This window comes from Pantoea sp. T14, from assembly GCF_036663535.1.
Lineage (GTDB): Bacteria > Pseudomonadota > Gammaproteobacteria > Enterobacterales > Enterobacteriaceae > Pantoea > Pantoea phytostimulans.
Window position 1 is genome coordinate 171304 of the sequence record NZ_JAWUEB010000011.1, and the last position, 45215, is coordinate 216518.

General features: G+C 52.5%; 44 protein-coding genes (1 of these 44 running past the window's edge). 16 read left to right on the top strand and 28 right to left on the bottom strand.

The features are described 5' to 3' along the window. The 3 genes in view from sbcD to SC127_RS04540 are tightly spaced (at most 10 nt apart) and all read left to right on the top strand, a layout consistent with a single transcriptional unit that may run on beyond the window. On the top strand, positions 1 to 395 hold the 3' portion of the coding sequence (gene sbcD, locus SC127_RS04530) for an exonuclease subunit SbcD (RefSeq protein WP_243078423.1). 799 nt of this gene lie to the left of the window's left edge; the window shows 395 of its 1194 coding nt (coding positions 800-1194); its start codon lies beyond the left edge, outside the window; it ends in the stop codon at positions 393 to 395. Further along, positions 392 to 4066 carry an AAA family ATPase gene (locus tag SC127_RS04535; RefSeq protein WP_332625415.1) on the top strand — a complete coding sequence of 1225 codons (3675 nt, stop codon included), beginning with the start codon at positions 392 to 394 and terminating at the stop codon, positions 4064 to 4066. The genes sbcD and SC127_RS04535 overlap by 4 nt, the downstream gene beginning before the upstream one ends. 10 nt (positions 4067 to 4076) lie before the next feature. Beyond that, positions 4077 to 4418: a cell envelope integrity TolA C-terminal domain-containing protein gene (locus SC127_RS04540; RefSeq protein WP_332625417.1), complete on the top strand. Its 342-nt coding sequence runs from the start codon at positions 4077 to 4079 to the stop codon at positions 4416 to 4418. Here SC127_RS04540 and qhpR read toward each other — a convergent pair. After that, complete coding sequence (gene qhpR / locus SC127_RS04545; RefSeq protein WP_243078426.1) at positions 4411 to 5478, bottom strand: AraC-like transcriptional regulator QhpR; 1068 nt, start codon at positions 5476 to 5478, stop codon at positions 4411 to 4413. The two genes, SC127_RS04540 and qhpR, sit on opposite strands and share 8 nt — an antisense overlap. A gap of 155 nt (positions 5479 to 5633) precedes the next feature. Then, positions 5634 to 6638: a phosphotransferase enzyme family protein gene (locus SC127_RS04550; protein WP_243078427.1), complete on the bottom strand. Its 1005-nt coding sequence runs from the start codon at positions 6636 to 6638 to the stop codon at positions 5634 to 5636. A gap of 258 nt (positions 6639 to 6896) precedes the next feature. On the opposite strand from SC127_RS04550, the gene eat reads away from it, so the two are divergent. Beyond that, on the top strand, positions 6897 to 8261 hold the full coding sequence (eat, locus tag SC127_RS04555) for an ethanolamine permease (protein WP_215847476.1): 1365 nt from the start codon (positions 6897 to 6899) through the stop codon (positions 8259 to 8261). 153 nt (positions 8262 to 8414) lie between these two features. After that, entirely contained in the window at positions 8415 to 9131 is a 717-nt protein-coding gene (locus SC127_RS04560) for a GntR family transcriptional regulator (protein ID WP_332625419.1), read from the top strand. A gap of 2 nt (positions 9132 to 9133) precedes the next feature. On the opposite strand, the gene SC127_RS04565 is transcribed toward SC127_RS04560, so the two are convergent. After that, entirely contained in the window at positions 9134 to 10333 is a 1200-nt protein-coding gene (locus SC127_RS04565) for an enolase C-terminal domain-like protein (RefSeq protein WP_243078429.1), read from the bottom strand. 283 nt (positions 10334 to 10616) lie between these two features. On the opposite strand from SC127_RS04565, the gene SC127_RS04570 reads away from it, so the two are divergent. After that, positions 10617 to 12011 (top strand): PTS transporter subunit EIIC, encoded by a 1395-nt coding sequence (locus SC127_RS04570; RefSeq protein WP_243078430.1) that lies wholly within the window; start codon positions 10617 to 10619, stop codon positions 12009 to 12011. Positions 12012 to 12241: 230 nt separating this feature from the next. Here SC127_RS04570 and mak read toward each other — a convergent pair whose 3' ends face one another. Continuing rightward, on the bottom strand, positions 12242 to 13153 hold the full coding sequence (mak, locus tag SC127_RS04575) for a fructokinase (RefSeq protein ID WP_215847478.1): 912 nt from the start codon (positions 13151 to 13153) through the stop codon (positions 12242 to 12244). Between the two features lie 146 nt (positions 13154 to 13299). On the opposite strand from mak, the gene rdgC reads away from it, so the two are divergent. Further along, complete coding sequence (gene rdgC / locus SC127_RS04580; protein WP_332625422.1) at positions 13300 to 14211, top strand: recombination-associated protein RdgC; 912 nt, start codon at positions 13300 to 13302, stop codon at positions 14209 to 14211. A gap of 30 nt (positions 14212 to 14241) precedes the next feature. On the opposite strand, the gene ppnP is transcribed toward rdgC, so the two are convergent. From ppnP to aroL, 7 genes are all read right to left on the bottom strand, one after another. Further along, a complete protein-coding gene (gene ppnP, locus SC127_RS04585; RefSeq protein WP_009091800.1) occupies positions 14242 to 14532 on the bottom strand; it encodes a pyrimidine/purine nucleoside phosphorylase in 291 nt (96 codons plus the stop codon). A gap of 106 nt (positions 14533 to 14638) precedes the next feature. Continuing rightward, entirely contained in the window at positions 14639 to 15316 is a 678-nt protein-coding gene (locus SC127_RS04590; RefSeq protein ID WP_332625427.1) for an AroM family protein, read from the bottom strand. Between the two features lies 1 nt (position 15317). Then, complete coding sequence (locus tag SC127_RS04595; protein ID WP_332625428.1) at positions 15318 to 16250, bottom strand: DUF1177 domain-containing protein; 933 nt, start codon at positions 16248 to 16250, stop codon at positions 15318 to 15320. A 14-nt stretch (positions 16251 to 16264) separates the two neighbouring features. Beyond that, positions 16265 to 17824, bottom strand: a complete 1560-nt coding sequence (locus SC127_RS04600) for an OPT/YSL family transporter (RefSeq protein WP_215847481.1) — start codon at positions 17822 to 17824, stop codon at positions 16265 to 16267. A gap of 197 nt (positions 17825 to 18021) precedes the next feature. Continuing rightward, positions 18022 to 18774 (bottom strand): IclR family transcriptional regulator, encoded by a 753-nt coding sequence (locus SC127_RS04605; RefSeq protein ID WP_243078434.1) that lies wholly within the window; start codon positions 18772 to 18774, stop codon positions 18022 to 18024. Between the two features lie 275 nt (positions 18775 to 19049). Continuing rightward, positions 19050 to 19241, bottom strand: coding sequence for a YaiA family protein (locus SC127_RS04610; RefSeq protein ID WP_215847483.1), 192 nt, complete (start codon positions 19239 to 19241; stop codon positions 19050 to 19052). 116 nt (positions 19242 to 19357) lie between these two features. Next, positions 19358 to 19882 (bottom strand): shikimate kinase AroL, encoded by a 525-nt coding sequence (gene aroL, locus SC127_RS04615; RefSeq protein WP_215847484.1) that lies wholly within the window; start codon positions 19880 to 19882, stop codon positions 19358 to 19360. 284 nt (positions 19883 to 20166) lie between these two features. On the opposite strand from aroL, the gene SC127_RS04620 reads away from it, so the two are divergent. Beyond that, positions 20167 to 20835 (top strand): DUF2076 domain-containing protein, encoded by a 669-nt coding sequence (locus SC127_RS04620; RefSeq protein WP_243078435.1) that lies wholly within the window; start codon positions 20167 to 20169, stop codon positions 20833 to 20835. Positions 20836 to 20837: 2 nt separating this feature from the next. Here SC127_RS04620 and SC127_RS04625 read toward each other — a convergent pair whose 3' ends face one another. The 3 genes from SC127_RS04625 to SC127_RS04635 are packed head-to-tail and all read right to left on the bottom strand — an operon-like array spanning position 20838 to position 22259. Then, positions 20838 to 21287, bottom strand: a complete 450-nt coding sequence (locus SC127_RS04625) for a YaiI/YqxD family protein (RefSeq protein WP_215847485.1) — start codon at positions 21285 to 21287, stop codon at positions 20838 to 20840. Between the two features lie 9 nt (positions 21288 to 21296). Continuing rightward, complete coding sequence (locus SC127_RS04630) at positions 21297 to 21740, bottom strand: DUF421 domain-containing protein (RefSeq protein WP_243078436.1); 444 nt, start codon at positions 21738 to 21740, stop codon at positions 21297 to 21299. A 9-nt stretch (positions 21741 to 21749) separates the two neighbouring features. Continuing rightward, positions 21750 to 22259 carry a hypothetical protein gene (locus SC127_RS04635; RefSeq protein ID WP_332625432.1) on the bottom strand — a complete coding sequence of 170 codons (510 nt, stop codon included), beginning with the start codon at positions 22257 to 22259 and terminating at the stop codon, positions 21750 to 21752. 91 nt (positions 22260 to 22350) lie between these two features. On the opposite strand from SC127_RS04635, the gene proC reads away from it, so the two are divergent. Next, positions 22351 to 23163, top strand: a complete 813-nt coding sequence (gene proC / locus SC127_RS04640; RefSeq protein ID WP_215847487.1) for a pyrroline-5-carboxylate reductase — start codon at positions 22351 to 22353, stop codon at positions 23161 to 23163. Positions 23164 to 23391: 228 nt separating this feature from the next. Here proC and SC127_RS04645 read toward each other — a convergent pair whose 3' ends face one another. From SC127_RS04645 to SC127_RS04660, 4 genes are all read right to left on the bottom strand, one after another. Then, positions 23392 to 24918: an FAD-dependent oxidoreductase gene (locus tag SC127_RS04645; RefSeq protein ID WP_332625434.1), complete on the bottom strand. Its 1527-nt coding sequence runs from the start codon at positions 24916 to 24918 to the stop codon at positions 23392 to 23394. A gap of 305 nt (positions 24919 to 25223) precedes the next feature. Then, the gene (locus tag SC127_RS04650; protein WP_215847488.1) at positions 25224 to 25526 is read right to left on the bottom strand and encodes a PsiF family protein; all 303 of its coding nucleotides are present in this window, start codon (positions 25524 to 25526) and stop codon (positions 25224 to 25226) included. Between the two features lie 120 nt (positions 25527 to 25646). Beyond that, a complete protein-coding gene (gene iraP / locus SC127_RS04655; RefSeq protein ID WP_215847489.1) occupies positions 25647 to 25901 on the bottom strand; it encodes an anti-adapter protein IraP in 255 nt (84 codons plus the stop codon). Between the two features lie 210 nt (positions 25902 to 26111). Next, a complete protein-coding gene (locus SC127_RS04660) occupies positions 26112 to 26267 on the bottom strand; it encodes a hypothetical protein (RefSeq protein ID WP_215847490.1) in 156 nt (51 codons plus the stop codon). Positions 26268 to 26530: 263 nt separating this feature from the next. Between SC127_RS04660 and SC127_RS04665 the strand changes: the two genes are divergently transcribed. Continuing rightward, the gene (locus SC127_RS04665; protein WP_332625437.1) at positions 26531 to 29668 is read left to right on the top strand and encodes a beta-galactosidase; all 3138 of its coding nucleotides are present in this window, start codon (positions 26531 to 26533) and stop codon (positions 29666 to 29668) included. Here SC127_RS04665 and SC127_RS04670 read toward each other — a convergent pair. Further along, on the bottom strand, positions 29550 to 30824 hold the full coding sequence (locus SC127_RS04670; protein WP_243078441.1) for a multidrug efflux MFS transporter: 1275 nt from the start codon (positions 30822 to 30824) through the stop codon (positions 29550 to 29552). The two genes, SC127_RS04665 and SC127_RS04670, sit on opposite strands and share 119 nt — an antisense overlap. Positions 30825 to 31252: 428 nt before the next feature. Between SC127_RS04670 and SC127_RS04675 the strand changes: the two genes are divergently transcribed. After that, entirely contained in the window at positions 31253 to 31504 is a 252-nt protein-coding gene (locus SC127_RS04675; RefSeq protein WP_215848328.1) for a biofilm development regulator YmgB/AriR family protein, read from the top strand. Positions 31505 to 31519: 15 nt separating this feature from the next. Here the strand turns inward: SC127_RS04675 and SC127_RS04680 are convergent, their stop codons facing one another. From SC127_RS04680 to SC127_RS04690, 3 genes are all read right to left on the bottom strand, one after another. Then, positions 31520 to 31831, bottom strand: a complete 312-nt coding sequence (locus SC127_RS04680) for a hypothetical protein (RefSeq protein WP_243078442.1) — start codon at positions 31829 to 31831, stop codon at positions 31520 to 31522. A gap of 168 nt (positions 31832 to 31999) precedes the next feature. Beyond that, positions 32000 to 32296 (bottom strand): I78 family peptidase inhibitor, encoded by a 297-nt coding sequence (locus tag SC127_RS04685; protein ID WP_332625439.1) that lies wholly within the window; start codon positions 32294 to 32296, stop codon positions 32000 to 32002. Positions 32297 to 32597: 301 nt separating this feature from the next. Continuing rightward, complete coding sequence (locus SC127_RS04690; protein WP_332625441.1) at positions 32598 to 35201, bottom strand: bifunctional diguanylate cyclase/phosphodiesterase; 2604 nt, start codon at positions 35199 to 35201, stop codon at positions 32598 to 32600. A gap of 218 nt (positions 35202 to 35419) precedes the next feature. Here SC127_RS04690 and SC127_RS04695 point away from each other — a divergent pair, with 218 nt between their 5' ends. From SC127_RS04695 to SC127_RS04705, 3 genes are all read left to right on the top strand, one after another. After that, entirely contained in the window at positions 35420 to 36070 is a 651-nt protein-coding gene (locus SC127_RS04695; protein WP_215847495.1) for a CPBP family intramembrane glutamic endopeptidase, read from the top strand. A 116-nt stretch (positions 36071 to 36186) separates the two neighbouring features. Beyond that, entirely contained in the window at positions 36187 to 36357 is a 171-nt protein-coding gene (locus tag SC127_RS04700) for a hypothetical protein (protein ID WP_215847496.1), read from the top strand. Positions 36358 to 36456: 99 nt separating this feature from the next. Beyond that, positions 36457 to 36687 (top strand): hypothetical protein, encoded by a 231-nt coding sequence (locus SC127_RS04705; protein ID WP_215847497.1) that lies wholly within the window; start codon positions 36457 to 36459, stop codon positions 36685 to 36687. A gap of 116 nt (positions 36688 to 36803) precedes the next feature. On the opposite strand, the gene yniD is transcribed toward SC127_RS04705, so the two are convergent. The 6 genes from yniD to SC127_RS04735 form a co-directional block, all read right to left on the bottom strand. Beyond that, positions 36804 to 36911, bottom strand: a complete 108-nt coding sequence (gene yniD, locus SC127_RS04710) for a small membrane protein YniD (protein WP_243078445.1) — start codon at positions 36909 to 36911, stop codon at positions 36804 to 36806. A 125-nt stretch (positions 36912 to 37036) separates the two neighbouring features. Beyond that, positions 37037 to 37465, bottom strand: a complete 429-nt coding sequence (locus SC127_RS04715) for an OsmC family protein (RefSeq protein WP_215847498.1) — start codon at positions 37463 to 37465, stop codon at positions 37037 to 37039. A 58-nt stretch (positions 37466 to 37523) separates the two neighbouring features. Further along, positions 37524 to 38711: an FMN-dependent L-lactate dehydrogenase LldD gene (gene lldD, locus SC127_RS04720; protein ID WP_215847499.1), complete on the bottom strand. Its 1188-nt coding sequence runs from the start codon at positions 38709 to 38711 to the stop codon at positions 37524 to 37526. Continuing rightward, entirely contained in the window at positions 38708 to 39496 is a 789-nt protein-coding gene (gene lldR, locus SC127_RS04725) for a transcriptional regulator LldR (RefSeq protein WP_332625445.1), read from the bottom strand. The genes lldD and lldR overlap by 4 nt, the downstream gene beginning before the upstream one ends. Then, positions 39493 to 41148, bottom strand: a complete 1656-nt coding sequence (lldP, locus tag SC127_RS04730) for an L-lactate permease (RefSeq protein ID WP_332625447.1) — start codon at positions 41146 to 41148, stop codon at positions 39493 to 39495. Before lldP ends, lldR begins: the two co-directional genes overlap by 4 nt. 222 nt (positions 41149 to 41370) lie before the next feature. Continuing rightward, positions 41371 to 42537, bottom strand: a complete 1167-nt coding sequence (locus SC127_RS04735) for a cyanate transporter (protein ID WP_332625450.1) — start codon at positions 42535 to 42537, stop codon at positions 41371 to 41373. Between the two features lie 87 nt (positions 42538 to 42624). Between SC127_RS04735 and SC127_RS04740 the strand changes: the two genes are divergently transcribed. Together SC127_RS04740 and SC127_RS04745 are read left to right on the top strand one after the other, a co-directional pair. After that, positions 42625 to 43485 carry a LysR family transcriptional regulator gene (locus SC127_RS04740; RefSeq protein WP_215847501.1) on the top strand — a complete coding sequence of 287 codons (861 nt, stop codon included), beginning with the start codon at positions 42625 to 42627 and terminating at the stop codon, positions 43483 to 43485. A gap of 88 nt (positions 43486 to 43573) precedes the next feature. Continuing rightward, positions 43574 to 44947: an amidohydrolase gene (locus SC127_RS04745; protein WP_332625452.1), complete on the top strand. Its 1374-nt coding sequence runs from the start codon at positions 43574 to 43576 to the stop codon at positions 44945 to 44947. The last annotated feature ends 268 nt before the right edge of the window (positions 44948 to 45215 follow it).

Genomic DNA, 45215 nt, shown 5'->3' on the forward strand with positions numbered 1-45215 from the left:
CACCGCTTACGGTGCCGCAGTTTCAGCCGATGCAGATGCTCAAAGGCTCGCTGGCGCAAATTGAGCAGCAGCTTGCCGAATATCAAACCTATCAGGATGAGAAACCGGTGTGGCTGGATATTGAAGTCACGACGCAGGAATATCTCAGTGATTTGCAGCGTCGGGTTGAAGCGCTGACCGCTGAATTGCCGGTTGAGGTGCTGCTGTTGCGCCGCAGCCGTGAACTGCGCCAGCACAGCCTTGCGCGGCTTGAGAACGAAACGCTGAGCGAACTGAAAGTAGAAGAGGTATTTGCTCGCCGCTTAGCCCTGGACAGCGACATGGATGAAGCACAACTCCAGCAGCTCAATACGCTGTTCCGCAGCACGCTGGCTGACATTGAGGAGAACACATGAAGATCCTCACGCTACGTTTTAAAAACCTCAACGCGTTACGCGGTGAGTGGTTTATCGACTTCCGTGCAGAACCTTTTGCCAGCAATGGATTATTTGCCATTACCGGCGCAACCGGCGCGGGTAAAACCACCTTGCTGGACGCCATTTGCCTGGCGCTGTATCACCAAACGCCGCGTCTTGGTGCCATCTCACAAACACAAAATGCGTTGATGACGCGCGACTGCGCTGAATGTCTGGCGGAAGTTGAATTTGAAATCAAAGGCGAAGCCTGGCGCGCCTTCTGGAGCCAGAACCGCGCACGCGGCACGGCGGATGGCAAGTTGCAGGCACCACGCGTGGAACTGGCACGCTGTGCCGACGATCAGATTGTCGCAGACAAAGTCAGCGACAAGCTAAAGCTGATCGAAACGCTTTCCGGCCTCGATTTCGAACGCTTCACGCGTTCAATGATGCTATCACAAGGCCAGTTTGCTGCTTTTCTTAACGCCAAATCAGGCGAACGGGCTGAACTGCTGGAAGAACTCACCGGCACAGAGATTTATGGCCTGATTTCCATGGCAATCTTTGAACGTCATAAAGAGTCAAAAAATGCCTTAGCGCTGCTGCGCAGCCGAGCGGGCGGTATGGCGCTGCTTGATACCGAAACGCGAGCGGCGTTACAGCAGCAAATCGCTTCACTTACCGAAGCGGAGCAGACGCTAACCGCGCAATATGATAATGCCCATCAACAGCAGCAATGGCAGCAGCAGGCGCAGCAGTTCAGTGCTGATGTGCAGCAGATCGCTGACGCCTTGCAACAGGCAGAACAGGCGTGGCAAGCCGCCGAAGTCGATCGTCAGCGGCTGGCTCGCAGCGAACCGGCAGAGAAGCTGCGCGGCAAACTGCAACAGCGTGACGAATTACAGCGCGAACAGCGTGACGTGCTGCAGGCTCAACAGCAGCTTTCGCAGCAGCATCAGGAGTCTCTTGCGACTCAACAACGTGAACAACTTGCCTACACCGACGCGCAGCAGGTGCGCGAACAGACGTTGCACGTGCAGCAGCAGCAGGAAACTCTGTTAACGGAACAGGTGATTCCACTCGATCAGCAAATCGCCACGCTGCATCAACAAGCACAGCAGCAGCAAGGTGAAAAGGATCGGCAACAACGCGTCTGCGAGCAGGCACAGCAAGCGCTGTCGCGTGAAAATGCGCAATTTGAGACGTTGCAAAAAGAGCAAGCCGCTCAGCAGGTGATTTGCGCGCAGTTGGCGGATGTGGCGCAATGGGGCGCATCGCTGTCGCTATGGCAGGAACGGTTTGCCCAGTTAACCCAGCGTGAAATCGTGCTGGCTGAATTAACCCAGCAGCATCAACAGTTGCAGCAGCAGTTAGCCCAGCAGCAGCAGCAGTTTAGCCAACAAGCGCAACAGGCAGCACCGCTGCAACAAGCCGAACAGCAGGCTTTAAAAGTAGTGGTACAGGCGGAGCAAGTACTAACTTCGCTACAGCAAAACGATCCGCCTGAAACGGTGCGTCATTCCCTTACGCAACTGCAAAACAGCCGTGATAAGCGACAGAACTTGACGCTTATCGCCTCGCAGTGGCAACCGCTGCAACAGCAGCTTAATGTACGTCAGCAGCGCCTTGTTGCGCTGGAAAAAGCGCACCAGCAGGGCGAAGCTGAACTGCAAAAGCTGCGTGATGACTGGAAGCGTGAAAATCAGCAGCTAACAGATGTCGAGAAGATTTGCGCGCTGGAACAGCATATTGCCGATCTCGCTGATTACCGCGCACGCCTTGAGGCCGATCAGCCCTGCCCGCTGTGCGGTTCTTGCACCCATCCGGCAGTTGAGGCTTACACCCAACTGGAAATCAGCGAAAACCAGCAGCGGCTGGCGGCGCTTAAAGTTCAGGTCGAGGCGTTACGAGAAGCGGGAACCAGCAAAAAAGAGCAGCTAAATCAGTTCACCCTTCAGCAGCAAACGCTACGCGAAGAAATCGCTGATTTTACCCGTCAGAATGAAACCCTTACTCAGCAGTGGCAAGCACTGAGCAGTGAGCTGGCACTTACCTTCACGCTTAACGATCAGGCTGATTTAACGCGCTGGCAGCAGCAGCAAAGCGAGCAGGAAACCCGGCTATATCAAGTGCTTCAGGCGCAGGACGCCGCTGAGCGCACACGCCAGACCGCGAAAGAGCGCTACATTCAGCAACAGCAGGCTTTACAGCAACATCAGCAGGCGCAGCAACTGGCTGAGCAAACCTTAAAAAATCAGCAGCAAACGCTGGAAGGCGTGCAGCAGCGTCAACGGCAGGAACACGCTAACTGGCAGCAGCTTAACGATGCGCTACAACAGCAACTGACCGATGCCGCGCTAACGTCGCCGTCGCCGGAAGAACGTGAAAATTGGTTAGCGGCTCAGCAGCAGCGTTGGCAGCAGTGGCAAAAGAGCGAGCAGCGGCTCGCCACACTGCAACCGCAGTTGACGCGCGCTGAAAGCCAGGTCAACGCTCTTCAGCAGCAGCTTGAAAGCGAGCAGCAACGCCTTAACACTCAGCAACAACAGCTCACGCTGATTACCTCGCAGCTTGACGCACAGCGCCAACGGCGCACTTCACTGTTTGGCGATCGCGATGTGTCGTCTGCGCGCCAGCAGATGCAGGCGACGCTGCAACAAAAAGAGTCACAGCTGGCGCAAAGCTTAAGCCGCTGGCAGCAAGCGCAAACCCAAGTCAGCAGCCTGGGCGGACAGCTGACAGTGATGGATACCCAGTTAACCTCGCTGGCAACGCGCCTGGCCGATGCCGAGCAGGCGTTCAACAGCGCCTTGAGCGCCGCCGCCTTTAGCGATGAAGCCAGCCTGCGCGCGGCCTTGCTGGAAGAACAGGTTGCGCAGCAGTTGCGTCATCACCTGCAACAGTTGGATCAGCAACAGCAGCAGCAACGGACGCGACTGGCGGAAGTGCAGCAGCGTTTTGCCGCGCATCAACAGGCGAAGCCAGAGAATATGCCGACATCTGCTGAGGCATTAAGTGAGCAGCTAGAAAATCTACGGCTGGCACTCCGCGATAACGCCAGTCAGCAAGGACAGGCGCAGCAGCAGTTACTTAGCGATGCAACGTTGCGCGCTCAGCAGCAAGAATTAATGCAGCAGATTGAACAAGACGACGTCGCGCTGGCGCAGTGGAGCTTGCTCAACGACTTGATTGGTTCGGCCAGCGGCGACAAATTCCGCCGGTTCGCCCAAGGGCTGACGCTTGATCATCTGGTGGCGCTGGCCAATCGTCAGTTGGATCGCTTACACGGGCGTTATCTGCTGCAACGCCGCGCGCTGGATCTACTGGAACTGGACGTTGTCGATACCTGGCAAGCCGACACCGCCCGTGACACGCGCACGCTTTCTGGCGGCGAAAGCTTCCTGGTAAGCCTGGCGCTGGCGCTGGCGCTGTCCGATTTGGTGAGTCATAAAACGCGTATCGAATCTTTGTTTCTTGATGAAGGCTTCGGTACGCTGGACGCCGAAACGCTGGATACCGCGCTGGATGCGCTGGATGCGCTCAACGCCAGCGGCAAAACCATTGGTGTGATCAGTCACGTCGAGGCGATGAAAGAGCGTATTCCGGTGCAGATCAAAGTGCAGAAAATGAATGGTCTGGGCTACAGCAAACTCGATTTGCCCAGCCCGTGAGGAGATGAGAATGACGAAATGGATCATTTGCAGCGCCTGTGTTGCGCTGCTGGCGGGATGCAGTCAAAAAGCGGCCACGGGAACGGATCCAGAGGTTAATGCGTATCTGCAACAGGTGAATAGCGCATTGATTCAGAACTTCGGCAATAGCACGAAATATGCAGGCAAAACCTGCAAAGTGACAGCACAACGTCGTCCAGATGGCCGATACAATGTGCTACGCACGGAAGGCGATGAAGCGCTGTGCCTGAAATCCTGGCAAACCGTCAGCAGCATGCGCAATTTACCTTTACCGCCTAAAAACGCGCCTGAAGGTTTGGAGATTATCTTTCCTCAAACCGACGCTAACTAACCTGTAGATCCTGCCGCCACTGGCGTGGGCTGATACCAAACCAGCGGCGGAAAGCGCGTGAAAAAGCGCTGACTTCTGAATATCCCAGCAGCAGCGCCATCTCTGAGATCGGCAGCTGCTTCTGCTGTAAATAGTGTGTCGCCATTTCGCAACGCACTTTATCCACCAGCGCAGTAAAACTTATTCCCTCTTCGCGCAAGCGCCGCTGTAACGATGCGCCTGATAATCCCAGTTTATCCGCTATCTCTTCCAGCACCGGTTCGCCCTGCATCAGCGAAAGATTAACCTGCGAACGCGTTTGCTCAACAATACTCTGCTGTGAGGCCGCGCTGTTTAAACGTCGAATCGCATCCTGCATCACCATCAATAACATCGGATCGCTTTCTGGCATGCTGCGCATCAAATCGCGCTTGGCGATCACCAGCGAATTAAACGGTTGATCGAACCACACCGGCGCATCAAACACTTTGCAGTGCTCATGCCACTGCTCTGGACGTGGATGTTCGAAATGTACTTCGCGCGGCGCCCAGTTTTTACCGGCAACGTGACGAATCAGGTTCATGAACATGCCCAAGGTTAATTCGGCGTCCTGACGTCGCGTCAGGATTGCGCCGTGGCGCACCTGATAATCGAGCCGCCAGCTGTCGCCTTTGTCCACCAGCCGGGTCAAGGTATCGTGTTGATGCCAGGGAAAAGCATTCACTACATTGTGTAGCGCCTGCTCCAGCGTGGCCGAGCACAACCCGATGTAACCAATCAAGCCTAATGACTGCGGTTTAAACTGCTTGCCGTAGTGCAAACCGAAGTTATCAAACGCAGAGTGACGCGCCGCCTCTTCCATCACGCGACAATAGTTGACCAGCCCCAGACTCAGCGTCGGACTGGCGAGCCGTTCAGGATCGATGCCGCTAATGCCAAATATGCGATCTACATCGCCGCCGCGAGTATGAATAAAGTCGCTGAGGCCGGTAGCTGCCGCCGCCAGCACGCCATGATTGCCCGACCCCGCCGCCGAGAGTGCGGCAAACGCGTCGGGCTGTCTCATCATCGTCGGGTTCATGGTCGCCTCAGAAAGTAGATTAGTGATCTCTCTTTCTGTGCAGCAATTTTCATACCAGCTCAGGATGGCGCGATATCACACCTTTAACGTAAAGCACGCGTAAAAGAAACGAAGCGAGGCACCGCGGCAGCGCATATGCGCTCACCGCTGGTGCATTACGCGCCGACCGGCAGCTGTTCAGTTTCCAGATAGCGGCGGCAAAGACGGACAGAATGCGCGGCCCATTGTGGCCCCAAACTCTGCGCCATTTCAGTTTCAGCATGCGATCCTACCCATGCGGTAAGCTGGATACGGCGCTGGATCAGCAAGGTCGGTACCATCGCCATCTCTTTATCGCTGATGTGCGCCACCTGTTCATAGCCGCGGATCCAATTCTCGACCCACTCTCCGGCACGAGGATGGTGCTCAACAAAGCTGATCGCGGCGGCCAGATCATGCAGATACCAGCCGAGGCCGCAATCATCAAAATCGATCACCCGCGTTTCGCCTTTGTGCAGCAGCAGGTTAGTCAGGCGAAGATCCGCATGGATCAAACCGTAACGATCCGCGCCTTTACCGAAAGTGTCTAACTGCTGGCCCACACGATCTATCGCCTCTTCAACCACGCCATGATCCGCAGGATCGAGCGCTGGCGCGTCTTGCCAGCGTCCCCAATGACTTTGCGCACTGGTCATGGTGTGGTGATCCCAAATGATGCGTTGGAATCCGGCGGGTTTCTGCCAGCTTTTACTGTGCTGATGCAGTCGTGCGGTGATATTGCCCAACTGCTGAAAGGCTTTGGGATCGACATCGGTGGTGGGCATCTCGCCTTCGATCCAGTGAAACAACACCACGTGACGCGCGCCGCCTTCGGGCAGCAACAGCGTCAACACTTTTTCCCCTTCATTATCCGCTACCGCTTCCGGCACCACGATGCCGGTTTCCCGCAGCGCATCCAGCCACAGCAATTCACTGACGATGTCAGCTTTCTGATGATAATTGCCACGATGCAGGCGCAGCGCGTAGCGCTTTCCCGCCGCTTTTAACAGAAAAGTGGCGTTTTCGGAGCGACACAGCAAGCTCAGCTCGCCCTGAAGCGCAGCGGGATAGCGGCTTAGCGCCTGCTGCGCCAGCGCGGTCAGTTGGGAATCAGTCAGACTGTCATATTGTTTAGCACTCATCAGTTCGGCTCCAGTAGCTTGCGTGTTATCAGCATGGGACGCCAGCTCCGCAACTGCTTGACCGCAGGCCACCTAAAGTTGACCGCAGCGTGCATCTGGCACCGTTTTTGCCTCTAAGTTGACCGTGGAGGACAAAACTCACCGCGCTCGCGTCAAGTCTTTATCACCCAGGCAGCGGCATTATCCCTTCACTGTAGCGCAAACGATTAAATCGCGGTGTCCATGCCGCTTAGCACCAACAACGACGGGGATAACATTATGACGAGCAAGCTCAAACCCACATTAGGTGCCCTGCATCTTTGGGGAATCGCAGTTGGCCTGGTCATTTCAGGCGAATATTTTGGCTGGAGTTACGGTTGGGGCGTGGCGGGCACCTTGGGCTTTTTAATCACTACCGCGCTGATTGCCACCCTCTACACCTGCTTTATTTTCAGCTTTACCGAACTGACCACCGCCATTCCCCACGCCGGTGGCCCGTTTGCTTATAGCCGCCGCGCCTTTGGTGAAACGGGCGGAATGATTGCTGGCCTGGCGACCTTGATTGAATTTGTGTTTGCACCCCCGGCGATTGCGATGGCAATTGGCGCTTATCTCAACGTGCAATATCCCGATCTTAATCCTAAAACAGCGGCGGTCGGTGCCTATATTGTTTTCATGACGCTGAATATTCTCGGCGTGAAGTTGGCCGCGATGTTCGAATTGGTGGTCACGATACTGGCGGTGATGGAACTGCTGGTGTTTATGGGCGTGGTCTCGCCGGGCTTTAGCCTGACCAATTTTACGTCTCACGGCTGGGCGGGCAGCGACAGCTTTGGCATGCCTGCGCTTTCCGGTATTTTCGCGGCAATTCCTTTTGCCATCTGGTTTTTCCTCGCCATTGAAGGCGCGGCGATGGCGGCAGAAGAAGCCAAAGATCCTAAGCGCACCATCCCGAAAGCCTACATTACTGGCATCCTGACCTTGGTGGTGCTGGCGATTGGTGTGATGGTGTTAGCCGGCGGCGCGGGCGACTGGCGCACGTTATCAGGTATCAACGATCCGCTGCCGCAAGCCATGAAAATGATTGTGGGTGAAAACTCTAACTGGATGCACATGCTGGTGTGGATTGGCCTGTTTGGTCTGATTGCCAGCTTCCACGGTATTATTCTTGGCTATTCTCGCCAGTTCTTTGCTTTGGCCCGCGCCGGTTATTTACCGCCAGGTCTGGCGAAACTCTCACGCTTTCAGACGCCACATCGCGCCATTATCGCGGGCGGTTTAATTGGTATCGCTGCAATTTACAGTGATGGCTTTATTAATCTGCAAGGCATGACGCTGACCGCCGCGATGATCACGATGGCGGTGTTTGGCGCCATTGTGATGTACATCATGAGCATGCTTAGCCTGTTCAAGCTACGCCGAACGGCACCGGAAATGGAACGCAGTTTCCGTGCGCCGGGTTATCCGATTGTCCCTGGCATTGCATTGGTGCTTTCAGTGGTATGCCTGTTGGCGATGTTGTGGTTTAACCCAGTGATCGGCGCGCTGTTCGTGGCATTTATGGCAGTGGGATATCTTTATTTCCTGGCGACTAAATCACAACGCGACAGCGCACCACAAGACAGCATGTTAGTGGGAGAATAAGTTAACGCGTTACCTGGGTTAAAGAGGTACTCGAGGCCGGTTTATTCAGTCGTGACCAGACGATTAGGCTAAATCGGCCTTTGCTATTAACGCTTTGCTTGCGAGTGATATGATTCCTGCCAAGCCAACACGTGACGCGCAGCAGGAATGTAGATGAAGAAAAAAGAGTTCGTGACCCAGGATCTGCTTAGCAAGATTTATCAGTCCGACGCTGACGGGCCGCGTAAACTCCCACCCGAACGCCAGTTGGCCGAAGAGTATAGCGTGTCACGCTTCACTATCCGTCAGGCACTGGAAAAACTGGTTAGCATTGGCGCCGTACGCATTGTTCAGGGTTCGGGCATCTGGATTAATGCGTCAGTGCGCAGCAATCCACTGGTCTACAACTCGATCACCGAAAAACGCTTTGACCAAATTCACTTCCGCCTCATCAGTTTGCACAAGCGCCGACCCGACAGCGATGAACAGAAGATATTCGACATTGATGACGAGACTTTTATTTGGGCCTTCTGCCGCTTGCGCTATGTTGATGATGTCGCTGTACAGATTGAGCATTCTCGTCTGCCGGTGTCACTGTTTCCCGATCTCACCCGCGAGGTCACTGAACGCTCAATGCAAAAATATGTGCTGAGCAAGGGCTATACCATTTCACATATGCTCACCAGCTATCGCGCAATCTGTATCAGTCGTGAACAGGCCGCGTTGTTAGGCTGTAAAAAAGGCAGCCCGGCGATGCACATCATCAACCGGGGCATGTTGCAGGGCGGGCGCGTTTATGAAATTAGCGACATTACCGATATCAATTACACCTGCACTTACCTCACCCCTTTTAATCACAATAATCTTGAGTATCGTCAGGAAAATCGCTGAGTTTAAGGTGTGTGAATTGTGCCGTCAGGCAAGCGGCTTTGCGTCCATTCATGGGGACGATAAACCAGCGGATGCTGTGCCGCCCGTTCAGCATTGAAGGTGACGCCAATCCCCGCTTGTTGTGGCGGATAAACATAACCCTGCTTCACCTCTGGCGCGCCGGGGAATACGGCGTCAGTTAACGCTGAGCGTGGAATAAACTCCTGAATTGCCGCGTTATGAAAATGAATATTGAGATGGGTATTCACCGCCACGCCGATCGGCGTCATATCGCCCGGTCCGTGCCATGCCAGACGAACCCCAAAAGCCTGACATAATATCGCCAGTTTTATTGCCGGTGTGATGCCGCCAATTTGCGAAATATGACAGCGAATAAAATCGATGCGGCGATTAATAATCAGATCATGCCATTCTGCCGGATTATTAAATAACTCCCCTAATGCCAAGGGAATGCTGCTTTGCTGACGCACCTGTTCCAGCCAGGCGCACTGCTGCGGCGGCAAAATATCTTCAATAAAATAAGGCTGGAAAGGCTCCAGCTGTTTAGCCAGCTGCACCGCCTGCTGCGGAAACAGTCGCTCATGCACATCATGCAAAATTTCCAGCTTGTTACCATATTTCTCGCGCAGCGCACGAAACATCTCAACGGTGTTGGTCATGTACTCTTGCTGAGAATAGTAAGCGCCCTGTGTCGCATCTTGTGGCGAATGCAACGCTTCTGGCGTGCCGCCATAGAAGCCCAACTGACAACGAATATGGCGATAACCTTGCGCCAGTAATTCATCTACTGAGTGAAACAAGGCTTCCAGCGTTTCCCCGCTGGCGTGGGAATAGGCGGCAATCGCATCGCGTGATTTTCCGCCCAGTAACTGATAAAGCGGCATATCTGCCAGCTGACCTTTGATGTCCCACAACGCCATATCGACACCGGAAATCGCATTATTCATGATCGGACCGTTACGCCAGTAGGCATTAACGTTCATCATTTGCCAGAGGTCTTCAATATTATTAGCGTCACGCCCGATTAGCAGCGGATGTAAATACTCATCAACTAACGTTTTTACGGCCAACGGACGCTGTTGAAACGTAGCACAGCCATGACCTGTTACGCCTTTATTGGTTGTAACGCGCACAGTCACCAGATTATGGCGATCCGGACGAGTAATGAAACACTCGATATTTTCAATAATCGTTGGGGTCACAGCATGAGCTCCTGCTTTTTTATCAAAGGAAATAAAATATTCAGGCAAATATCTTCACCTCGAAATTGCTCTGAAGCAAAACGTTTTTTTAACTTTATTTTGGTCAGTTTTCTTTTATTTTTTTGTTAAAAAAACGAACCAATTTAGTCAAACAGCCTTGTTAAGCCCTTTCATTGCTGCAAAGTGTGAGCTTACTCATGTTTTATTGGTTTGTTTTGTTAACACCCATTCATTACCATTCCCTCGCTAATTAAAACAATAACCTCTGTCCGCAGGAGTTTTTATGGGTACGCAAGAAATTGTGAATACGATTATTCAGCTAGTCGGTGGGCAGGATAATATTAATAAGGTTTGGCATTGCATGACGCGTTTACGCTTCGATCTGCTTGATGAGAATAAAGTGGATCATGCAGCGATTAAAAAATTGCCGGGCGTATTAGGCGCGCAGATGCAAAGCGATCAATTTCAAATTATTGTTGGCCCAAAGGTGAATAGCTGGCATGAGCAATTAATTGCCGTACTGAAACCAGAAGCGGTTAATAAAAAACCGCAGGATAAAACACGCAAAAGTCTCGTCTCTCTGTTCATGGATACCGTTTCGGGTGTGTTTGGCCCGATTGTTCCGGCCATTGCGGGTGCAGGTATGATCAAAGGCTTATTAGCCGGACTGGTTGCGCTTAACGTGGTTTCAGCGAAAAGCGATACGGTTATCGTAATCGATCTCATCGCCAGCGGCGTCTTTTATTTCCTGCCCTTTTTCCTGGCGGTTTCTGCGGCAAAAATATTTAAAACCAATGAATACCTTGCAGCTGCGGTAGCGGCCTGTTTGATGTATCCCTCTTTAACAGACGCGGCAAAAGCGCTGGCAACTCATCAGGAAGGTGCCGTCACCGCATTTTGGTTTTTGAATGCTGTGCCGGTCTCAATATTTAATTACGCATCGAGCGTCATTCCCGTGATTTTTTCCATTCTGGCGTTGAGTTATATTCATCGCGGCGTGGACAGAATCATGCCGGATGTGTTGAAAACGGTATTCACGCCAACGCTTACGCTATTTCTTGCCGCACTCGCCGCATTAGTGATTATCGGCCCGATCGGCATTTGGCTGGGCAAAGGTCTGGCATGGTTTATTGAGGGATTATTTGGTGTTTCATCCAGTTTTGCCGGAATTATTGTTGGGGCTATTCGCCCGCTGGCGGTGTTAACCGGTATGCATCACGCTATGACGCCCATTGCCCTGCAAAATTTCAGCGACCGCGGCTATGACATGCTGATGCCCATGATGTTTATGGCCAATATGTCGATTGCAGGTGCTACCTTCGCCATTTGGACCCTTAATAAAGATCGCCAGGATAAAACCGTCACGCTTTCAGCGGCTATTTCCGCCTTGCTGGGCATAACTGAACCTGCGCTGTTTGGCGTGCTTACGCGCTACAAAAAAGCGTTTATTGCCGCCACCATAGCCAGCTCCGTTGCCTCTGCCTTCGTCGGTTTTTTCGGTGTGCGTTTATATGGTTATATCCTGTCGAGCATTTTCAGTTTGCCCGCTTATATTGGCCCCTACTTCATGTTCGCTTTATCTGGCGTGGGAATAGCGCTGGTACTTTCCTATTCATTAACCCTCTTGTTAGTCGGAAAGAGCGAGTCATTACACATCGCTTCGCAAAAGTCACAGTAAGATGTGTAGGGCATTCGTTGCTTTAAGCTTGCATGGAAGCCAGGGCTGATCCGAGCGTTGATGTTGCTGTTTTGACAACGGCACAATGGATAAATGGGTGCTGGCGAGTTGTGACCGTAAAGCGTCCGCCATAAGGAAATGGCGGACGAGGCTGCAGGGAACGGGTTACGCCGTCTTTAGGTAACAACCGCCCGTGCCGCCTGAAACACCCTTGGCACTTAACGAGAATATCAGCTCTTCAGCGGCCATAACCAAGCGGCTCCCCGTACACCACTCGAATCACCATGCATGGCTTTCAGCACCGGCGTTTCACACTCTCCGCCAAATACCCACTTCTTCATCAACGCGGGCAACGTGTGATATAGGCGATCAACATTGCTCATGCCGCCGCCTAACACAATGACATCGGGATCAAGCAAATTCACCACCTGTGCCAGCGACTTCGCCAGACGCATTTCGTAGCGACTCATCGCCAGCTCAGCAACCGGATCCTGCTGCTCCAGTAACTGAATAATTTCAGCCCCTTTACGCGACACACCACTCAGGCGCTGATAATCAATGGCAAAACCGGTGCCTGACACAAAGGTTTCAATACACCCTTGCAACCCGCAATAGCACGGTACTTCTTCGCGATAACGTAATTCATCGGCATCCATCCACGGCAGCGGATTATGTCCCCACTCGCCCGCATTCCCATTGCCGCCAATGCGTGATTCACCCTTGATGGCGACACCGGCACCCGAACCGGTACCAATGATCACTGCAAACACCAGCGATTTGCCTGCGCCCGCGCCATCCACGGCTTCAGAAACGGCCAGACAATTCGCGTCGTTAGCGATGCGCACTTCACGATTCAGCGCCTCGGCTAAATCTTTATCCAGCGGTTGCCCATTAAGCCAGGTGGAATTGGCATTTTTTACGCGCTGGCTATACGGCGAAATCGTGCCGGGAATACCTAATCCTACGGTGCCGGTTTGACCGGTTTTCTCTTCTGCCAATAGCACTAAGTCAACAATTGCCTGTACCGTGGCTTGGTAGTCGTCACGCGGGGTATTAATGCGATGGCGAAACAACTCCTGGCCTTCATTAGACAAGGCGATAACTTCAATTTTTGTTCCACCCAAATCAATGCCTATACGCACGGTTTATTCCTCATTATTCGTTCAGGTGAGAGATACAGTAGAGGGCGCTTACCGGAAAGGCAATGAAACCAATCCTATGTTTCGCTATCATGCGCGCTGACTCTGTTAGACTTGTGCGCCCGATCGCGCCACGGTAAGGAATCCTGATGTTGTGGTTTAAAAATATGATGGTTTATCGTCTGAATCGTGACATTCCGTTGTCCGCAGACGAGATGGAAAAACAGCTCGACGCCTTTACTTTTTCGCCGTGTGGCAGCCAGGATATGAGCAAAACCGGCTGGGTGCCGCCGATGGGCAATCGCAGTGATGCACTGACTCATGAGAATAACGGGCAGATTATGATCTGCGCCCGTAAAGAAGAGAAAATGCTGCCTTCGCCCGTAGTTAAACAGGCGCTGGAAGCCAAAATCGACAAGCTGGAAGCAGAACAGAGCCGCAAGCTGAAAAAGACCGAAAAAGATTCGCTGAAAGATGAAGTGCTGCACAGTTTGCTCCCCCGTGCTTTCAGCCGTTTCAGCCAGACCTATATGTGGATCGACACCGTAAACAACCTGATCATGGTTGACTGCGCCAGCGCCAAAAAAGCGGAAGATATGCTCGCTTTGCTGCGCAAAAGCCTCGGTTCATTGCCGGTAGTGCCGCTGACATTAGAAAGTCCGATTGAGCTGACACTGACTGAATGGGTACGCTCAGGCGATCTGCCCGCCGGTTTTGCGCTAATGGATGAAGCGGAGTTAAAAGCGATTCTGGAAGATGGCGGCGTAATCCGCTGCAAGAAACAAGATCTGGTGTGTGATGAAATCGCTAACCACATTGAAGCCGGAAAGCTGGTGACTAAACTGGCGCTGGATTGGCAGGAACGCATCCAGTTTGTGCTGTCGGACGATGGTTCGGTAAAACGCCTGAAGTTCAGCGACACGCTACGCGATCAAAACGACGATATCGATCGTGAAGATTTTGCTCAGCGCTTCGACGCTGACTTTATCCTGATGACCAGCGAACTCGCCGCGCTTACCAGTAATCTGGTGGAAGCGCTGGGCGGAGAATCGCAGCGCTAAAAAAAATGGCCGCATCGTGCGGCCATTTATTTAGTCTTTCAGATAGCGACAGAGATAAGAACTCGGCTCGCCCACCTGTAGATGAAACTCGCTGTGGCCCGGTACGTTAAACACCGAACCCGCTTCAAACCATTTCCACTCAGTCTCGCCAGGCAGCAACACTTTCAATGATCCGCTGACCACAGTCATCTCTTCGGGTTGGCCGGTGCCAAATGTATATTCGCCTTCGGCCATTACACCAACGCTGGCACGACCTGTGCTCGCACTGTCAAAACCGATGGATTTAACTTTTCCGTCAAAATACTCACTTACGTTGAGCATAATACTTCCTCACAGCACATTTAGGTGTCTGGCAGTGTAGAAGGGAACTCGCTGATCTGTCACGTGAAAAAACCAGCGATGTAGCAGAGTGTGATCTCACTAAACCTCAGACGATCAGCTCTGCCGCCAACTTCGCCACCAGCACGTTTGAAAGCAACACCGGAATACTCAACTTCTTCTGCAAGAAGTCGCGATGGTGCTGGTGATAACCAATACAATCCAGTACCACCACTTCTGCTCCCTGCGCCAGCAACGCCTCCGCTGCGGCTTGCAGTGTAGATTCATCGGCTAAATAGGGGCTGGCGACAGCGAAACAAGGTGGCTTATTAAGATGACGCCACTTGTTGGCCTGCTCACGAATTTGCTCTTTAACCGGCACCACAATGCCTACCTGATGCTGATGAACAATCGATTTTATCAGCGGCGGAATGATGCGATCTGGCTCCAGCAGTAATGCGTGTTGCGCCTTTAGCGTGCCGAATTCACCGGTGCACAACAGCAGAATAGTGTCGTAACCCGCTTCTTCCAGCGCATCTATCTTTTGCTGTAATCCCTGCTCAACCTTCGGCGCAGCGAGTCGCACCTGTTGACCATTCCGCAAGCGCGACACCAAAATGCTGTCGCCAGGTTCAGCCGCGAACTGCGCTTCAATCTCCGCAGCGCTCATACCATCCAGCAAGCCTACATGATCAATGTGATCGGCAGGCAGATGCTCCAGCAGCAGCGGCAGAATATCACTGCGCGGTGACTGACCAATGGTCAGCGTGACCAGGGATTTATTCATATTATGGATTCCGGTTACGTAGATGGCTTAGGCTGCCGTATAACGCGAGCAAACGGGCGTACTCGTCTGCGTCATAGAAGTGACAGGTTTCGCGCCCGAACTCTTTCGCTACTTCAACGGCAAATTTCGCCGCCGCCGCGATATCCACTTCATGGCTCGCGCCCGTTCCGCAACCCGGCACCACCGATTCAGCGGTAATCGCTACACCGACTACCGGAACATCGGTCGCGGTGGAGGGCTGCAAAATGCTGTTCAAATGGTAAATACCGTTGCCGTAAGGCGTGATGTCTTGCGTGGTGATCGGAAACGTCACTGCAGGACGGCCACTGGTCATTTCCATAATGCGCAGCAGATCGTCGGAAACGCGCAAAATGTAGCCCTCTTTCACCGTTGGCGATAACGCATAACCTTTGTGATTGATGATGCGGTTACCTTTGGTGGTATCGATCGACAGAATCGCATCCACGCCCTCAACCACTTCATTGTCATTCATGGTGACGTCGTCAATCGGTGAATCCATGAAATCGACGGGCTCATGCGGACGCGTTGGCGCATCCGGGCAAATATGCGTAGTGATGATCACATCGCCCGCCAGCACGTCGCCTTTGGTTTGCATTTGTGCCAGCTTCAGGGCGCTGGTGATGGCCGCTATAGCGCCGTCGGCATCAGACACCAAGCCGATACGCGTTGGACGCGCACCGATCCCCCCCAGACGTCCAATAATGCCCAGCGTCGGCGCATTGCCGCCGGTGGCTTTGCCGTTGCTGCCGGGAATATCGACTCTTACGAAGTCGGTGCGCCCTTTCGGACCGCTAACGCGTTTGAATGTAGCGCGAACACCCGGATAATCAGCAAACAGATCCACGACCTGCTGCCCATCCACAAACGCGCTGTCGAATAATTCAAATACCTGCAAAGTCTGCTGCAAACTCATCGTCGATCCCTTAGTTATTTTTTACTGCTACTGGCAAACAGCGAATGAAAGAAGCTGTACAGAGCGTCACCGGCAATAAAGCCCGCCGCCATGACTTCCATCGGCGAACGCCCGCGCTCGCCCCAGACGCGAATAATGACAATACGCAAAGCAATACCCACCACTACCGCCCAACCCGCCATCGCGTTATTAATTAATAAACCAGTGGCAAGCAGAACGCCGAGCTGGCGCTTCGGTCCACCAATGAATTGAATAATCGCGCCGGGAATGGCCCACATCAGCAAATTACCCGCAATGCCAGGTTCGGCTCCGGCCTGAATAGTTTTTGCGTAAACGCGTGCGACCGGCGGTAGCAGGTTCTCAGCAAAGAAAATTGTGTGCGCATACCACACCAGTGGAATCGAGACGACAAAGGCGATCATTGCGGCGATCAACTGAATGCGACGTCCCCATAACTCTTGCTGCATATCCGCGCCGTTACCGCGCAGGATAAAGCCCGCTTTCAGGTCGTAACCCATGTCTGCAAAAGCCGGGCCGGTAGCCGCCGTAAAGCCGCACAGCAGGCAGAGCGCCAGCGGCGGGAAGCCAAGCAAAATACCGACAATCAGGGTAATCAACGCCACGGCAAAGGCCGGGAACCAACCTGAATGCATCGCGGCAATGCCGACAATCAATTCATGTACAAAAGCGGCAAACGCGGCGTAGAGAATAAACAGCAGCAGCATGCCGATACTCATTTCGCTCCACAATCCGCCTGCCAGCGCCAGCAGGGCTGAAATTAAAAGATAGCCGACGCCGCCGAGACCCAGCGCGCGTTTCACTTCGCTGCCGTTACGACTGACCACCAGCGAATCCTGTTTACGGCTGCGAATCACCATCGCTACTTGAATCAACGCCACTAAACCGGCACCCACCATGACACCGTGGGGAATATAAAGCGCATTGATATCAATGCCGGCAATCGGTTGCGCATAGGCCCGAATCAGGAAACCGATTCCTAACATGCTCAGCGCCCATATATTGCCGATAAACGCGGTGCCAAAAGCAGACATAGGAATCTTCAACATGGAGCCGACGATGCCACCTACAATGCCGACCACCAATAACCACGCCTGACGTCCACCGCGATCGCCCGCTTTGATCGCTTCAGCTGCGGCAACACCCGGTGGCCATGCATTACTGGCTGGAAATACGCGCGTATCAAATAAGCGATAGAGTAAATAGGCATCCAGTAACATCGCAGCGCTGACGCCACAAAATAATGGAAAGACTAATTGAGGTTCACCTAACGCCCACGGAACAGCAATGGGCATTAATAAACTGTTTGCCGCACCAAAGGTGGCAGAGGAAATAGCCGTTTGCGCCAGGTTTTGTATTTCAATCGAACGATAACGCCGGAAAGCTTGCAGAGGAATACGCGCTAATAACATCGCAAAGAGCGCGCCAATAATAGAAGTGTTAGGTGTTACGCCGATGGTGGTAATTAGCTGAATGCCAATTATCGCCCCCGCTATTGAAAGTAAAATTAAAACCAGAGCAACGCCAACCTGTTTTACAGGATTTACCCTTTCCATATTGTCCCCGCCAATGAATACCCAGACGAAATGAAATAACGCTTCACGAGCCAAAAGGCTCGCTTACGTCATTTTTTAAATTTCATCCTTGATTTACCTGCAGCGCAAAATACGCTGGGTAAAGTGAAGTAAACAGGCCCGAAGGCCTGAGTTTTCCCGGTGTGGCGAAATATTACGCCGATAAAATCATTTAGAGGTTACGCGCCATATTTATCGGCCATCTCTGCAGCCGTTGCGCGTAACGCGTCTAATAGTGCTGGCGGGTATCCCGGCTCAGCATCCTGCGACAGAAACGACAGGCAGAGCGCCACCGATTCGCCATGATGTTTATTGTTAACAATGACTGATAACGAACTGATTCCAGACAACGTTTCATTACGTGCCAGCGACCAGCCCTGCTGGCGGATCTCAGCCAGGGTTTCGCACAGCGCCTCAACATTCTGCGGAGAATTGGGCGAAACGTTTTGCCAGTTATCCTGATAATACGCCTTCACATCTTCATCGCTTAATAGCGATAACAACGCCCGACCAGTCGACGTGGCGACGGCAGGCATGCGGCTGCCCGGCGGAGTGACTAATTGCGTAAAGTGGCGGCCGTGGAACATGCGCATTACCAGCACTTCTTGTCTGTCCAGCTTAGAGACATATCCCATGCAGCCCGTATTGGCGGCAAGGCGCACCATCGCTGGCGAAACGCTATCAACCAGCGGTGCAGAGAGATAATGTCCTGCTGCCGCCAGCAATACGCGCCCAATGTGAAAACTACGCGTTTCGGGATCGCGTTCCAGCAAACCCTGACTTTCCATGGTTGCCAGCAAACGCGATACGGTGCTTTTCGGCAGCGTTAGCGCATCGACCACGTCTGTAAACGTCAGCCCGGCATGTCCCTGCGTAATGCCTTTACGCTGAAACAATTTAAGTACGGCGGATGCGTTTTCGAGTGTGGTCATTTAGCAGTTTCACTATATGGAACAGAGTTCCTGTTTCGATGCAGCGAAAGTAAAACGTGACGCTTAATCGGTCAAGCTTAAATTAACCTCAGCGCAAATTTTAGGCAGTTTAATAACGTGTCTGACGTTTAATCACAGGCGTTTTATAGGGTTTTGAAGAGAAAAAGCAGGACAGGATGCAGTAATAAATGAGAAATACGAGAAATTAAAGTAAATACGCAGAGGGCAATAACGAGAGGAAACAGTTGACTGGCGTCCTTGCCAGTGGAATTGCCTTACTCTTTTTCCACATCTTCATAACGGTCTTTAGCGTCTTGCGCTTCAGCTTCCGATTTATGTTCGCTAATGAGCGTATTGGGTGTGGGATGGTCGGCACGCAATTCATACCAGGTTACCTTGCTGTCTTCTGCGCCTTTATCGACGGGCACAATACGCGCTTCGCGTGGATACGGTGGTCTTGTTGGCATAATCAGTCCCTCTTGGCTAAATAGCATTCCACAAGACAGGCAATTGCCTGTCAGAAAGCAAGTATAGTCAAATGAGAGCAAAGGTAACTAAAACAGGGAAAAATCTGAGGGTTAGATCAGCTCGCGCGTGCCAGTGAAAGTGATTGCAAAATCTCCTCAACAACAGATTCGGGCAGTTGCATGGCGTTCACTTCATGATGTGCGGCGGCGCGATAAAGATGCGCGCGTTCACGTAATACATCGCTCATCTCTTCCGCAATTGGGCGGCCCGTTAGCGTTGGACGCTGCCCCGCTTCTGGCTGGTTTTCCAGGCGTTCAGCCAACACTTCGGGCGGTGCGCTTAACCAGATAACCCGGCCATTTTCGCGCATAAAGCGGCGATTCGCTTCCGCTAACACCATGCCGCCGCCAGTGGCGATAATCGTGCCGGGTGCGGTAACCGCTTTGAGTGATTCACTTTCGCGTGCACGGAAACCTTCCCAACCCTCTTCCGCCACCATTTCCGTTACGCTGCGCTGTGTAACAAGCTGCAAGTGATGATCGGTGTCGCAGAAAGCGTAGCCCAGCGCCTGCGACAGTGCTTCGCCAACGGTGGTCTTGCCGCAACCGCGTGCGCCAATCAGAAAGATGGGTAGTGACATCAGGGCAGTTCCTCCGCCGTGGCAGCCCAGAGCGGCTGTGCGTTCAGCTCAATAATGCGACGCATAATAACCGTATTTTATTATCACCTCCACCTATCAAGCATCAATTGCGTGGTAGATGCAGGAGATTGAGAATAATCTTTTGAAATCGTTAGAATAGTTGATGCACGTTTTGTGCATGAGCACTCAACCCTTACCTTCGCAACATTTACTTACTGACCGTCATTTTACTTTAACCATGCTGGCCCTCATATACTTATAAGAGTCGCAACAGGAGAGTCATCATGCAACGCGAAGAGCAACAACTTATTGATGGGCTGTTTAGCCGTTTAAAACAGGCTGAAAGTCAAACCACAGCGCGCGATGCCGCCGCTGAACAACTGATTAAGCAACATCTACAGGAACAGCCAGGCGCACCTTATTACATGGCGCAGGCGATTTTGATTCAGGAAGCGGCGCTGAAAAAGCTGAATGAGCGCGTCACTGAATTGGAAAATCGTGTTGCTCAACAGCAACAGCAGCCCCAGCAGAGCAGCGGTGGGTTCCTTTCAGGATTATTTGGCGGGCATTCACGCCAGGAACCCCCTGCACAACAGCAGCCGCCAGTCTGGAACAACGCGCCACAACAGCAGCCACCGCAATATGCCAATGCACCGGCAGCACGCGGCACCGGTTTTCTCGGCGGCGCGTTACAAACCGCAGTGGGCGTGGCGGGGGGTGTGGTAATGGCAGACATGTTGACCAGCATGTTCCACCATTCTCAGCCAGAGGAGATTGTGAACATCATCAACGAGCCGCCATTGCCGGACGTGAACAACAATCTCGATACCTTTAACGGAGGCGATCAGCAATCATTCCTTGATCAAAACAGTGGCTGGGATAACAACTTCGCCGACAACAATGATTTTAATGACGTTGGCGGCGATGATTTCGACGACGACAGCTTCGTCTAATCTCAGCGTTTTTGCTGCCTGAGCCAGCTATCCAGCTCATTCGCAAACTGTTGGCGGTCACGCGGACTCATCGCCGCTGGGCCGCCGGTCTGCACACCGCTGGCGCGCATCGTATCCATGAAATCACGCATAGTCAGCCGTTCACGAATCGTTGCTTCTGAATAACGCTCACCGCGTGGATTCAGCGCTGCAGCACCTTTTTCAATAATCTCTGCGGCCAGCGGAATATCAGCCGTGATCACCAAATCGCCTGGCTCTGCGCGTCTCACGATTTCATTATCCGCCACGTCAAAACCGGCGGGCACTTGAAGTGTGCGCAAATAGGGCGACGGTGGTACGCGCAAAAACTGATTTGCAACAAACGTCACGGTGGTTTGGGTTCTGTCCGCCGCGCGGTACAGCACTTCTTTTATGACATTCGGACAAGCGTCGGCATCGACCCAAATAGACATCGCAGTTCCTTATTCTCGGGGAATGATGGAGATCTTGCCGTTCTTCTCCAGAATGGCAAATTTTATTTGATCCAGCCGCTCCAGTCCTTGCGAACTGCGTGCGCTTTGCAGAATGTCGTCTTCACTGATTCCCGCTTTTCGGGCACGCTGGGAAAGTAATTTCCCCTCCTCAACCAGAATCAATGACGTTCCGTCGATCAACATTTCGACGCGGGGAAACCATGTTTTCAACATCCCAAACATAATATCAATCACAATCAGCGTGATGATGGTAATTGACGCACCGGTGATCGAGAAATCATCCCCTAATAACGCCTGCTGGGTAGCTTCACTGATGATCAACAGCAAAATCAGATCGAAGGAGGTCATTTCCATCAAGGTGCGTCGTCCGGCCACTTTTAGCACCACCATCAGCAGCAAATACATACTCGCCGCGCGTAATACTGTTTCCATGTCGCTCTCCTAGGGATAAACCAGTGAAGTCACTTTTACTTGGCTGTGATCGTCGAATTGTACCGTGAGCGGCAGTCGCCCATAACTTTGTGGCTGAACAGTTAACCAAACCGTAGCGTCTTGCTGACCAGCACGTCTTTGCCAGCGCAAAATCAATGTATTGGCGCTGCTCCACGCTTCATCAGGTTGAGGTTGAAGCGTCTGAATCGGCAGATCGCCGAGTTGCTCACCGCTCAGGGTGATTTGATAGTGCTCGCCCTCCAGTTGATGCAGGTGAAAGGAAATATCCATGTTGCTGTCGCGGCGACCAAATCGCTCATATTCGACCTGCAAACGTTTATCACTGCTGCTTACCTGCTGCTCACTGAGGAATCCCTTTGAAAAAGCGCCGCAGGCTCCTGCAATAACAATCAACACCAACACGGCATACCCGAAGCGCTGGATGTGCCATTCAAGGCGTTGCCACAGCATGTCCTCTTTTACTGGATAGTCTCTACTGCGTTGTTCATCGTTCGACATCGTCTCTTCTCTCTGCGGCTGACTTGTTATTAATCCTGGCTGAAGTAAGCTAACACGCTAAGAAAATCGAATATTTCCTAAGGAGACGGCGATGTTAGAGAAGAAAATCGGGTTTATCGGCGGTGGCAACATGGCGAAAGCTATTATTGGCGGGCTGGTGAACAGCGGGAAAATTGCGCCGTCTAATATCTGGATATTTGACCGTAAACCGGAAACCAACCAGGCGCTGGCCGAACAACAGGGCATTAACGCGGCTGAGAGCGCTGAAGCGCTGGCACGCGAAGTCGACATTTTGTTTGGTGCCGTGAAGCCCAACGTGATTCTTAAAGTGCTAAAAGACCTGGCAGGACAATTGAAAAAGGATGCGCTGGTGGTTTCCATTGCCGCGGGTGTGACGCTGGATTCGCTGGCATCTGTGCTCGGTTATGACCGTAAAATCATTCGCGCCATGCCTAATACGCCCTCTTTGGTCAGTGAAGGCATGACGTCTGTAACGCCAAATGTGCTGGTTGAACAATCAGAGACAGATGAAGTGGTCGCGATCTTTGAAAGCTTCGGCAAAGCCGAGGTCGTTAACGAATATTTGATCCATTCTGTGGTGGGCGTGAGCGGATCGGCGCCTGCTTATGTTTTCATGTTTATTGAAGCGATGGCCGATGCTGCCGTGCTCGGCGGAATGCCGCGCGCGCAGGCGTATCAGTTTGCGGCACAAGCTGTGAAAGGTTCTGCACAGATGGTATTAGAAACCGGTAAACATCCAGGCGAGCTAAAAGATATGGTCTGCTCACCCGGCGGTACCACCATAGAAGCGGTAAAAGTGCTGGAAGAGAAAGGTTTCCGCGCTGCCGTTATCGAAGCGATGCAGCAATGCATGGCGAAGTCTGAAAAGTTGAGCCGCGGATAGCGTTTTAAACCGCCGTAAACCTTTTGATATGTGGTGTCAGCAGGGCGCGCAGCCCAGTGAAGTTGCATCACCCAGTCGCGCCGTCTCCATATAAAGTTGGAGACGGCGCGCTGTGGGAAAAGCCTGGATGCGAAAGCCAAGGCTCCATAGACGAATTTATGCCGTCTTTACGCAATAGCGTGTCATCACCCTCTGAAACGCACGTTTTGGACGTTAACCCATTTCACGCTACGAGTGACTCTCTTCCAGCAACGCCAACCCTTCCTGCATCGTCATCGGTTGCTGCATAAGCGCAACGAATTTCGCCGATAACGTATACATGCCACATGAACTCACCGCCGCTAATTGCCCCTGCTTCCCGTAAAAGGCCATGAAGTTTTTGTCTTCAAGCGAGCCAACCAATTTATATTCATCCCACTCTTCAGCATGACCCACGTAATCATAGCGGGTGGCAAATTGCGTGGTCCAAAAGAACGGAACACGGTCGTATACGATGGCGTAATCCAGCATATTTTTGGCCGCAATACGGCCTTGCTGATGCGCCACGCGATAGTGCTCAATACGCAGCGGGCCTTGTGCCGAAGGATAGGTTGCGATGTCACCCGCCACCCAGATATTTTCTGCCACCCGTAATTGGTCATCGGTTTGCAGGCTGCCATCTTCCTGTAGCGGTAAATCATGAATAAATGAGGTGGCAGGTTTGATACCGGTGGCAAATAACACCACATCAGCGGCAATAATTTTACCGTCTTTTAAACGCAGACCGGTGACGTGATGCTCACCTTCCAGCGACGCTATTTCGCCTTCAATAAATTTCACGCCGTTGGATTTATGCAGGTTATAGAAATAGTTACCGATCTCTTCACCAAACGTTTTGGCAAAAGGAACAGAATGACGAGCCAACACCGTTACATCGATGTCGCGGTTGCGTAACGCCGAAGCCAACTCCATACCGATAAAATTATTGCCGATAATCACAATTTGCTGGCTTTCATCCACCTCTTTCAGCAGCGTGTCTGTCTGGCGCCGACTACGGAGCAGATGCACACCGGCTAAATCATTGCCGGGCAAATCGGGTTTAACCGGAACGCCACCACTGGCAATCAACAGCTTATCGAAGCTGAGTTCGCCGCCCTCACTAAAAATCAGACGCTGCTGTTTGCTGTCGATACGCGCAACGTTGGCGTGAATGCGCTCAATATGCTCCAGTACATCGCCCTTGAGCAGTTGAGGCACCTCGTTGATATCCATTTTCCCCGAGGGCACAAATTTGGTCAGCGCAGTCCGATCATAAGGCGCGTCCTCTTCGCGCTCCACTAACACCACGCGCCCTTTGAAACCTTCATGACGCAACGTCCAGAGCGCTGCGCTGCCGGCAGCGCCTCCCCCCAATACCACATAGACCGGCGACGCTGCGCCGCTGCCAATCGGAGCGGCTGGCGACATCGCTTTGGGATTGACTAAGACTTGGCCATTCTCGATGCGCAGCGGATATTGCTTGAGATCGGCGAGCGCCAGGGGATCACACATTTTGCCGTCCGCAATGTTAAACACCGCTTTATGCCATGGGCAAACCAGCTTGTCGCCGCAGAGGGCACCTTGCTCTAACGGTGCGCCAGCATGAGGACATTTGGCTTGATAAGCGTGAACATTCTCTCCGTCACGAATCAGCAGCACTTCGGTTTCACCTAATTTCTTTTTAGTCGGCTGACGTTGCGGCAGATCTTTCAAGGCGACAATAAATTGATAATTCACGACATGGCTCCTTTCGCTGTTTTCATTATTAATTACGCAGTCGTAAGCGAACCGCTGCGTAATACCCTACAAACAGTAAGTGTGGCAAAAAATTCAGCGAGCCATTGTCTGAATATAAAAATCAGCGGCTAATTATTTGTTTATAATGGTTTTTTAACGAAGCATGCAATTAATACGTGGCGAATGACGTAGCAGAGGAATACGCTTTTTCAAAATAAAAAACGGCTACCCAGGCAGCCGCTGTTTTTATGACTCAATCAATTCGCGTCGCAGCAAGGCGACACGCTTGAAAAAGATCGTACCGATTAACTCTTTTTCAAACACTGACTCATATACGTTTTGCGTGCTTCACCCGCCAGTTTTTTATCCCCAGCGTCACTATTACAGGATTTCATTTTCATTTGCTGCGGTGTCATGCTGGATAACTTACTCTCTTTTTTCAGACAATCGCTCATAAAGGTTTTACGGGCATCGCCTTTGAGATCTTGCGAACTGGCGTGTTGATTACACATTGTCATTTTTTCCTGCTGCGGCGTTTTTTCTGCCGCGCTGGCAGCCGCGCTCATCAATAAGCCTGCCGTTACCATCGCCATCAAACAGCCTTTCATTATCGTTGCTCCATTGTGAGTAGACGTGATAAGTCTGGCAGGAGATAAGCAAAGCGGAGGGTTTTTAAATAATAATGATGAGAAGATCGCAAAATAGGCAACAGGGTATGCTGTTTGGCATTATATACGCGGATGTTTAAGCAACTTGTCGACGTAATTACGCAACAAAACGGCGTTTTCATCAGAAGCATCAACACCGGCACTGAACATTGCGCTTTCAATACCGGCGGCAATCGACTTTTGCTGATCAAGCTCCATCTTACGCAGCATCGCCGTCACCACAATTTCCAACGCTTCAATTTGCGCAACCAGCTCTTTAGACGCTTCTTCTTTTTCCGCGAGCTTATCCAGTAATTCAGCAATAAGGTATTTCATGCTGTTGCCTCAATGATAAGGAAACGCTGAACTTATCACCCGTCAGATTAAAAAAAAAGCGCTTTTTTCACTGTTTTCTTAGCGCGTTAAAATAAAAAAATATCAAAACAAAAATTTATTTTCTTAATAGATAAGGAGCGAAACGTTTGCTTAATAATAAAGCAGTAAGTTAAACGTTTCGCTCGCGGTTAAAGGTGCTCTATTTACACATTAGCGTGGATCGACAAAACCGCGACCTGGGCCGCCGCCGTGACCACCACCATGTCCGCCGCCCCAACCGCCCCCGCCGCCTGGTGGTGGGAAAATACATCCGCTCAACGCGGTAACCAATGCCACAACAGCAGCCAGCTTAACAATTCGTACCATATCAACCTCAAGGTGGAGAAAACGGGCTGAGTGTATGAGCGCGCTGAAATGCCGACAAGAGAGAATACTCTGACTCCCGCCACTATTAATCTTTGCTGACCAGGCTTAACGAATTACTGGCAGTAAAACGACAAAAAGCCAACATCCCACAAAGGGAATACGCATCCAAAACGGCAGAACTTTGCTTAAATCGTTATGAGAAGCGCTTTACAGTGAGCGCAATTTTACGCATTGTGAGCGCAATACATTTACAGGATATTATCATGTCGATTGCTCAAGCTACTTTTGGTGAAATCATTGCCCGCCGTGATTGGGAGAATCCGGTGGTGACCTCGCTGCATCGACTGGATGCTCACCCCCCCTTTTCTGGCTGGCGTCATGAACTGGCTGCACGCGATGACCTTCCCTCTCTCGCCATGCAAAACCTCAATGGGCAATGGACATTCAGCTATTTCAGCCAACCAGAAGCAGTTCCGCAGAGCTGGTTGCTACAGGATCTGGCGGATGCAAAAACGTTACCGGTTCCTGCTAACTGGCAAATGCATGGCTACGATGCGCCCATCTATACCAATGTGCAGTATCCCATCCCCGTCAATCCTCCTTATGTTCCTAAAGAGAATCCAACGGGATGCTACTCGCTCACATTCACTATTAACGACGAGTGGCATGGCGCGGGACAAACGCGCATCATCTTCGATGGCGTAAATTCTGCTTTTCACCTCTGGTGCAACGGAAAATGGATAGGTTATTCGCAGGACAGTCGGTTGCCTGCTGAATTTGATCTCAGCTCTGCGCTACAGCCTGGTAAAAATCGCCTTGCGGTGATGGTGTTGCGCTGGAGTGACGGCAGCTATCTGGAAGATCAGGATATGTGGCGCATGAGCGGCATTTTCCGCGATGTCACTTTGCTGCATAAGTCTGAAGTGCATCTGGCAGATGTGCAGCTTGAAACGCAACTCAGCCCGGAGTGCTTTAGCGCCACCCTTTGCGCGCAGGTAAAAGTCGCCCTGCCGTTGGCGTCGCATGAAGATTATCACCTGCGTCTGACGCTGTGGCAGGGCGAACAGCAAATCGCTCAATGTGTGCAAGCGCTGGGCAGCGCGATCATTGATGAGCGTGGACATTATCCCGAACGCGCCCTGCTGCGCTTGCGGGTTGATCAGCCGCGCTTATGGAGCGCCGAAACGCCGCACCTTTATCGCGCCACGTTAGCGTTACTGGATGAGAACGATCAGGTGCTGGATGTGGAAGCGTATGATGTCGGCTTTCGCTCTGTCACCCTTGATAATGGCCTGCTGTGTCTGAACGGCAAGCCGCTGTTGATTCGCGGCACTAACCGTCATGAACATCATCCGGTTACTGGCCAGGTCATTGACGAAGCGTCCATGCGCCGCGATATCGAACTGATGAAGCAGCACAACTTCAACGCTGTACGCTGCTCTCACTATCCTAATCATCCATTGTGGTATCGATTGTGCGATCGCTACGGTTTGTATGTGGTTGATGAAGCCAATATTGAAACCCACGGCATGCAACCGATGAATCGCTTGTCTGACGATCCGCGTTGGTTCGCTGCCTATAGCGAACGTGTTACGCGCATGGTGCAGCGCGATCGTAACCATTGCAGCATCATTATTTGGTCACTGGGAAATGAAGCGGGTCACGGTAGTACACATGATGCGCTCTATCGCTGGGTAAAAAGCGCGGACCCAACGCGTCCGGTGCAATACGAAGGCGGCGGTGCCGACACGGCGGCAACAGACATTATTTGCCCCATGTATGCGCGCGTCGATCAGGATCAACCTTTCCCGGCGGTGCCGAAATGGTCACTGAAAAAGTGGATTAGCCTGCCGGGCGAAACGCGACCGCTGATCTTGTGTGAATACGCGCACGCCATGGGCAACAGCTTGGGCGGATTCGCTAAATACTGGCAAGCCTTCCGCGAGTTTCCTCGGCTACAAGGCGGCTTCGTTTGGGATTGGGTTGATCAAAGTTTGACGCGCTACGATGATCAAGGCCAGTCTTGGCAAGCCTACGGCGGTGATTTTGGCGACAAACCGAATGATCGCCAGTTCTGCATGAACGGTTTGGTTTTTGCCGACCGTACCCCGCATCCCGCGCTGTTCGAAGCGCAGCGTGCTCAGCAGTTTTTCCAGTTCGCCGCGGAGGCGAACAATCCTTTCGCCTTCACCGTAAGCAGTGAATATCTGTTTCGCCACAGCGATAACGAACAGCTTCTGTGGCGCATTGAACAGGCCGGCAAAGTTGTGGCTGAGGGCGATATTGCCTTAGCGATCCCGCCGCAAGGTCAACAACGCATTGAAATCACCCCACCTGACGATTTGCGCGGTGAATGTTGGCTGAATGTCGCGGTGCATCAGATCAACGCAACAAGCTGGGCCGATGCCGGCTGGCGCGTGGCATGGGATCAATGGCCATTGCCAGCGGCGCTGAATTTGCCAACGTCAGATGACATCGGTTATCCGCCAGAGCTGGAATTTAATCACGATCTGGTCTCTGTCAGCCACCAGCAGCAGCGCTGGCATTTTTCACGTCGTAGTGGCGAGCTGGTGCAATGGTTTGTGAATGAGGAAGAGACGCTGCTGTCGCCGCTGCGTGACTGCTTTATTCGCGCGCCGCTGGATAATGATATCGGCACCAGCGAAGCCGATCGCGTTGACCCGAATGCATGGGTTGAGCGGTGGAAAGCGGCGGGCTATGACCAAATGGAAAGCAGCATCGAATCTATGCAGATCGACGCGCTAAAAGATGCGGTGCAAATCGACACGCTTCACAGCTGGCGCGCCAATGGGCAGATCGCTTTTATCAGCCACAAGCGTTATCACATTAATGCCCATGGTGAGATGCAGGTCAGCGTTTCTGTGCAGCAGGCCCCAGGTTTGCCCTCGCCTGCCCGCATCGGTTTGCGTTGTCAATTGAGTCAGATGGCTGAAAAAGTGGAATGGCTGGGTTTGGGCCCGCATGAGAATTATCCCGATCGCCAGCTCGCCGCACAGTTCTCGCGCTGGCAACTGCCTGTAGACTCTCTTTATACGCCCTATGTGTTTCCCAGCGAAAATGGCTTGCGCGGTGGCACGCGGCAGCTCAATGCCGGCAGTTGGCAAGTGAACGGCGATTTTGCTTTCTCGCTGAGCCGCTTTAGCCTTGAGCAATTGCGTGAGGCTTCACATCGCCATCTGCTACAACCTGAAACCGGCTGTTGGCTGCATCTGGATGCTGCGCATATGGGCTTGGGCGGTGACGATTCCTGGAGCCCCAGCGTTAGCCCCGAGTTTTTGCTGACTCAGCAACGCTGGCACTATGTTCTGACGTTTCGTCAACAGGCTGCGGTAAATGGGTTTTTGGCCGACGGTAAAAACGACGCAGGAAAATCACATTAATCAATACCACCATGGCGGTGGCAAAGAAAACCCAACGATAACCGGCCAGCGCGGACACCGCTGCGCCGAGCATCGGCCCAGCCACATTGCCCAGATACATAAAAGATTGGTTATAACCGAAGATGCGGCCGGTAATGTTGTCGCGGGAATGACGTACCAACAGCGTCTGCACCGCAGGCATCATTGCGCCATCGGCAAAACCAAGCAGAAAGCGCAATATGCCCAACTGCGTCGCGTTGGTGACAAACGACATGCCGATAAACAGCAGCAGCGAAATCACCATTGTCGCGAGCAGGATACGCTGCGTGCCGATGCGATCGCCGAGTCGTCCTAAACGCGGAGCAGAGAGCAAAGCGGAAATGCCGGGCAGCGCGGCGATGAAGCCGCTGAGAAAAGCGATGTTTTCTGCGCCAGGGGCCAGTTCGCGAACAAACAACGTTAAGATCGGGTTCACCGACCCGTTACACATTTGAATAACCATGGTGGTGAAGAACAAGCAAAGCATCAACTTAGGATTATCCAGCGTGGCAAAAACCTGCCGGGCGTTGAGCTTGTCCTTTTTACTGATGGGTATGTAGCCGGTTTCTTTAATGAGAAATAACGTGACAAAAAAGCTGATCATTAACAGCACGGCGGTGATGATAAAAACCAGGCGCAGACCCACCCAATCCGCCAGCAATCCGCCAATCAGCGGCCCAAGGATCACACCGCCAATTTGACCGGTTGAGACACAACTCAACGCCCAGCCGCTGCGCTCGCGCGGCACCTGTGCCGCCACCAGCGCCATTGCATTAGGAATGTAACCTGAAGTCAGCCCCATCAAGGCACGCAACAGCAAAAGCTGCCACGCCTGTGTCACAAATGCCTGTAGCAGAATCACCAAACCCATGCCAAACGCGGCGCGCAGCAGCATCAGTTTGCGTCCTTTACGATCCGCCAAACTCCCCCACAGTGGCGCAACGGCGGCGGATACCACAAACGTGATGCTGAATGTCAAACCTGACCACAAACTCAGTGAATCCGCATCTTTGATACCGAGCTGTTCGATATAGAGTGGCAGAAAAGGAATGATCTGGCTGATCGCCAGTCCAGTGAAAAAACAACCAAACCAGACCGAAATCAGGTTTATTTTCCAGGGTTCTAATGAGCGGGGCATGATCAGGTGACTTGCAGGAGATATGAGGAGCCAGTTTAACAACGGCTTAACCGTGCTGAGCGGCAAAACATGGCACGTAATGCAAAACGCGGTTTTCCCCTAAGATTTGCGAATCTGCCTCGTGCATATTTTCTTCCTGTCTGTTTTCTTAGAGAGATTATGTGCAAAAACAATCATTCACTCTTCTGACTATTAATGCCGCAGTCATCACTATGAAAAAATATTTCAGGCTGTTACTGACAATTACGCATGACAGTTCTATGTTTAAAAAACCGCCAGTCTCGTGCGGTGCGTCGGCTATTCTTGCCAGCGCGACGTTCTCATACCGGGTGACGCCAATGTCCCTGCGATCCTGAGAACCCAAACCGCGTTTATGCGCATCGCGCCCTATCGTGATGTGCATGGCGTTGTCTTAGCGGAGGTGGATGATGAGAGTGCAACCAAACAGCGCCAGCCGTGCTATCACCGACTATTTCAACAGCCCTGACTGGAACGCGCCGCCAGAATCCGATCTGCTGGCTGCCATCCTGCGTGAATTAATGGAAGCCGGACAACCTGCCACTAATAAAGCAATTATTGCGCGCGTTATCGATAAGCTGGAGTTTGAAGGGGACGAAAAGCGCCTGCAAAATTATCGTACTTTACTGGCGCAGTTAATTGAAACGCGGCCACAAGAGTAAGTCGCCGCTGGCAGATTATTTCACGCCGCGAAGGGTATCCGCTTCGCTGACGCTGGCTTTACCGCTGCTGCGTTGATAGAGACATAACTCGCGCCCACGCTGATTATTCATGTGCTGTTGCGGATAACGTCCCTGAAGCAGCAAGGCGCTGTAGCCGACGCTGTCGTCATACTCAATTGCCTTTCCGACTACGCTCACCTGCTTGAGGGTGCTGGCCTTGAGACAGGCTTGCTGCATATCCACTTTACTTTGCTGCCACGCAGCGTCGCTGGCGGCCATCGCCAGCGGACTTGCCAACAACATTAATGGCAGGATGATTTTTTTCACATTCGCCTCTTCTACCGACATGAAATCGGATAAAAAAATTCCCGCCGGAGCGGGAATAAACAAGACGAGCATTGCATAACGAGAGTGACGAGGAAATCTCTATCGTGCGGAGCTATCCTCGCCTGCAGCCATGACAGCTTTATGACAATACCCGATATTTTTCACGCTTTAGCCGCAGTAAACCCGACTAATGTTGCCACTCTTGTCTGCCATAAAATTCAGGCGATTGAGTTTGAAATCCATGGTTACCGCCGAGTTGTAGGGAATGGCGCGAACCTGATGATCGAATCGTTGGCTATTCAACGAAGATAACGGCTTGCCGACATAGTCTTGATACTGTGAAGCACCGCAAAGATCGCTTTCTGGATCTTGAGCCACCGCAGCGGTTTCGGGTTTACTGGCTGACTGGCATGCCGTTAAGGCAAAGAAGCCCATCACAACCAGCGCTTTTCCATTATGATTCACGTTTGATCTCCTCTTGGACGTGTTAACCCTGAACCAAAGAGTAGCAAAGCGTGCCCGCAAGCGAAAATCTTGACCAGCAGACTTGTCGCGTTCTTTAAAAAAATGAAAGCGGTAAGGAAAGATAAGTCGTAAAAATTTAAGCGGCCGGGATCACATATTTTCAGAAAAATCGCACTTGCAGTCTAAAAACAGATCACCCAGCCGCTAAAATTACTTAAGACTTTTCTGAGGTAATCATTATGGAACTTGCAATCTTTATTGGCTTCGCTGCCTTGATGACGTTTGTCGCCATTAAAGTTCGTTAAGCCTGCTCCCGGTTGTTCTGGGTTGTTCTCTCCAGAAGCGTGCTGAAGGCTGCGAGTGGCATCGGGCGGCCAAGAAAATAGCCTTGCCCTTCTTCACATGACAGTATTTTAAGCTGATTCAGTTGCGCTTCTGTTTCAATGCCTTCGGCGGTGATGGTGAGTGCAAAAGCACGCGCCAGCGCGATAATGCCAGCGACCACCGATTGCGCCTGCTGCGATTCCGGAAAATCTTTCATCCACGAACGGTCAATTTTCAAGCCGTTAAACGGAAAGGTTTTTAAATAACCCAGCGCGGCATAGCCCGTACCAAAATCATCTACGGTTAAACGTACGCCTAACGAACGCAATCCCTGCATCACTTCTAGCGCTTGCTGCGGATGTTCGAAAGTGACGTTTTCAGTTATTTCCAGTTCCAGCCGCGTTGCGGGCAACCCACTCTCTTTTAACACATTGGCTACCCGCTGCACTAAATCGGTGGTACGAAACTCAATGGGCGAAATGTTAACGGAAACATAACGGTCGCCACCCCACGCCAACGCATCTTCACAGGCTCGCTTCAATACCCAATCGCTGATCGTGGCGATTAAACCATTCTCTTCTGCCAGCGGAATAAATCGATCCGGCGTGATCCATTGATCAGGCGCAGTTTGCCAGCGAATAAGTGCTTCTGCGCCTGCCAGTTGTCCGCCAGAGAGTTGATAACGCGGTTGATAATGCAAACGAAACTCATCATTTTTCAGCGCTCGCTCAATGCGGCGCGCCATATCGCGCTTACTTTCGCGCAAGTTAGCCATTTCATTGGCGTACCAAACCCATTGATTGCGCCCCGATTCGCGGGCTTCATTTAGCGCGATGTCTGACATCCGCAGCAACGCTTCAGGATGGGCAGCATCCTGCGGTGCACAGGCAATACCCATGCTGGCGGTTAAATAGTGAATATGCTGGCCGGTCGTAATCGGCTGCTGAACTTCATGCAGCAGCTGCGCACAGCGTTCATCAACTTTGTCACGATCCCCTTCGCGTAAAATCACGACAAACTCATCACCGCCGAGTCGCGCAGTCAGCTCATGAGGTCCTATACAATTTTTAATGCGCTGCGCCATCTGATTCAACACCAGATCACCCGCAGCGTGGCCCCAGGTTTCATTGATCGGTTTGAACTGATCCAGATCGATACTGATGATGGTGAGCGGAATATCCATGTTGAATTGTTCAAGATGGCTGGTGAGATACTCTTGCAACTGAAGCCGGTTTGGCAACCCGGTTAACACATCATGACGTGACAAGAACTGAATGCGCGCTTCCGCTTCCATGCCTTGAGTAATGTCAGAGACCGTGCCGCGAAAACCGATGCATCTGCCATTGTGCCAGACCGTTTTAGCCACCAACTGACCAATACGACGATCGCCCTGTGCCGACATAAACTGGCAACGCAGCGGCATTTGCTGGGGTTCCGCTTCCTGACGCATCAGCCAGGTCACTAAAGAGTGGCTGGGATGGGTCAGCAAATGGTCGAGGTGTCTTCCTAGCCAAACGCTAATTTCGTGGCCGGTTACGGTGTTGAAGCGAGACGACAAATAGATCAGCCGCCCTTCTTCATCGGTTTCCCAAATCCAGTCTGAAGCCGCTTCTGCCAGGTCACGAAAACGCGCCTCGCTGCTTGCCAACTCCTGCTGGCTGACCGCTAACATGGCGAATCGGCGATCGGATAATATTGCGTTGTGAAGCGCATGGCGGCTTACCCGACGAGTAATCCACGCGATGATGATGCCCATGATTAACAGCAACGGTAGCAGAAACCAGATCAACCCCATGCCGGGCATTTTTGGCGTCCAGCGTAAGACTAGCGGCTCGCCACCCGGCACCTCTTCCACCATTCGCGGCTCAATTTTGGCATCGACTTCGTTTTTGGCAAAACGCGGACTACTTACGCCAAGCGTGTCGCCTAACGCTTTTAGCTTGGCAGGCGTGAACACATTGACGAAAACCATCACTGATGGTGGCCCCGCTTTTTGCGGCAAGCCGGGCACTTTACCGGTGGTGATTGGCGCGGCGACGATAATAGCCGGCTGTCCATTCACCAGTGCATTGCGTGCTACCGCCGCATTATTCAATAAGCGTGCGTGGGCAATCAGCATCCGGCTGCTTTTTCCTATCCAGGCTTCCAGCGAAACAGAACTCAGCTTACCGTCGATGACTGAATAGGTGGTGTGATCGTTGCCATCGACAACAAAAACGCCTTCATAATGGTATTCCTCATACAAACCCGGACCGAAGTTCTCTTCATCGAAGGCCCAGACTCTATTCATCGTGATGTGCAGATTACGCCAGGCTTCGCCCCAGAAAGCGTAATCGCGGATGTCAGTTATCATCGCCTCTTTACGCCCTTCCCACGCTTGCTGCATCAATATCTGATCGTGTTCAACAGATAACTTGTTTTGATGCTGGGCAATGGTCAGCACCATCAGCATGGAAAGAAGCAATACGCCGAACAACAGCAGTGTAAGCGTGCGTAGACTCCGCCGCGTAAAGCGAACAGTGCGATCTTCTGCTCCGTTTATAAAAGGACGCAGCTGCGGTTGCTGAGGTACAAAAGTCATTAAGAAAGCTCACAACAAAGCGAAAAGTTCGGTTCGGGATTCTGCCTGACAGCAAACTATGCTGACTTACCCGAATTCATTTCCTCAGTTATCGGCTCGGTGTGCTTGCGGTTTAGCCTAATAAGGTAAATTTGCGTACAAATATTGTCTTGTTGGGTGACTCGACAGCGATCAGGCGCGTTGTTACTATGCGCTAACCTTCGCTGGCTGGGTCGCTTATGAACACCAATTCCGACAGAGTGGCGCTGACGCTGTTTTACGTCGGCAGCTTTGTGGTCTATTACCTCGTGACTATGCTTATCACGCTGTTTCCTAATTATGGCGTGCTGCGTAATGACGGCTTATTGGTGCCGGTGCTCTGCCTGTTTGAATTTGCCGTGATCTATCCGCTTTATCGCTTCTATTGCCAACGTCGTAGCGACCTGCCGCTGGGCGAATTACGTCCGCTGCAAACGCTGCTGTTTATTGGCGTACTGTTTATTTTAATGGCGGCGCAAACCCAATTTTTGCAGCCGGAAGGTTGGCTGGTTGAGCAGGCGCAGCAAGGACGTAATTCGCTGCTGATTTTGTTGCTGACGGCGGTGCTGTTAGCACCGGTGTTTGAGGAAGTCCTGTTTCGTGGATTTCTGTTACAGGCATTTTTGCTGTGGGCACCACGCAGTCGCTTTGCCTGCATGTTGCTGACTTCACTGCTGTTCGCCATGATGCACACTCAGTATGTTCACTGGGAAACCATTATCGCGCTGACACTGTTTTCGCTGTTATTATGTTACGCCCGCCTGCGCAGCAACAGCCTGGCGCTGCCCATTTTCCTGCACACGCTAAACAATCTTATCGCGCTGCTTCCTGCCTGGTATTTCTCAGGTTAACGCTTTCACCGCTCAGGGTGATAATGCCTCGTCGACACGTTTGTCTATACTGGAACAGTAAAAGGGATATTAAGCACCACAGTCCGGACCACCAGACCGTGTAAAGGAGTCGAGCCATGTTGATAGGATTTGTATTGTTAGTCAGTGCTTGCGGCCATGATGCCTGTGATGCTTTACCGGTATCGGAACGGATTTATCCAACAAAAATCGATTGCGAACAGATGGCAAATCGCATTCATAAAGTACGGCCTAATGTGGTCCTGCTTTGTGGTGAAGTGCATCGTTAATGCAGGGCCAAAAATAACAAAGCGCAGCCGTTAAGTTGCAAGGTGGCGCTTTAGCGTACAAAATATAAGCTATTGTTCACTATTATCGTTGTGAATCCCATGAAAACATCACGCCCCCGTCGTCCAAACGGACGCTGGGTCTATTACATTTTGTATGACGGCATATTGTGGCCGTGCCCCGTTCGCTGGGAGTGGGAAAGCGGCTACGGCGGCTGGCTGCCTTTTTATTACTCACCGACATTTGAATTTGTGGCGGGCGATCCCAATAAGGCGTATCGCATTGCACGCAGTGACGTCCGTACTAAGCGTCGCGAAACGGAATATGTGTAGAGAGGATTACTGCCATTCCCACGGCAGCCAGGATGCTGTCAGTAAGTAATGAATGAGTTCGAGCAGCAAGACAACCATCACTAATACGCCCAGTTTATGGTTACAAACCCATGATTTTAGGCCCATATCATCGCTGCCCAACGAATCAGCATTAACGCACCGCAGATACAAAGCAGAACCAGCACCATTTTCCAATACTTCTTCGCAGCCAAATATCGCGCCACCTTTATTTTCCTCTCAGCCAGAAAGCAAAAGATGCGCCCAAAGGCGCATCTGTTACGGTCAGTATCAGGACCGCGCTGATTTAGCATAACGCTCACGCCGTTAAAAGGCGACCCGCGTTACAGGCTTAGTTATTCAGGGTGTAGTCGAGAGTAATCTCAGCATTCAGAACCTGTGAAACTGGGCAGCCCGCTTTAGCTTTATTGATGATTTCATCAAATGTTGCGTTATCAATGCCTGGCAGTTCGATGGTGCTGGTCAGCGCCACCTTGGTGATCGCAAAACCTTCACCTTTCTTATCAAGAGAAACATCCGCCGTGGTATCAATGCTTTTCGGCGGAAAACCTGCTTCGCCTAACATCAGCGATAAAGCCATAGAGAAACACGCTGCGTGTGCAGCACCGATTAGCTCTTCTGGATTCGTGCCTTTTTCACCTTCAAAACGGGTTTTGAAACCATAAGGTTGCTGGCTCAGCACGCCACTCTCAGTGCTTACAGTCCCTTTTCCCTTGATATCGCCTTCCCAATGCGCCGAACCTTTCTTATGAATGGTCATGTCATTCCTCCTGTTGGTAAAGAGGGTAAGTATAGACAATACATTCGATTTCGCCGGATCAGCTCACCGCACGCGGGCGAGCAGGTATGACTTGCTCATTGAGCAGCGCATTGGCCTGCACCAGTGAATCGCGGGTAATTTCACCGATCGATTTTGCGCCGGTCAGCGTCATCGCTACCCGCATCTCTTTCTCAATCAGGTTGAGCAGATTCTCCACGCCGCGCTGTCCGTGTGTTGCCAGCGCATAGATAAAGGCGCGGCCCAGCAGTACGGTATCTGCGCCTAACGCAATCATGCGTACCACATCAAGACCACTGCGGATGCCGCTATCGGCCAGAATCGCGATGTCACCTTTTACCGCATCGGCGATAGCAGGTAGCGCACGCGCCGAGGAGAGCACGCCATCAAGCTGGCGTCCGCCGTGGTTAGACACCACAATGCCATCCGCGCCAAAGCGCACCGCATCACGCGCATCTTCGGGGTCAAGTATCCCTTTAATCACCATCGGGCCATCCCAGAATTCACGAATCCACTCCAGATCCTTCCATGAAATAGAGGGATCAAAGTTGTTCGCCAGCCAGCCGATATAATCTTCCAGGCCGGTGGGTTTGCCGAGATAGGTAGAAATATTCCCGAGATCGTGCGGACGCCCCTGCATGCCGACATCCCACGCCCATTGTGGGTGCGTCACGGCTTGCCAGTAGCGACGCAGCGCCGCATGGTTGCCGCTCATGCCCGAATGCGCATCACGGTAGCGTGCGCCCGGTGTTGGCATATCCACGGTGAACACCAGCGTGGAACAACCTGCAGCTTTGGCTCGCTCCAACGCGTTACGCATAAAGCCACGATCGCGCAGCACATAGAGCTGGAACCACATCGGACGATTAATTGCCGGTGCCACCTCTTCAATCGGGCAGACGGAAACGGTCGATAAGGTAAAGGGAATGCCTTTCAGCGCCGCAGCGCGGGCAGCCTGCACTTCGCCGCGCCGTGCATACATGCCGCATAAACCCACCGGTGCCAGCGCGACCGGCATCGACAACGTTTCATTAAACAATTTGGTTTCAAGACTGAGATCAGACATGTTTTTTAAAATGCGCTGTCTTAGCGCAACGTCAGCCAGATCGTCCACATTGCGGCGCAGCGTGTGTTCGGCATAAGCGCCGCCATCAAGATAGTGAAACAGGAACGGCGGCAGAATACGTTGCGCGGCGGCGCGATAGTCACTGGCAGCAGAGATGATCATGAGTCGTTTTCCTTACGGTTGCTGAATTCGTTGCCCGGCAAGCGGGTTATGCGAGCCTGCCGCGCTTCATCTTCGTGCAGGCCCTTCATCGTGGTATGAACAAAGCCGAGATGCTGCATCGCCGCTTGCTGCGCCGCTTCAGCGTCACCGGCGAGAATGGCGTTGAGAATGGCCTGATGTTGTTCAGTCAGACGGGCGAAAATCACCGGCTGGATATACATCCGCTGGCGGCTTTGCATCACCGATGATTGCAACAAGTCAAAAAAGCCGCGCATGGTTTGTAGCAGCACCACGTTATGCGAAGCCTCCGCAATCGCCAGATGAAAGCGTACGTCAGCTTGTGCTGCGAGATCGGGATCGTCGCTTTCGGTCATTTTGAGCGTGGCGTCAAACGCATATTGCAGCTTCTCTTTGTCGGATTCGGTCGCGCGTAATGCCGCATGCCAGGCCGTGCTGGCTTCAATCGCGTGACGCGCTTCGAGAATGTCATAACGGTAATCGGGATCGTCCGCCAGTAACTGGCGAATAGGCGCAACGATGCGCTGTTCCGACCACGGCGCAAGCTGCTGACGCAGCCAGGTTCCCCCGCCGCGTCGGCTGATCAACATACCGCTGCTGATCAGCTGCTGGATCGCCTCACGCAGAGATGATCGCGAAACGCCCAGTTCGGCAGATAACTGCCGCTCGGCAGGCAGACGCATGCCGGGTTCCAGCTGATGTTCGTTGATATACGCCTTTAGCCGTACCACCAGATGGGCCGCCAGCGGCGGCGAGTTCGCAGTCATGGAATCATCCACGGGAAGATGTAAGCCTGCAGCGTGGTAATGACGCCTACCATGCAGGTAAAGATGAGGCTGTGTTTAACCGTAAAGCGGAACAGATCGGACTCTTTACCGACCAGGCCCACTGCGGCGCAGGCGATGGCGATCGATTGAGGAGAAATCATCTTCCCGGTGACGCCACCAGTGGTGTTGGCGGCAACCAGCAACACATCTGAAACGCCAATCTGTTGCGCGGTAGTGGCTTGTAATGCGGCGAATAGCGCATTTGAGGAGGTATCTGATCCGGTAAGGAAGACGCCCAACCAACCCAAAAACGGTGAGAAAAAGGTAAAGGCTTGCCCCGTATGCGCCAGCGCTAAGGCCAGCGTGGCCGACAGGCCGGAATAGTTGGAGATAAAAGCAAACGCCAGCACCATGCCAATCGAGTAAATCGGTAATGCCAACTCTTTTAAGGTCTCGCCGAACGTCTGAATAGCCGCTTTCGGCTTCATACGCAGGTAAGCAATCGCCACAATCGCTGCCAGCAAAATGGCGGTGCCGGTGGCAGAAACGATGTCGAATTTAAAGATTGCCGGATAGGACGTGGCACTGTTCACTACGGGTGGCATGCGTTCCACCAGCGCATTCAGCAGCGGCACCGGCACGCTGAAGACCCAATCCGCTAGCGCCCCGCCTTTGGCAAACAGCGCTTTGAAGGGCGGAATGCTCCATAACGTTACGGTCGCGGTGAGAAACAAGAAAGGCATCCAGGCGCGGATCACCTGCCCAGCGCTGTATTTTTTGCGGGTCAGATCCTGATCAACCATCGATGCGCCAACATCGTTAAAACGAAAGATGCGAACCGGCTTCCAGCGACGCAGGAACAAGGTTAAACAGACCAGCGACGCCAGCGAAGAGATGATGTCTGGCAGTTCCGGGCCAAGGAAATTAGAGCTAAGAAACTGAGCAATCGCAAAGGATCCGCCCGCCACCAGCACCGCAGGCCAGGTTTCTTTGACGCCACGCCAACCATCCATGATCGCCATAATCCAGAACAGAACGATGATGGTCAGTAACGGCAATTGGCGGCCGGCCATTTGCCCGATGGCGAAACTGTCTAGTCCGGTAACCTGCCCGGCAACAATAATTGGAATTCCCATCGCACCAAATGCCACCGGCGCGGTGTTAACGATCAGGCATAAACCGGCGGCATACAGCGGATTGAATCCCAGGCCGACCAGTAGCGCAGCGGTGATCGCAACCGGCGCGCCAAAACCTGCAGCGCCTTCTAAAAACGCGCCAAACGAGAAACCGACAATCAGCATTTGCAGCCGTTGATCTGGCGTGATCGATAAGATCGAGGCGCGAATAATGTCAAACTGCCCGGTTTTTACCGAAATTTTGTAGACGAATACTGCCGCAACAATGATCCACGCAATCGGCCACAGACCATATAAAAAGCCATATCCCACCGACGCTAACGCTTGCCCGATTGGCATACGATAAAGAAACAGCGCTACCAGCAGCGCCAGACCCACGGTGATGGTCGCGGCGACATAGCCTTTCAGCTTCAGTTTTATCAGCGCGAAAAAGAAAAACAGAATCGGGATCAGCGCAACCAGGCTAGATAGCCAAATATTGCCGAGCGGATCATAATTTTGTTGCCACATCTGCATGCGGGTATCTCCAGAGGAAAGCCAGAAAATCGTGCACATAGGTTGTAGGGTGCGCACGCTAGCCTCTTTAACATCTTTTTTGGTCAGACCACATTTAAGATGCTGAGGCTTATTGGCAACAGATGGTTAATGTTTTGTTAACTTCAGGCAATAAAAAAGCCGTGAATTTTCCTGTTCTGTGAAGCAGGAAAATTTTTCGGCTTAATTGGTAGGACCAAAAAATTACTTTTCTGGGAAAGCGTGCGGATAACTGCGTGGATGGAAACAGAGGTTTAACACAATCAACAGCAGCGTCACCGCACCTTGCATCAACCAAACGCTGGCAAAGCTGTGGGTTAATGTATGCAACTGTCCGGCGATAAACGGCATACAACCTGCGATAATGAATCCCACGCCTTGCATAAATGCCACCAGACGTGCCCCCGCCTGGGGATGAGACAGATGATCCAGCGCCAGTACCAAGGCTAACGGAAAGGCGCCGCCCAGACCGAATCCCGATACGCCTGCCCAGATCCACGGTGCGGCCTGCGGGGCAAACAGAAATCCCATCATGCCGCAGAACTGCATGCCCAATGCCAGCAGCAATAATGGCCGACGATCGGCTCCGCGAGCCAGCAGCGGTAGCAACAATGCCCCGGCCACCTGACAGCTGATCATCATAGCAAGCAAGCTGCCGCCCGCCTGCGCGCTCCAGCCCTGTTGATGATAGAAATCGGGTAGCCACGCGACGCAGATGGCATACCCGCCATTGACCAATCCAAAGCTCAGCGCCAGCGTCCACGCCCGCGTTTTGCGCCACAGTGCAGGCATTGCCCGCTGCGTAGATTTCTCCGGCGCGGCAGTGGGAATAAACAGCCACAACAGCACCGCGCACAGCGTCGGTATCGCCCAACTGCTTAACGCACCTTGCCACCCCATCTGTGCGCTCAGCCACGGCGTTAAGGCGGCAGCCAGGCCGCCACCGCCCATCAACGCTCCAGCCCATAAACCCGTAATCGCTGCGCTGCGCTCACCAAAGCGCTGGCGAATCAATCCCGGCATCGCCATTTGCACCACACCAATGCCTAATCCACCCGGAATGGTGCTAAAGACTAATAGACTGCCCTGAGTGATAAACAGGCGGCTGAAAGTCGCCAAACTCAGTAACATCAATCCGCCTGTCAGCAATTTACGGACAGCGATGCGCTGCATTAAGGGCGCGCTTAACAGCGCAATCGCTCCCATCATCATCATGGGTATAGCGGGCAGTAAAGACGCGGCTAATGGCGTCAGCCCAATGGTCTGACGTAACTGGCCGAGCAACGGACTCACCGAGGTCATTAAAGGGCGCATATTCAGGCCCGCCAATACCAACGCGATAAGCATCATCATTTCTGTCTGTCGTTTCATCCACAACTCAAATAATTAAAGATTGCCAGCCTGACAGCGCTGGTTACTATTTGGAAATTAAATATTGCTCTAATTGATAGTGGGAAAATGAATCGACAGCCGATGTTTACGCCTCAACAGTTGTTAAGTTTTGTTGCCGTTTGCGAAACCACCAGCTTTACCCGCGCTGCCGATCGTGTGCATTTGTCGCAATCCACTGTGAGTCAGCAAGTGCGGCGGCTGGAAGAAATGGTAGGTAAAGCGTTACTGGAACGCTCTTCGCATCAGGTGCAGATTACCGAAGAAGGTGAAAAGCTGCTGGGCTATGCCCGGCGCATCATTGCACTGAACGGCGAAGCGCATGACGTATTAAGCGACAAATGGCGTGACGGCGTGCTACGTCTTGGTGTGCCGGAAGATTTTGCCGCACCTACCGCAGGATTGTTAGCCGCTTTCAGTCGTCAACATCCGCATTTACGACTCGATGTGATGAGCGGCATGCACGTTGAATTGCGCCGTGCGTGGCAGCGTGAGGAGCTGGACATCATGCTGATCAAACAGCCTTACGGCGAACGTCCACTGGCGGCGCGCCCGGAACCCTTGCTCTGGCTCGACAGCGCCGCCTATCCCTGTTTTGAACAAACGCCAGTGCCGCTGGTGCTGTTTCCTCAGCAGGGTTTGTACCGTGAAGAGATGTGCCAGACGCTGGATGCGATGGACCGCAGTTGGCGTATTGGTTATAGCAGCGCGAGTCTGGTTGCTTTGGCGGCAGCGAGCGCACAAGGCTTGGGGTTAACCCTGTTGCCCGCCAGCTGTCGTTTACCCGAACATCGGGTGCTAGGGCGCGAACAGGGTTTGCCGGAGATCGATATTTTTGAGCTGGCGCTGTTTTGCCGTCATCCCGAAGAGAATTTGCAGTATCAACTGGCGCAGGCTTTGGTCGATTTCGGCCAGCTGAGCTGGCAGTGATTTTTCAAATAGCCAGCAGTGGAAAATAGCGCAGCGGCCGTCGCCAGCTTTTGTCAGATTAAGACTCTCTTTTTTGCAGGAGCCTCTGATGACTATTTCCCCTTCTTCAAGCCGTCGTGAATTTCTTGGTAACGGCGTACGCTGGGCAGCCGCAGGGAGTTTGCTGGCTGCTGGCATGAGCCAGACCAGTTTTGCCGCCAATACGACATCTCACTCGCCAGCTGCTTTGCCCAGTACCGATCACTATTTACTGCGGAATGTTCGCCTTGAAGAAGGCTTTGAGCGTGAAGGCGAAGAGATCGTTGCGACTAAAACTGGGCTGTATGACATCAGCATCCGTGATGGTAAATTTGATCAGTTACACCCAGCCGGTCAGGGTGACGCTTCACTGACGGCCTGGGATGCGCAAGGTGCGCTATTGCTGCCCTCCACTCACGATATGCATATCCATCTCGATAAAACATTTTATGGCGGCCCGTGGCGGGCACCGCGTCCACGTCAGGGCAAAACCATTATGGATATGATTGCCCGTGAGCAGGTATTGATCCCGCAGTTACTGCCCACCTCAGTCGCGCGAGCAGAAAGTCTGATTGCCTTGTTGCAATCCAAGGGTTCGACTCAGGCACGCAGCCATTGCAATATCGACCCGGTCAGCGGTCTGAAAAGCCTGGAGCATCTCCAAACCGCGCTGGCGAAGCACCCTGAATTTCCCTGCGAAATCGTGGCATTTCCGCAGCACGGTTTATTGCATTCGCAGGTCGATGGATTGATGCGTGAAGCGATGCAGCACGGCGTGCAGTATGTCGGCGGACTGGATCCGACGAATGTCGATGGCGCGATGGAAAAGTCGCTGGATGCGATGTTCCAGATCGCGCTCGATTTCCAACGCGGCGTGGATATCCACCTGCATGAAACCTCGCCAGCCGGCGTTGCGGCGATTCGCTATATGATCGATACCGTGGCAAAGAACCCGGCGCTGAAAGGCAAAGTGACCATCAGTCACGGCTTTGCGCTGGCGACGCTGGAAGGCGCTGAGCTGGATAAAATGATTCAAGGGTTGGTTGAGCAGCAATTTAGCGTGGCGTCGACGCTGCCGATTGGCAAGCTGACCATGCCGATTCCGCAGTTACAGGCAGCGGGCGTCAAGGTGATGACCGGCACCGACAGCGTGGTCGATCACTGGTCGCCGTTTGGCACCGGCAGTATGTTGGAAAAAGCCAATCTCTATGCGCAGCTCTATCGTGGTTCGGATGAGTTTTCACTGACGCGTGCACTGGCGATTGCGACCAATGATTTGCTGCCGCTGTCAGCAGAAGGTCAACGTCAATGGCCACAGCAAGGTGATGACGCCAATATGATGATAGTTGCCGCGAGCTGCTCAGCTGAAGCCGTTGCGCGCATCTCGCCAGTGGTTGCCACCTTCTCACGCGGCAAAGCGGTGTTCGCACTGCAACACGTTTAATTGCTCCAATGCTCAACGCAGTTACAACGCGAAAGATGACGGGTATGACGATCAGATACCCTAAATAATTCGTGTTGCAGCAAGGCGGCAAGCGTGTGAGTCCCCGGGAGCTTACGCCGGTAAGTGACCGGGGTGAGCACGTGCAGCCAACGCTGCTGCAGCGCGAAGCATGACGCTCAGATACCCTAAAAAATTCGTGTTGCAGCAAGGCGGCAAGCGTGTGAGTCCCCGGGAGCTTACGCCGGTAAGTGACCGGGGTGAGCACGTG

Bases quoted from the DNA above. Each gene is read 5' to 3' on its own strand.
- aroL (WP_215847484.1), bottom strand. From the start codon at position 19,882: ATGTCACTACCCATCTTTCTGATTGGCGCACGCGGTTGCGGCAAGACC.
- SC127_RS04570 (WP_243078430.1), top strand. From the start codon at position 10,617: ATGGGTACGCAAGAAATTGTGAATACGATTATTCAGCTAGTCGGTGGG.
- lldR (WP_332625445.1), bottom strand. From the start codon at position 39,496: ATGACTGCGAACTCGCCGCCGCTGGCGGCCCATCTGGTGGTACGGCTA.
- SC127_RS04620 (WP_243078435.1), top strand. From the start codon at position 20,167: ATGCAACGCGAAGAGCAACAACTTATTGATGGGCTGTTTAGCCGTTTA.
- SC127_RS04715 (WP_215847498.1), bottom strand. From the start codon at position 37,465: ATGACCATTCATAAGAAAGGTTCGGCGCATTGGGAAGGCGATATCAAG.
- lldP (WP_332625447.1), bottom strand. From the start codon at position 41,148: ATGCAGATGTGGCAACAAAATTATGATCCGCTCGGCAATATTTGGCTA.
- ppnP (WP_009091800.1), bottom strand. From the start codon at position 14,532: ATGCTCAACGTAAGTGAGTATTTTGACGGAAAAGTTAAATCCATCGGT.
- SC127_RS04630 (WP_243078436.1), bottom strand. From the start codon at position 21,740: ATGGAAACAGTATTACGCGCGGCGAGTATGTATTTGCTGCTGATGGTG.
- SC127_RS04550 (WP_243078427.1), bottom strand. From the start codon at position 6,638: ATGAGTGCTAAACAATATGACAGTCTGACTGATTCCCAACTGACCGCG.
- SC127_RS04690 (WP_332625441.1), bottom strand. From the start codon at position 35,201: ATGACTTTTGTACCTCAGCAACCGCAGCTGCGTCCTTTTATAAACGGA.
- SC127_RS04535 (WP_332625415.1), top strand. From the start codon at position 392: ATGAAGATCCTCACGCTACGTTTTAAAAACCTCAACGCGTTACGCGGT.
- SC127_RS04705 (WP_215847497.1), top strand. From the start codon at position 36,457: ATGAAAACATCACGCCCCCGTCGTCCAAACGGACGCTGGGTCTATTAC.
- SC127_RS04660 (WP_215847490.1), bottom strand. From the start codon at position 26,267: ATGGTACGAATTGTTAAGCTGGCTGCTGTTGTGGCATTGGTTACCGCG.
- SC127_RS04595 (WP_332625428.1), bottom strand. From the start codon at position 16,250: ATGAGTTTGCAGCAGACTTTGCAGGTATTTGAATTATTCGACAGCGCG.
- rdgC (WP_332625422.1), top strand. From the start codon at position 13,300: ATGTTGTGGTTTAAAAATATGATGGTTTATCGTCTGAATCGTGACATT.
- SC127_RS04560 (WP_332625419.1), top strand. From the start codon at position 8,415: ATGAAGAAAAAAGAGTTCGTGACCCAGGATCTGCTTAGCAAGATTTAT.
- eat (WP_215847476.1), top strand. From the start codon at position 6,897: ATGACGAGCAAGCTCAAACCCACATTAGGTGCCCTGCATCTTTGGGGA.
- SC127_RS04745 (WP_332625452.1), top strand. From the start codon at position 43,574: ATGACTATTTCCCCTTCTTCAAGCCGTCGTGAATTTCTTGGTAACGGC.
- SC127_RS04675 (WP_215848328.1), top strand. From the start codon at position 31,253: ATGAGAGTGCAACCAAACAGCGCCAGCCGTGCTATCACCGACTATTTC.
- qhpR (WP_243078426.1), bottom strand. From the start codon at position 5,478: ATGAACCCGACGATGATGAGACAGCCCGACGCGTTTGCCGCACTCTCG.
- iraP (WP_215847489.1), bottom strand. From the start codon at position 25,901: ATGAAATACCTTATTGCTGAATTACTGGATAAGCTCGCGGAAAAAGAA.
- SC127_RS04600 (WP_215847481.1), bottom strand. From the start codon at position 17,824: ATGGAAAGGGTAAATCCTGTAAAACAGGTTGGCGTTGCTCTGGTTTTA.
- SC127_RS04625 (WP_215847485.1), bottom strand. From the start codon at position 21,287: ATGTCTATTTGGGTCGATGCCGACGCTTGTCCGAATGTCATAAAAGAA.
- SC127_RS04670 (WP_243078441.1), bottom strand. From the start codon at position 30,824: ATGCCCCGCTCATTAGAACCCTGGAAAATAAACCTGATTTCGGTCTGG.
- SC127_RS04605 (WP_243078434.1), bottom strand. From the start codon at position 18,774: ATGACCACACTCGAAAACGCATCCGCCGTACTTAAATTGTTTCAGCGT.
- SC127_RS04740 (WP_215847501.1), top strand. From the start codon at position 42,625: ATGAATCGACAGCCGATGTTTACGCCTCAACAGTTGTTAAGTTTTGTT.
- SC127_RS04650 (WP_215847488.1), bottom strand. From the start codon at position 25,526: ATGAAAGGCTGTTTGATGGCGATGGTAACGGCAGGCTTATTGATGAGC.
- SC127_RS04540 (WP_332625417.1), top strand. From the start codon at position 4,077: ATGACGAAATGGATCATTTGCAGCGCCTGTGTTGCGCTGCTGGCGGGA.
- SC127_RS04610 (WP_215847483.1), bottom strand. From the start codon at position 19,241: ATGCCAACAAGACCACCGTATCCACGCGAAGCGCGTATTGTGCCCGTC.
- SC127_RS04590 (WP_332625427.1), bottom strand. From the start codon at position 15,316: ATGAATAAATCCCTGGTCACGCTGACCATTGGTCAGTCACCGCGCAGT.
- SC127_RS04635 (WP_332625432.1), bottom strand. From the start codon at position 22,259: ATGTCGAACGATGAACAACGCAGTAGAGACTATCCAGTAAAAGAGGAC.
- SC127_RS04735 (WP_332625450.1), bottom strand. From the start codon at position 42,537: ATGAAACGACAGACAGAAATGATGATGCTTATCGCGTTGGTATTGGCG.
- SC127_RS04665 (WP_332625437.1), top strand. From the start codon at position 26,531: ATGTCGATTGCTCAAGCTACTTTTGGTGAAATCATTGCCCGCCGTGAT.
- SC127_RS04700 (WP_215847496.1), top strand. From the start codon at position 36,187: ATGTTGATAGGATTTGTATTGTTAGTCAGTGCTTGCGGCCATGATGCC.
- proC (WP_215847487.1), top strand. From the start codon at position 22,351: ATGTTAGAGAAGAAAATCGGGTTTATCGGCGGTGGCAACATGGCGAAA.
- SC127_RS04695 (WP_215847495.1), top strand. From the start codon at position 35,420: ATGAACACCAATTCCGACAGAGTGGCGCTGACGCTGTTTTACGTCGGC.
- lldD (WP_215847499.1), bottom strand. From the start codon at position 38,711: ATGATCATCTCTGCTGCCAGTGACTATCGCGCCGCCGCGCAACGTATT.